The 57671-nt window shown below is 65.4% G+C and carries 53 protein-coding genes and 1 riboswitch (2 of these 54 cut by a window edge); of the genes, 16 read left to right on the forward strand and 37 right to left on the reverse strand.

All coding sequences use genetic code 11. The annotated features are described in order from the left end of the window. From QC821_RS08270 to QC821_RS08300, 7 genes are all read right to left on the reverse strand, one after another. On the reverse strand, positions 1–225 hold the 5' portion of the coding sequence (locus QC821_RS08270) for an ABC transporter ATP-binding protein (protein WP_309719561.1). It extends 540 nt beyond the left edge of the window; only the first 225 of its 765 coding nucleotides appear in the window; the start codon lies at positions 223–225; the stop codon falls past the left edge of the window. Further along, positions 222–1196 (reverse strand): PQQ-dependent catabolism-associated beta-propeller protein, encoded by a 975-nt coding sequence (locus QC821_RS08275; protein ID WP_309719563.1) that lies wholly within the window; start codon positions 1194–1196, stop codon positions 222–224. The genes QC821_RS08270 and QC821_RS08275 overlap by 4 nt, the downstream gene beginning before the upstream one ends. 17 nt (positions 1197–1213) lie before the next feature. Next, complete coding sequence (locus QC821_RS08280; RefSeq protein ID WP_309719565.1) at positions 1214–2443, reverse strand: ABC transporter substrate-binding protein; 1230 nt, start codon at positions 2441–2443, stop codon at positions 1214–1216. Between the two features lie 60 nt (positions 2444–2503). Beyond that, on the reverse strand, positions 2504–3166 hold the full coding sequence (locus tag QC821_RS08285) for a hypothetical protein (RefSeq protein ID WP_309719567.1): 663 nt from the start codon (positions 3164–3166) through the stop codon (positions 2504–2506). Further along, entirely contained in the window at positions 3163–4011 is an 849-nt protein-coding gene (locus QC821_RS08290) for a quinoprotein dehydrogenase-associated putative ABC transporter substrate-binding protein (RefSeq protein WP_309719570.1), read from the reverse strand. The genes QC821_RS08285 and QC821_RS08290 overlap by 4 nt, the downstream gene beginning before the upstream one ends. A gap of 55 nt (positions 4012–4066) precedes the next feature. Beyond that, a complete protein-coding gene (locus QC821_RS08295; protein WP_309719573.1) occupies positions 4067–4606 on the reverse strand; it encodes a c-type cytochrome in 540 nt (179 codons plus the stop codon). Positions 4607–4773: 167 nt separating this feature from the next. Then, positions 4774–6606, reverse strand: a complete 1833-nt coding sequence (locus tag QC821_RS08300) for a methanol/ethanol family PQQ-dependent dehydrogenase (RefSeq protein ID WP_309719574.1) — start codon at positions 6604–6606, stop codon at positions 4774–4776. Positions 6607–6993: 387 nt separating this feature from the next. Between QC821_RS08300 and pqqA the strand changes: the two genes are divergently transcribed. The 8 genes from pqqA to gfa all read left to right on the forward strand — a co-directional run bounded on the left by pqqA (position 6994) and on the right by gfa (position 15179). Next, positions 6994–7065, forward strand: coding sequence for a pyrroloquinoline quinone precursor peptide PqqA (gene pqqA / locus QC821_RS08305; RefSeq protein ID WP_141246982.1), 72 nt, complete (start codon positions 6994–6996; stop codon positions 7063–7065). A 146-nt stretch (positions 7066–7211) separates the two neighbouring features. After that, positions 7212–8141 carry a pyrroloquinoline quinone biosynthesis protein PqqB gene (pqqB, locus tag QC821_RS08310; RefSeq protein ID WP_309719576.1) on the forward strand — a complete coding sequence of 310 codons (930 nt, stop codon included), beginning with the start codon at positions 7212–7214 and terminating at the stop codon, positions 8139–8141. A 62-nt stretch (positions 8142–8203) separates the two neighbouring features. Then, the gene (pqqC, locus tag QC821_RS08315) at positions 8204–8983 is read left to right on the forward strand and encodes a pyrroloquinoline-quinone synthase PqqC (RefSeq protein ID WP_309719578.1); all 780 of its coding nucleotides are present in this window, start codon (positions 8204–8206) and stop codon (positions 8981–8983) included. Next, positions 8980–9267, forward strand: a complete 288-nt coding sequence (gene pqqD / locus QC821_RS08320; protein ID WP_309719581.1) for a pyrroloquinoline quinone biosynthesis peptide chaperone PqqD — start codon at positions 8980–8982, stop codon at positions 9265–9267. Before pqqC ends, pqqD begins: the two co-directional genes overlap by 4 nt. Further along, on the forward strand, positions 9260–10411 hold the full coding sequence (gene pqqE, locus QC821_RS08325) for a pyrroloquinoline quinone biosynthesis protein PqqE (RefSeq protein WP_309719583.1): 1152 nt from the start codon (positions 9260–9262) through the stop codon (positions 10409–10411). Before pqqD ends, pqqE begins: the two co-directional genes overlap by 8 nt. A 156-nt stretch (positions 10412–10567) precedes the next feature. After that, complete coding sequence (locus QC821_RS08330) at positions 10568–13039, forward strand: insulinase family protein (protein WP_309719585.1); 2472 nt, start codon at positions 10568–10570, stop codon at positions 13037–13039. 195 nt (positions 13040–13234) lie between these two features. Beyond that, positions 13235–14344 (forward strand): S-(hydroxymethyl)glutathione dehydrogenase/class III alcohol dehydrogenase, encoded by a 1110-nt coding sequence (locus QC821_RS08335; protein ID WP_309719587.1) that lies wholly within the window; start codon positions 13235–13237, stop codon positions 14342–14344. A gap of 103 nt (positions 14345–14447) precedes the next feature. Then, the gene (gfa, locus tag QC821_RS08340) at positions 14448–15179 is read left to right on the forward strand and encodes an S-(hydroxymethyl)glutathione synthase (protein WP_309719589.1); all 732 of its coding nucleotides are present in this window, start codon (positions 14448–14450) and stop codon (positions 15177–15179) included. A 69-nt stretch (positions 15180–15248) separates the two neighbouring features. On the opposite strand, the gene QC821_RS08345 is transcribed toward gfa, so the two are convergent. The 4 genes from QC821_RS08345 to QC821_RS08360 form a co-directional block, all read right to left on the reverse strand. Further along, positions 15249–16550, reverse strand: a complete 1302-nt coding sequence (locus tag QC821_RS08345) for an amidohydrolase (protein WP_309719590.1) — start codon at positions 16548–16550, stop codon at positions 15249–15251. Between the two features lie 16 nt (positions 16551–16566). Beyond that, a complete protein-coding gene (locus tag QC821_RS08350) occupies positions 16567–18024 on the reverse strand; it encodes a sodium:solute symporter family protein (RefSeq protein ID WP_309719592.1) in 1458 nt (485 codons plus the stop codon). Next, positions 18017–18229 (reverse strand): DUF3311 domain-containing protein, encoded by a 213-nt coding sequence (locus tag QC821_RS08355; RefSeq protein ID WP_076749367.1) that lies wholly within the window; start codon positions 18227–18229, stop codon positions 18017–18019. Before QC821_RS08355 ends, QC821_RS08350 begins: the two co-directional genes overlap by 8 nt. Before the next feature lie 227 nt (positions 18230–18456). Beyond that, positions 18457–19692, reverse strand: a complete 1236-nt coding sequence (locus QC821_RS08360) for a D-amino acid dehydrogenase (protein ID WP_309719597.1) — start codon at positions 19690–19692, stop codon at positions 18457–18459. A gap of 160 nt (positions 19693–19852) precedes the next feature. Continuing rightward, positions 19853–19949: riboswitch (glycine riboswitch) on the reverse strand. Between the two features lie 88 nt (positions 19950–20037). Between QC821_RS08360 and QC821_RS08365 the strand changes: the two genes are divergently transcribed. Next, the gene (locus QC821_RS08365) at positions 20038–20937 is read left to right on the forward strand and encodes a LysR family transcriptional regulator (protein WP_309719599.1); all 900 of its coding nucleotides are present in this window, start codon (positions 20038–20040) and stop codon (positions 20935–20937) included. Here the strand turns inward: QC821_RS08365 and QC821_RS08370 are convergent. The 9 genes from QC821_RS08370 to QC821_RS08410 all read right to left on the reverse strand — a co-directional run bounded on the left by QC821_RS08370 (position 20878) and on the right by QC821_RS08410 (position 29909). Further along, positions 20878–22083 carry a benzoate/H(+) symporter BenE family transporter gene (locus tag QC821_RS08370; RefSeq protein WP_309719602.1) on the reverse strand — a complete coding sequence of 402 codons (1206 nt, stop codon included), beginning with the start codon at positions 22081–22083 and terminating at the stop codon, positions 20878–20880. The genes QC821_RS08365 and QC821_RS08370 overlap by 60 nt on opposite strands. Before the next feature lie 96 nt (positions 22084–22179). Further along, the gene (locus tag QC821_RS08375; RefSeq protein WP_309719605.1) at positions 22180–23415 is read right to left on the reverse strand and encodes a benzoate/H(+) symporter BenE family transporter; all 1236 of its coding nucleotides are present in this window, start codon (positions 23413–23415) and stop codon (positions 22180–22182) included. Positions 23416–23476: 61 nt separating this feature from the next. Beyond that, entirely contained in the window at positions 23477–24259 is a 783-nt protein-coding gene (gene benD / locus QC821_RS08380; protein WP_309719608.1) for a benzoate diol dehydrogenase BenD, read from the reverse strand. After that, positions 24256–25281, reverse strand: a complete 1026-nt coding sequence (gene benC, locus QC821_RS08385) for a benzoate 1,2-dioxygenase electron transfer component BenC (protein ID WP_309719610.1) — start codon at positions 25279–25281, stop codon at positions 24256–24258. Before benC ends, benD begins: the two co-directional genes overlap by 4 nt. Before the next feature lie 27 nt (positions 25282–25308). Continuing rightward, on the reverse strand, positions 25309–25797 hold the full coding sequence (gene benB / locus QC821_RS08390; protein WP_309719613.1) for a benzoate 1,2-dioxygenase small subunit: 489 nt from the start codon (positions 25795–25797) through the stop codon (positions 25309–25311). Positions 25798–25810: 13 nt separating this feature from the next. Further along, a complete protein-coding gene (locus QC821_RS08395) occupies positions 25811–27178 on the reverse strand; it encodes a Rieske 2Fe-2S domain-containing protein (protein WP_309719616.1) in 1368 nt (455 codons plus the stop codon). Positions 27179–27425: 247 nt separating this feature from the next. Continuing rightward, positions 27426–28400, reverse strand: a complete 975-nt coding sequence (catA, locus tag QC821_RS08400; protein ID WP_309719619.1) for a catechol 1,2-dioxygenase — start codon at positions 28398–28400, stop codon at positions 27426–27428. A 67-nt stretch (positions 28401–28467) separates the two neighbouring features. Then, complete coding sequence (gene catC, locus QC821_RS08405) at positions 28468–28758, reverse strand: muconolactone Delta-isomerase (RefSeq protein WP_309719622.1); 291 nt, start codon at positions 28756–28758, stop codon at positions 28468–28470. A gap of 29 nt (positions 28759–28787) precedes the next feature. Next, positions 28788–29909: a muconate cycloisomerase family protein gene (locus QC821_RS08410; protein WP_309719625.1), complete on the reverse strand. Its 1122-nt coding sequence runs from the start codon at positions 29907–29909 to the stop codon at positions 28788–28790. 109 nt (positions 29910–30018) lie between these two features. Here QC821_RS08410 and QC821_RS08415 point away from each other — a divergent pair, with 109 nt between their 5' ends. Next, positions 30019–30921, forward strand: a complete 903-nt coding sequence (locus QC821_RS08415) for a LysR family transcriptional regulator (protein WP_309719627.1) — start codon at positions 30019–30021, stop codon at positions 30919–30921. A 130-nt stretch (positions 30922–31051) separates the two neighbouring features. On the opposite strand, the gene QC821_RS08420 is transcribed toward QC821_RS08415, so the two are convergent. Both QC821_RS08420 and pobA read right to left on the reverse strand, forming a co-directional pair. After that, a complete protein-coding gene (locus QC821_RS08420) occupies positions 31052–31795 on the reverse strand; it encodes an enoyl-CoA hydratase-related protein (RefSeq protein ID WP_309719630.1) in 744 nt (247 codons plus the stop codon). A 145-nt stretch (positions 31796–31940) separates the two neighbouring features. Then, a complete protein-coding gene (gene pobA / locus QC821_RS08425) occupies positions 31941–33125 on the reverse strand; it encodes a 4-hydroxybenzoate 3-monooxygenase (RefSeq protein WP_309719633.1) in 1185 nt (394 codons plus the stop codon). Positions 33126–33279: 154 nt separating this feature from the next. Between pobA and QC821_RS08430 the strand changes: the two genes are divergently transcribed. Then, positions 33280–34191 (forward strand): helix-turn-helix domain-containing protein, encoded by a 912-nt coding sequence (locus tag QC821_RS08430; protein WP_309719636.1) that lies wholly within the window; start codon positions 33280–33282, stop codon positions 34189–34191. A 22-nt stretch (positions 34192–34213) separates the two neighbouring features. On the opposite strand, the gene QC821_RS08435 is transcribed toward QC821_RS08430, so the two are convergent. After that, on the reverse strand, positions 34214–35191 hold the full coding sequence (locus tag QC821_RS08435; protein ID WP_309719638.1) for a helix-turn-helix domain-containing protein: 978 nt from the start codon (positions 35189–35191) through the stop codon (positions 34214–34216). A 524-nt stretch (positions 35192–35715) separates the two neighbouring features. On the opposite strand from QC821_RS08435, the gene QC821_RS08440 reads away from it, so the two are divergent. The 5 genes from QC821_RS08440 to QC821_RS08460 all read left to right on the forward strand — a co-directional run bounded on the left by QC821_RS08440 (position 35716) and on the right by QC821_RS08460 (position 42117). After that, on the forward strand, positions 35716–37125 hold the full coding sequence (locus QC821_RS08440) for an aldehyde dehydrogenase family protein (protein WP_309719640.1): 1410 nt from the start codon (positions 35716–35718) through the stop codon (positions 37123–37125). 27 nt (positions 37126–37152) lie between these two features. Further along, positions 37153–38265, forward strand: a complete 1113-nt coding sequence (locus QC821_RS08445) for an NAD(P)-dependent alcohol dehydrogenase (RefSeq protein WP_309719643.1) — start codon at positions 37153–37155, stop codon at positions 38263–38265. Positions 38266–38516: 251 nt separating this feature from the next. After that, complete coding sequence (locus QC821_RS08450; protein WP_309719646.1) at positions 38517–39287, forward strand: crotonase/enoyl-CoA hydratase family protein; 771 nt, start codon at positions 38517–38519, stop codon at positions 39285–39287. 19 nt (positions 39288–39306) lie between these two features. After that, positions 39307–40092: a 3-hydroxyacyl-CoA dehydrogenase gene (locus tag QC821_RS08455; RefSeq protein WP_309719648.1), complete on the forward strand. Its 786-nt coding sequence runs from the start codon at positions 39307–39309 to the stop codon at positions 40090–40092. Between the two features lie 240 nt (positions 40093–40332). Then, positions 40333–42117, forward strand: a complete 1785-nt coding sequence (locus tag QC821_RS08460; protein ID WP_309719650.1) for an acyl-CoA dehydrogenase — start codon at positions 40333–40335, stop codon at positions 42115–42117. Between the two features lie 58 nt (positions 42118–42175). Here the strand turns inward: QC821_RS08460 and QC821_RS08465 are convergent, their stop codons facing one another. The 14 genes from QC821_RS08465 to QC821_RS08530 form a co-directional block, all read right to left on the reverse strand. Continuing rightward, on the reverse strand, positions 42176–43474 hold the full coding sequence (locus QC821_RS08465) for a TRAP transporter large permease (RefSeq protein WP_309719653.1): 1299 nt from the start codon (positions 43472–43474) through the stop codon (positions 42176–42178). Then, positions 43467–44003, reverse strand: a complete 537-nt coding sequence (locus QC821_RS08470; protein ID WP_309719656.1) for a TRAP transporter small permease — start codon at positions 44001–44003, stop codon at positions 43467–43469. The genes QC821_RS08465 and QC821_RS08470 overlap by 8 nt, the downstream gene beginning before the upstream one ends. Positions 44004–44021: 18 nt before the next feature. After that, on the reverse strand, positions 44022–44507 hold the full coding sequence (locus tag QC821_RS08475) for a DUF3237 domain-containing protein (RefSeq protein ID WP_309719663.1): 486 nt from the start codon (positions 44505–44507) through the stop codon (positions 44022–44024). A gap of 58 nt (positions 44508–44565) precedes the next feature. Then, positions 44566–45585 (reverse strand): TRAP transporter substrate-binding protein, encoded by a 1020-nt coding sequence (locus tag QC821_RS08480; protein ID WP_309719665.1) that lies wholly within the window; start codon positions 45583–45585, stop codon positions 44566–44568. An 82-nt stretch (positions 45586–45667) separates the two neighbouring features. Then, positions 45668–46858: a thiolase family protein gene (locus QC821_RS08485; RefSeq protein WP_309719668.1), complete on the reverse strand. Its 1191-nt coding sequence runs from the start codon at positions 46856–46858 to the stop codon at positions 45668–45670. Positions 46859–46916: 58 nt separating this feature from the next. After that, positions 46917–48473: an acyl CoA:acetate/3-ketoacid CoA transferase gene (locus QC821_RS08490; protein WP_309719670.1), complete on the reverse strand. Its 1557-nt coding sequence runs from the start codon at positions 48471–48473 to the stop codon at positions 46917–46919. A 188-nt stretch (positions 48474–48661) separates the two neighbouring features. After that, positions 48662–49957, reverse strand: a complete 1296-nt coding sequence (locus QC821_RS08495; protein ID WP_309719672.1) for a TRAP transporter large permease — start codon at positions 49955–49957, stop codon at positions 48662–48664. Between the two features lie 4 nt (positions 49958–49961). Beyond that, entirely contained in the window at positions 49962–50480 is a 519-nt protein-coding gene (locus QC821_RS08500; protein ID WP_309719675.1) for a TRAP transporter small permease, read from the reverse strand. A gap of 56 nt (positions 50481–50536) precedes the next feature. Beyond that, positions 50537–51667 (reverse strand): TRAP transporter substrate-binding protein DctP, encoded by a 1131-nt coding sequence (gene dctP, locus QC821_RS08505; protein WP_309719677.1) that lies wholly within the window; start codon positions 51665–51667, stop codon positions 50537–50539. A gap of 267 nt (positions 51668–51934) precedes the next feature. Continuing rightward, on the reverse strand, positions 51935–52066 hold the full coding sequence (locus QC821_RS08510; protein WP_309719680.1) for a hypothetical protein: 132 nt from the start codon (positions 52064–52066) through the stop codon (positions 51935–51937). 156 nt (positions 52067–52222) lie between these two features. After that, positions 52223–53878 (reverse strand): tannase/feruloyl esterase family alpha/beta hydrolase, encoded by a 1656-nt coding sequence (locus QC821_RS08515; protein ID WP_309719682.1) that lies wholly within the window; start codon positions 53876–53878, stop codon positions 52223–52225. A 117-nt stretch (positions 53879–53995) separates the two neighbouring features. After that, a complete protein-coding gene (locus QC821_RS08520) occupies positions 53996–54997 on the reverse strand; it encodes a porin (RefSeq protein ID WP_309719685.1) in 1002 nt (333 codons plus the stop codon). A 387-nt stretch (positions 54998–55384) separates the two neighbouring features. After that, positions 55385–55822: an acyl-CoA thioesterase gene (locus QC821_RS08525; RefSeq protein WP_309719688.1), complete on the reverse strand. Its 438-nt coding sequence runs from the start codon at positions 55820–55822 to the stop codon at positions 55385–55387. Positions 55823–55841: 19 nt separating this feature from the next. Then, positions 55842–57671 carry the 3' portion of a feruloyl-CoA synthase gene (locus QC821_RS08530; RefSeq protein ID WP_309719691.1) on the reverse strand. It continues 6 nt past the right edge of the window, so only the last 1830 of its 1836 coding nucleotides appear in the window; the start codon falls outside the window, past its right edge; its stop codon occupies positions 55842–55844.

The following is a 57671-nucleotide window of genomic DNA, read 5'->3' on the forward strand; positions in this document are numbered from 1 at the left end:
CAGCTCGAACCCGCCGACGCGAATGCTGCCCACGCGGCGGTCGTAGAGCCGCGTGATCAGCGAAAAGAGGGTGGTCTTGCCGGCCCCGTTGGGGCCCAGCAAGACCGTGAACTGCCCCGCCTCGAGGCGCAGGCCAACCTCCTGCAACACCGGCTTGCCGCTGTAGCTGAAGCTCAGCCCTTCCACCTCGAGCGCGGGAACCTCTGTGCTCTCGCCCACCGTCATGGCTGGACGATCACCCCCCACGGAAAGCGCCCTACCGGGATCGACTGCAGCGCGGTGAGGTTATCTACATCGATCACCGTGACGTCGCCGCTGACGCCATTGGTGGTGTAGAGCCGCGTCTCGTCCTCGTTGAGCGCCAAATGCCAGACCCGCTGACCGACCAGGATGTAGTCGAGCACCTCGTAGGTCTGCTGGTCGACCACCGCCACGCGGTTGGACGGTCCCAGCGCGACGAAGCCGTAGCGGCCATCAGAGGTCAATTGCACACCGACCGCCTGCACCGTCTCCCGCGGCACCCCGGGCACGTCGAAGCGAATGGTATGCTCGACGTCGAAGCTGTCGACCATGTCGATGATCGACACCGTGGCGGCGATCTCCGCCGAAACCCAGGCCTCGCTGCCGTCGTGGTTGAACTCGGCGTGGCGCGGTCGGGCACCTACCAGCCGGTGGTGTACAGCCTCCATGATCTCAGCGTCGATGATATGCGCCATGTTAGAGGTCTCGGTGGTGGCGATCAGCCAGCGTCCGTCGGGGCTGATACCCAGGCCCTCCGGCTCTACGCCCACCGGAATCTCGGTAACCAGGGTGCGCCGCTCATAGTCGAGCACCGAGACAATATTGTCGTCCTCGTTGGAGACGTAGATATAGGGCCGGTTAGGATCGACACGAATGACTTCAGGGTCCTCCCCCGACGACTGGCTACGTACCACCTGCAGCGTCTCGAGGTCGATCATATCGATCGCCTCGTCGTCGCCCACGGCGACGAACAGCTCGCTGCCATCGCTGCTGAAGGCCATGGCTCGCGGCCGGCGCCCCACATTGATGGTCTCGATCACCTCGAGGCTCGCGCCGTCGATCACCGAGACGGTGTTATCCTTCTCGTTGGAGACGAAGATGCGCTCGGCGCTGGCGACCAGCGGGGTCAGGGCAAGCGCGCCCAGCGCCAGCCCGAGGAGCGTCGGTTTGAACATGGCGGCAGTCTCGCGGCTTAGAATTGGCATTGTGATTCCCCCTCATCGGCACCCATGGCATCCAGCGGCGTGCGTGGATGCAGATAGCCCTCCTGGGGCGACACCGAGGCCACCATCCGCGGGCCGCTGATCAGGATCGGCTGGCGCAGCTGGTGGTTCCAGGTGCGGTAGCTGACCGGGAAGCCCAGGTAGCCGGCGAGCTCGAACTCGTCGCTGAGCATGTAGTCGACTACCTCACCGCGCTCCACCGAGCCGGTGCGCGCAGCGGCCTCGCCCAGCGAACGCACCGCCAGCCAGGCGCCGAAGTCCTGGGGCGTCATCCAGCGCTCGGCGAGGCGCTCGAAGCGCCGCTGCAGCTGCACCGCGCCCCAGGATTCATGGGAGCGATGCCAGGCAGTGGCCATCAAGCCTTGGGTGCCGGCCACCGGACGCGGCAGCCAGGTCTGGTTGGGGAAGAACTCGCCAAAGTAGTCGGTCTCGTCGGAGATCACCAACACGTCGTGCTCGGCAAACTCCTGCAGGAACACCGGTATCTCGCGCTGGATATCGTGGAAGCCGCCCTCGGAACGGCGCGCCATGGCCTCGTAGGGCCACATTTCCTCGCTGACCACCTCATGGCCGTAGCGCTCGGCGGACTCGCGCAGCGTCTCGGCGAACAGCCGGTCCTGATCGGTATTGCCGTAGACCAGTCCCCAGCGGTCCCACTGCTTGTAGCCAAGGAACTGTGCCAAGGCGTCGGCCAGCATGCGCCGGCTGGGCACGCTGTGGAACAGCTGAGGGTGGCACGACTCACCGCGCAGGTGGTTATCGCGTGCCGCGGCGTTGAACACCACCCGCTCGCCAAGCGACTGTTGCTCGAGCACAGTGCCGAGATCATCGGCACTCAGACCGCTGATGATCCAGTCGGCGCCCTGCTCGATCAGCTGTTCGAGGCCGGCGGCCACATCCCCGCCGGGCTCGACCATGGCCTCGACCAACACGAACTCCTGGCCGAGAAACTGGCCAGTAGCGTTGTTGTCATTGACCGCCAGGCGCGCACCCTGCACGCCGTCATCGTCGATCACCGGGTCGAGCACCGAGAGCGGCTCGAGATCGTCGGGTCGCTCCATGCCCAGATAGCCCAGGGTAATGGTGGCGACCTCCTCGTCCTGCGCCAGCGCCGGCCCCGCCAGCGCCACGCTGGCGGCTAGCGAGCCTGCCACCAGCCAGCCCGCCAGCGGGCGAGCCCCTACGTTATCAGCCCACATATGCACTCCCTAGCGGGGATCGCCCGCGTCTATTGTCGTTGTTAGCTCGCCTTGGCGGCCTTACATCCCGGCGTCGATGATACGTACCATCTGACCGAGCCGTTCCTCGAGCAGATAGGGCTGCTCGCATAGCGCCGGCAGGGCCTGCTGGCGCGTCTGGAAAGTGCGCTGCTCCCAGAACAGCGCCTTGGAAAGCTCCTCCTCCTCGAGTGGATCGACCTGCTCCTCGCTGCGCAGCGCCTCGAGTTCATCGACCATCTCGGCAACCTTCTCGAGCCGCGCGACCTGGGCCCGGGACGCGCCCCGGATACGCTCGATGGTGCGGCTACGCTCGCGCTGGGTGAGTTCGAAGAGGCCCGAGAACAGCAGCGTCAGGCGCTCTTCTCGCTCGGCGGGGTCGTCAGCGGCGAGGCTATCGACGAACTCGCGTACGCGCTGCATGGCGTCGTCGCTGCGCGTCTCGCGCGCCATCGCATAGCGCACCACGCGCCCCACTTCCTCGTCGTCGTACCAGGCCTCCTCAACCTCATCCAGCGAAGGTCCGGTCCAGATCGCCCCCCAGGCCAGCTCCGGCACCAGCCGCTGCACGCAGGGCCAGTCGGGAGGGCCAGTCGCGGCACGCTGGGCCTCGGCAGGAGAGGGTAACGACAGCGCCAGCAGCAAGCCCAACGGTAGGCCTAGCAGCAGCCCGGTAGTAGTGCGAGACAGGCAGGCTCTCATCACGACGCCTCCGCGTTGAGCGTGTCTGGATCCAGCAGCGCACCGCGGCGATCGAGAAGCGGCACCTGGTACTCGATCAGGATGGCGTTGATCTCATCCTGATGTCGGGCGATGAAGTCGTTGATCCAATCCTTCCACTGCGGTTCGCCGCGGCGGATCCCCATGGTGATACGGAAATCCAGGCGCACGTCGCCGTCGTTCTCATGCAGCGGCAGCACCTTGAGGGGAGGATCATGGCGAGCGGCAAAATAACCTGCCATCGGCCCCCAGATCACCGCGCCATCCAAGTTGCCACTGGCCACATCATCGACCGCGTCACGCACCGGGGCACGCTCGCGAGTGTCGACCTGCAGCAGGTAGTTGCGCACCGTGGCGCCGCTGCGCCGCAGCGGCACGATGGGCGGTGTCTCGGCGACCACGCCAATATCGAGCCCGCTCAGTGCCGGGTCGTCTAGGCGGGTGATCTCGTGCTCGAAGTCTTTTGGCACCACCAGTGAATACACCGAGCGGTAGTATTCATTGGTGTTCTGGAGATGCTCGTAGCCCGCCACCACCCCGATCATTACATCGCAGACGCGCAGCTCGAGAGTGTTACGCACGAAGCCCATGACCTGTGGCGCCCAGACGTAGCGCAGCGGCACGCCCAGATCGTCGGCCATCAGCTCGGCAATGCGATTCTCGAATCCCTCGCCGGCGCTATTGGTAAACGGCAGGTTATTGCCATCGGCGCAGACCCGCAGCTGGTCACGCTCATACAACTCAGGCAGGTCGGCGTGGGCCGAGCCGATGCCCTGGGTCAGCAGCCAAGTGGCTGCCGTCAGACATGTCAGGGAACCGCATAACCTCATGACGCTCTCCGCTTGCCAGGGTGCAGGTGGGATGGCGTGCTCAGCGCTCGCCGCGTCAAGATTCCTCGTTCTCGAGCTCCTCTTCGGCCTCCAGCGTCTCGTCGCTGACCTCCTCTTCCAGGCGTTCGATGATCCGCGGCCGCCCGCGTCCGATATCGCCCGCCGCACGGCCACGCATGTAGCTGTAGATGTTCTCGAGGTTGCCGAGCACGTAGGGGTCGTCGGCAAACGCCGGCATCACCTGGCCCGGCTGTACTTCACGGCCACCGGCGATGGTCCTCGCAAACTCGGCGAAGTCGCGCCGCTCCGAGGCACGCACCAGGTTGGGCGCAAACGAGGAACCCAGCCCATCGGGTCCATGGCAGGCCTGACAGGAACGTGTGTAGGCGATATAGCCTTCGTAGGTGTCGGGGTCGACCTTGCCGTCCTCGACCAGATACTCACCGGCGGCACTGGTATCGACCGCGTCAGCGTCTTCATCATTATCACTGGCCAGGGCCAGTGCGGAAATACTCAAGCCAGCCGCCATCAGCGTGGCGACCAGCGAGGTAGTGGCAAAACGGGACGTCTGGCGTGACGTGAAGACTCTCATCATGTGCGTGCCCTTACTGTTCGAGCACTGCCGCGAGCGACGCAGCAGCGCTCGTTATCTGGCCGGGCAGCGCCCGGCGCCAATTGTCACTGTATTGCTGTCAGGGACTTGCCGCTCCTCCTTGCAGAATTAGGCGCCATGACGCCACAGCGCCATGGCGCCCGGCCGGCTTAGGAGTCGGGCAGTTCGAACACGGTCAGCACGCCACCCAGTTCGGTGTAGTCCGACAGGGCAGAGAACACGCCTACCGCACCGAGCCCCTCTTCGGGATCCTCGAGACCTGCGGCGAGACCGATGCCGGCCCAGCCACCAACCCCGGAGAGCACGGCGATATACTGCTTGCCCTCATGGCGGAAGGTGTTGACGTTGCCGATGATCCCGGAGGGGGTCTTGAAGCGCCACAGCTCCTCACCGTTGTCGATGTCGACCGCCTTCACGTAGCCTTCGAGGGTGCCATAGAAGGCCAGATCACCGGCGGTGGTCAGCGCGCCACTCCAGACTGCGAAGCGCTCATCGACCTCCCATACCACTTCCCCGGCAACCGGGTCCCATGCCATGAAGCTACCCATGCGGCCTTCCATGCCACCGTTCTCCACCGGTGCCGGCATCATGGTCAGGGTCGCGCCTACATAGGGCTGGCCCGCCACGTAATCGGTCTCGAAGGGCTCATAGTTCATGCAGATGCGGTTGATACCGGCATAGATCAGCCCGGTCTCCGGCGAGAACGAGCTCGGCTGCATGTTCTTGGCGCCCATCGCGGTGGGGCAGATATCGGTGGTGTTGACGTCCACGCCCTGGTTGAAGGGGCTGAACTCATCGGCAACGACCGGACGCCCGGTCTCCATGTCATAGTGGGTGGCCCAGTTGGTCTCCGGGGCGAACTTCTCGACGGTGATCAGCTCACCGGTCTCACGGTCCATCAGGAAGCCGAAGCCGGTACGGTCGATGATCGACAGACCCTTGCGCATCTCACCGTCGACCTCGACGTCGATCAGCACGTTCTCGTTGACGCCATCGTAGTCCCACTCGTCGAACGGCACCTTCTGGTAGACCCACTTGGTTTCGCCGGTGTTGGGATCGCGGGCGAACACCGTGATGCCCCACTTGTTATCCGCCGGCTCACCGTCGATGGCGCGCTGATCGGGGTTCCAGGTGCCCGGGTTACCGGTACCGTAGTAGATCAGGTCGAGCTCGGGGTCGTAGGTCACCCAGCCCCAGGGCGCGCCGCCGCCACGTTCCCACTCGCCGTCGGGCCAGGTGGTCACGCCGAGGTCGGCCTCGCCGATCGGCTCGCCCATCATCAGGGTGGTCTCCGGGTCGATCAGCACCTCGGAATCGGGACCCTGGGAGTAGCCACGCCAGGCCATCTCGCCGGTCTCGATGTCGTAGGCGGTGAGGTGGCCACGGATCCCGTATTCACCGCCGCTGACCCCGACGATGACCTTGTCATGCACCACCAGCGGCGACATGGTCATGGTCTCGCCCTGGGTGTGGTCGCCGTTGCTGACTTCCCACAGCACCTCGCCATCCTCGGCGTTGAGTGCTACCACGGTGTTGTCGGCCTGGTTGAGGAAGATCTTGCCGTCGGCGTAGGCCACGCCGCGGTTGACGGTATCGCAGCACATCACCGGAATGACGCGCGAGTCCTGGTCCGGTTCATAGGACCAGATCACCCGACCATCCTCCTCCAGGTCGAGGGCGAATACCTTGTTGGGGAAGGGAGTATGGACGTAGAGCCGACCGTCGCCGACGTACAGCGGCCCGCCCTCATGGCCGCGCAGCACGCCGGTAGAGAACTGCCAGGCGGGCCGCAGGTTGCTGACGTTGTCGCGGTTGATATCACTGAGCTTGCTGTGGCGGTGACCTTGGTAGTTACCGAGCTGGGTGGCCCATAGGTCATCGTTCTCGAGTAGTTCCATCAGGCTGTCATTGGCGTGGGTAGTCGCCGCTGTGACAGTCAGAAGCCCCGCAGCTGCGAGTGCGCAGCTCATCTTGAGATGCATGGCGTTGTCTCCTAGCACTGAAGGTGCATCCCCTCGCCCGGGACTGGGCCACGGATGCATCTTTCATTGTTATGGTATTCCTAACAGCACACTGAAGGTCTAGCACAAGAAACGGCCTTGCACCGGGGTGTTAGCGCAGGTTTTCGCCTCACGGGATGGTCAAAAGACTTTTGCCGTGGCGGCATAATCCGTAACAAGCATCCCACCTCACTGAAAAGTCCCTGTAATCTCATGCTTTATAAGCGATACCGGGATCGCACAACATTTGCCACACGCCTTGCCCAGACCCGAGCCCAGCGGGATGCGACTTAGGTAGCAAGGCGAGGAACCCACAACGTGCTTTACTGGTCAATGCAGTACACGCACACCGCCAACAGGAGTATTCCTATGTGGACCAAACCGACCTATCAGGATCTGCGTCTAGGCTTCGAAGTCACGCTCTACATCTCCAATCGTTGATCACGGCCTACTGGTAAGACGCTCCGATTTTCGGGGCGTCTTGCTTTTGGTGGGTATGAAATGCCGGCGGTTGATGATTAGCTTCGCATCAAGACTTCATTAACGGTGTGCCATGCACGGCACACAGCAAGACGCCGGGAGGTGGCATGCAGATACTGGTACTCGGGGCGGCGGCGGGGGGCGGTTTCCCGCAGTGGAACTGCAACTGCCGACTGTGCCGTGGCGTACGCGATGGCAGCATAGAGGCCACGCCTCGCACCCAGTCGTCGATCGCCATCAGCAGCGACGGCGAGCACTGGCTGCTGTGCAACGCCTCGCCGGATATCCGCGCCCAGCTGGCCGCCAACCCCGAGCTGCACCCCAAGCGCATCCCCCGCGACAGCGGCATCTCCGGGGTGGTGCTGATGGATGCCCAGATCGATCACGCCACCGGCCTGCTGTCGCTACGCGAGGGCTGCCCGTTCGAGGTGTGGTGCACCCCCAATGTCCACCAGGACCTGAGTACCGGCTTTCCGCTGTTCCGCATGCTCGAGCACTGGCAGGGCGGGCTCGAGTGGCAGCGCATCGGCATCGACGACGGCCACTGGGAGGCCGAGTTCAAGGTGCCGGCCTGCCCGGGGCTGACCTTTACCGCGGTGGCCTTGACCAGCAATGCCCCGCCCTACTCGCCGCGCCGCGGTGCGCCGACGCCGGGCGACAATATCGGCCTGATGGTCGAGGACGCCAGCCGTGGCACGCGGCTGTTCTATGCGCCGGGCCTGGGCGAACTCGACGAGCGCACTCGCGGCTACCTGCAGCAGGCCGACTGCATCATGGTCGACGGCACCCTGTGGCAGGACGACGAGCTGATCCAGGCTGGCGTGGGCCGCGCTACCGGCCGAGACATGGGCCATCTGGCACTGTCAGGCGAGCACGGCCTGCTTAGCGAGTTCGAGGCCTTGCCGGATTCCACCCGCCGCGTGCTGATACATATCAACAACACCAACCCGATCCTCGACGAGCGCTCAGAGCAGCGCGCCGAGCTCACCGCGCGCGGCATCGAAGTGGCCTTCGACGGCATGCGCCTGGAGGTGTGAACCCTTACCCTGAATGCCGCGTCACAGATAACAATATCGCCGTTGTCAGTAGGGAGCCTCATATGACCGCCATCGCATCACCGCTAAGCGACACCTCGGGAGAGGCCCTGAGCCCCGACGCCTTTCGCCAGGCGCTACTGGCCAAGGGCGACTACTACCATATCCATCACCCCTATCAGGTCGATATGGCAGCCGGTCGCGCCACGCCCGAGCAGCTGCGCGGCTGGGTGGCCAACCGCTTCTACTACCAGATCAATATCCCCCAGAAGGACGCCGCGCTGCTGGCCAACTGCCCGGATGCCGCGACCCGACGGCGCTGGATCCAGCGGCTGCTCGATCACGACGGCCATGACGATGACGGCGGCGGCATCGAGGCCTGGCTGACCCTCGGCGAAGCCGTGGGCCTGTCCCGCGACGAGCTGTGGTCCCAGGAGCACGTGCTGCCCGGGGTGCGCTTCGCGGTGGACGCCTACGTCAACTTCGTGCGCCGCGCCGACTGGCGCGAAGCGGCGATCTCGTCGCTCACCGAACTGTTCGCGCCAGAGGCCCACAAGAGCCGCCTGGATACCTGGCCGACCCACTATCCGTGGATCGACGAAGCCGGCTACGGCTACTTCCGCAAGCGCCTCAAGGAGGCCCGCCGCGACGTCGACCACGGCCTGGAGGTGGCCCTCGCCGTCTGCACCACCCGCACCGCCCAGGAGCGGGCGCTGGAGATCCTGCAGTTCAAGCTCGACGTGCTGTGGAGCATGCTCGACGCCATGACCCTGGCCTACCAGCTCGAGCGGCCGCCCTACCACAGCGTCACCGACCAGCGCGTCTATCACCGGGGGCTGTCATGAGCCAGACCGTTATCAACACACACGTCTATCGCTTGCGCCCCGGCTGGCGGCTACAGTGGGAAGAGGCCCAGCAGCGCCACGTACTGCTCTACCCCGAGGGCATGGTCAAACTCAACGACAGCGCCGGCGCGATTCTCGGCCAGCTCGACGGCCAGCGCGACGTCGCCACGCTCATCGAGCGGCTGCAGGTGCAGTTCCCCGAGGCGCCCGACGGCGCCATCGCCGAGGACGTGCACGCCTTCCTCGTCGACGCTCAGCAACAGGGCTGGATCCAGCATGACTGATCGCACCGATACCGCCACTGCCAACGGTGAAACCGGCGCGCCGCTGTGGCTGCTCGCCGAGCTCACCTACCGCTGCCCGCTGCAGTGCTCCTACTGTTCCAACCCGCTGGACTTCGCCGCAGTCAAGCAGGAGCTGACCACCGCGGAGTGGATCGACGTGCTGACCCAGGCCCGCGCCATGGGTGCGGTGCAGCTGGGCTTCTCCGGCGGCGAGCCGCTGGTGCGCAAGGACCTCGAAACGCTGGTCGCCGAGGCGCGCCGGCTGGGCTTCTATACCAACCTGATCACCTCGGCGCTGGGCCTCGATGAGGCGCGCATCCACGCCCTGCGCGATGCCGGCCTCGACCATATCCAGATCAGCCTGCAGGCCTCCGATCCCGACGTTGCCGCCGCGGTGGCCGGCTCAGCCAAGGCCCATGCCAAGAAGTTGGCCATGGCGCGGGCGGTCAAGGACGCCGGCTATCCGATGGTGCTCAACGTGGTGCTGCATCGTCACAATATCGACCAGCTCGACACCATCATCGCCCTGTGCGACGACCTCGGCGCCGACGCCGTGGAGCTGGCCAACTGCCAGATCTACGGCTGGGCGCACCTCAACCGTGCCGGGCTGCTACCCAGCCAGGCCCAGCTCGAAGCCGCCGAGGCCACCACCCAGCGCTGGCGCCAGCGCCTCGCCGAGCGCGGCCGCGACATGCGCCTGCTGTTCGTGGTGCCCGACTACTACGCCGACCGGCCCAAGGCGTGCATGGGCGGCTGGGGCTCGATCTTCATGACCGTGGCGCCGGACGGCGCGGTGCTGCCCTGCCACAGCGCGCGGATGCTGCCGATGGACTTCCCCAACGCCCGCGAGCGCCCGCTGCAGGAGATCTGGTACGACAGTGCCGCCTTCAACCGCTACCGCGGCGACGACTGGATGCAGGAGCCCTGCCGCAGCTGCGACGAGCGTCACAAGGATGTCGGCGGCTGCCGCTGCCAGGCGTATATGCTCACCGGCGATCCGGCGGCCACCGACCCGGTCTGCGACCTCTCGCCGGATCATCACCTGATCGAAGCGGCGCGCCGCGAGGCCGCCGACGACGGCCGCTCGGCGCAGGCGCTGACGCTGCGCAACACTCGGGAGTCGCAGGTCTTCTGTCGCACCTAGGTTTTGTACGAGAAGTCGGCGAGCGATGGCCAGACAAGGCAAAAATCGGCAAAAAGACGGAGTTTACGGGGTGTAAATGAGTACTTTGAGCCGATTTTTAACGCCGTATGGGCGAGCGCAGGCAGTTTTCGTACAGAGCCTAGGCGAGGACGCAGCATGTGCGCGAACCACCGCGACCTGAGCCAGGGCCTGCCCCCGGGTAGCCGCTGTCGCTCGCGGCGGCTCGCCAGCGGGCTATGGCTAGTCGCGGCCGAGGTGCCCGGCGCCCACCTGACCCGGCTGGCCGGCGCCGTCGATGTCGGCTACCTCGACGAGCCCGCCGCGCGCCCGGGGCTTGCCCATCTGCTCGAACACGCCCTGTTCCTCGGCAGCCGCCGCTGGCCCGAGAGCGATGCGCTGAGCCGCTGGGTCGGCGAGCAGGGCGGACGCTACAACGCCTACACCGGCGACACCGCCACCGACGTTCACCTGCAGCTGCCGCCCGCGGCAGCCGAAGACGGCCTCGCCCGCCTCTGCGAGCTGCTGGCCAGGCCCTGCTTCGATCCGGCGCTGGTCGAGCGCGAAGTGGCGGTGCTCGACGCCGAGTTCCGCGCCCGGCTCGCCGACCCCGCGCTGCATCGGCTCGCCGCCCTCGGCCAGCTGTGTCGCGCGGGGCATGCTGCGCAGGTCTGCCACGCCGGCCACGCTGCCAGCCTGGCCGGCAGCGGCGAGGCGCTGGCCGCCGAACTGCGCGCGCTGCACCGCCACTACCGCCCTTCGCGCATGGCGCTGGCGATACTCGGGCCGCAGCCACTCGAGGAGCAGCTTGCGCTGCTTTCACGCCACGCCGCCGCACTGGTATCCGACGAGAGGCCGGCTGAACCAGCGCCCTCGCGTACCTGGCGCTGGGCCGAGCCCGGCGGCGTGGCCTGGCAGTTACCCTACACAGCGGCCGACTCAGCCCACGACGCCAGCCACTGCGTGGAGCTGCTGTGGCCGCTGCCCGCCGATCTGGCCAACGCCTACCGGCCCTATCTCGACCGCGTGGCGGCACGCCTCGCCGACGGCACCCTGGCCGCGACCCTTGGCCAGGCAGCAACGCTAAGCGATATGCAGGCCACCAGCGAGCCGGCCGGCAGCGGCCCGGGACTCTCGCTGCGTCTTGATTTCGCGTCTCCCCCTCCGCCCCTGAGCGAACTGCTGGCCTGTCTCTACCCGGCCCTGGGCGAGGCCCTGCGGGATCCGCTGACACCTCCCATTGGCCTTGCCGGTAACAGCACCGCAGCCCTCGACCAGTGGCCGCGACGCCAGGCCCGGCGCCTCGCCGGGCAGGCCGCCAAGCCACCGGCCTCAGCGTCCAGCAACGGCCAGGCAGCCCTGGCCGCCTGGTTGGCAGCGGATCAGTGTAGGCTGCTCTGGCAGCAGCCGGCCGCAGCACGGCAAGCGTCCGACTGGCGCCTCCTCGACGAGACCGCCACGCGGGTGCAACGCATCGCGCTACCGGCCGCTAGCCCGCCGCATGCCCCAGCGCCGCGCCCGGCACCGCGACTCGACACGCCATCGATGGGCGCCCCTGCGACCTCGAATAAGCGTCGACGCTGGCTCGGGCGGCCGCCCTGGCCCGCGGCCGAGCAAGAGGCCGAATCCGTCAGCCACTGCGCCCTGGGCTGGCCGGCGCCAGGCAGCGCAGGCGCCCGGCTACACCACTGGCGCCAGCGCTGCCTGGCGCTGCGTCAAGCGGCGCAGGCTCAGGGCGCCGGACTGCAGCTCGGCGGCGACCGCCTGGGCGACTGGCTGATCGCCAGCGGTACGCCGGCCCAGGTCCACGCCTTGGCCGAGCAGGCCCTGGAGGCCTGGCCGGCTGACGGGCCTGACCACGCTGCCGACTCCCCTGCCGCCGGACTGGTCGCCCAGCGCCTGCTCGGCCGACTGGAGAGCGCGCCGCCACCGGTCACTACCGAAGCCTCCCCCGCCCCTTTGTACTGGGCCAGTGATGCCGCCAGCGCCGTCGACCTGCTGGCGCGGTGCCAACCCGTCCCGGGCACGCCGGCGCCGCCCACGAATCCCATTGATACGGTCTGCCTCGCGCCCCTGGTCGCGGACCACGCAGTGATGCTCGAGGTGATGGGCGCGGACGCCAGCCCGCGCAGCCGCTGGCTGCTGCGCCTGCTAGGCAAGTGCCACGATGCGGCCTTCCAGCAGGCGCTGCGCCAGCGCCAGGGCCTCGGCTACGCCGCCGCGGTGCGCTACCGCGAGGCGGCGGGCTGGCCGCGGCTCGGCTATGTGGTGCAGTCGCCGCATGCCGATGTCGATACCCTGCACCAGGCCATCGAGGCCTTTATCGCCTCCGAGGCGGTGCCGCTCGCGCACCTTCCACCCGCGGCACTGGACGCCCAGCGCCGCGGGCTGCTGGCCCGCCACGGCCCACCGGAGACCTATCCGGCGGCCCTCGCGCGGGTCTGGCAGGCGCTGCGCCAGGAACCGCGCCCGGCCGGCGAGTCCGCTCTGCCAGGGCACTTGGCCAGCCCCTGGCAGCAAGACACGCAAAGCCTCGCCGCCTTGACACCCAAGGCGCTGCTCGGTGTCGCCGAGGCCCTGCATGCCGGCACGCTGCCGCGACGCTGGTGGTATCACTGCCCGACTGACTGACCCTGGCCGGCAGTGCTGACCCACCGCCACTGTTGCCGCTCAGCAATATTGTCCATCGGCAACGCAGTTATGCCGCTGCCGCACAATCCCCCCTCCGAAGCTCACCTAGACTGTGATCAGCATTCAGCGGTCCAGTATCGACGACCGCAGCGGGTCATTCACCACCGCATGGATAACAACAACAGGAGTCCGCCAATGAAGTCACGTGCAGCAGTCGCACTTGAAGCCGGCAAGCCGCTGGAAGTCACCGAGGTCGACGTCGAAGGGCCCAAGGCCGGCGAGGTGCTGGTGCGCATCAAGGCCACCAGCGTCTGCCACACCGACGCCTACACCCTGTCCGGCGCCGACCCCGAGGGCAACTTCCCGGCGGTGCTTGGCCACGAGGGCGCCGGCGTCGTCGAGGAGGTCGGCGAAGGCGTCACCTCACTGGCCGTCGGCGACCACGTCATTCCGCTCTATACCGCCGAGTGCGGCAAGTGCAAGTTCTGCCTCTCGGGCAAGACCAACCTGTGCGGCAGCGTGCGCGCCACCCAGGGCAAGGGCCTGATGCCCGACGGCACCAGCCGCTTCTCGCTGGACGGCAAGATGCTGCACCACTACATGGGCTGCTCGACCTTCTCGGAGTACACCGTGCTGCCCGAGGTATCGCTGGCCAAGGTCTCCAAGCAGGCGCCGCTGGACAAGATCTGCCTGCTCGGCTGCGGCGTGACCACCGGCATCGGCGCGGTGCTCAACACCGCCAAGGTCGAGCCGGGCTCCACCGTGGCGGTGTTCGGCCTGGGTGCCATCGGCCTGGCGGTGATCCAGGGCGCGCAGATGGCCAAGGCCAGCCGCATCATCGCCATCGACGTCAATCCCGACAAGTTCACGCTGGCCGAGCAGTTCGGCGCCACCGAGTTCGTCAATCCCAAGGACTACTCGGACCCGATCCAGCAGGTGATCGTCGACCTCACCGATGGCGGCGTCGACTACTCCTTCGAGTGCATCGGCAACGTCAACGTGATGCGCTCGGCGCTGGAGTGCTGCCACAAGGGCTGGGGCGAATCGATCGTCATTGGCGTGGCGGGGGCCGGCGAGGAGATCTCCACGCGGCCGTTCCAGCTGGTCACCGGGCGGGTCTGGAAGGGCTCGGCGTTCGGCGGGGTCAAGGGTCGCACGGAGCTGCCGGGCTACGTGGAGCGCTACATGAACGGCGAGCTGAAGATCGACGAGTTCGTCACCCACGACATGCCGTTCGAGCAGATCAACGAGGCCTTCGAGCTGCTGCATGCCGGCAAGAGCATTCGTACTGTTTTGCACTTTTGATCGCGCCGCTTTTTGGTCACGCCTAAAGCCGCGTGACGCGCGATGAAAGCACTATGCGCCCGCGAAGGCGCCAAGGTAGCAACAACAAGAGAGGTTAACTGCCATGCTGACACGAATGAGCCTGAACCCGGAGCGCAAGCCCATGAGCCTGATGGATACCCTGAAACGCTGGTTCGGTGGCCAGAGCGCCACGCCCGCCGCCAGCAGCCATCGCCCTGAGGCCAAGGCTGCGCCCAGCGCCGCGGCCGCGACCCAGGCCCCACCTACCAGCAATACCAAGATCCATCCCTCGGTAGACGGCGGGGTCAAGGCCGGCAGCGATGCCTTCAGCGGCGGCAGCCTGCACTGCCACTGCGACAGCAACAAGGTCGAGGTGACGGTCAAGGCGCAGTGCGCCCACAACCATGTGTGCGGCTGCACCAAGTGCTGGAAGCCCAACGGCGCGACCTTCTCGATGGTCGCGGTGGTGCCCCGCGACAGCCTCAGCGTCGCCGCCAACGAGGACAAGCTCGAGGTGGTCGACGCCTCGGCGGCGATCCAGCGCCACGCCTGCAAGGGCTGCGGCGTGCACATGTATGGCCGTATCGAGAACACCGACCACCCCTTCCACGGCCTGGACTTCATCCACACCGAGCTCTCCAACGACAGCGGCTGGGCCGGCCCGGAGTTCGCCGCCTTCGTCTCATCGATCATCGAGGGGGGCACCCACCCGGACACCATGGACGACGTGCGCGGCCGCCTCAAGCAGCTGGGCCTCGAGCCCTACGACTGCCTGTCGCCGCCATTGATGGACGCCATCGCCACCCACACCGCCAAGGCCAAGGGCGTGCTCTGACACTGCCTGGCACTCACGCCAACGGGCCGCCTATAGGGTGGCCCGTTGGCGTTTCTGGCTGTGTGACGCTTAGCCCAGGTAGGCCAGCGCTCCCGCTGCCATGGCCTCGATGCCAGTGAGCAGGGTCACGTCGTTGCCGGGAAAATAGTACGGCGAATGCGGCATCTCCAGATGACGCATCTTCTCCGATACGCTCTTACCCGGCGTCGCTTCCCAGCGCTCCGCCGGCGTGGCGCCGATAAACCAGTAGACGTAGGGGATATCCTCGCCGCCGAAGCCGCCGGCAGCGGCGTTGCCGAACAGCGGGAAGTCCTCACTGCCGTTGAGCCGCGGCATGTCATAGAGGCTGGCCGTACCGAAGTGCTCGGCGTGTGCCCGGCGCACATGCTCCACCCCAGTGGGGTCGTTGTGCAGGGCGATGGTCTGGTTAAGCACCCGGAACTCGGGGGGCTCGGGCGAGCGGCCCGCCTCGCACTCGGCGCGCACGATGCGTTCGATGCTCTCCACCACCTGGCGGTGCAGGGCATCGTCGAAGCTGCGCACGTTGATCTCGAGCTCCGCGGCGTGGGGGATGATGTTGGCCTGGGTACCAGCGTGCAGCTTGCCAACGGTCACCACCACGGTCTCCTCCGGCGGCACCTCGCGGGAGACGATGCTCTGCAGGCGGGTCACCACGTGGGCAGCGATCACCACCGGGTCCACCGTCTGGGCGGGCATCGAGCCGTGGCCGCCGGCACCGTGAATCGTCACCGCCAGGTTGCTGCAGGCGGCCATGGTGCCGCCGGGTCTATGCCCCACGCTGCCCGCCAGGGCCGGCATATTGTGCTGGCCGAGGATCACGTCCGGCCGCGGGAAGCGTGCGTAGAGGCCATCGTCGAGCATCGCCTGGGCACCGCCGAAGATCTCCTCGGCGGGCTGGCAGATCAGCATCAGGGTGCCTTGCCAGTGCTCGCGCAGCGCGGCCATCACGCCGGCGGCACCGACCACACAGCTGCTGTGCAGGTCATGGCCGCAGGCGTGCATCAGCGGTACCTCATTGCCATCCTCGGCGACGCCGATCTCGCGGCTGGCGAAGTCGAGACCAGTGGCTTCCTTGATCGGCAGGGCGTCCATGTCGCCGCGCAGCATCACCGTGGGCCCCTCGCCGTTGCGCAGCAGGGCCACCACGCCGGTGCCGCCCACGCCGCGGGTCACCGCGTAACCGAGCCCCTCCAGGGCCTCGGCGAGTCTCGCGCTGGTGTTGTGCTCCTGGAAGGGCAGCTCGGGGGTCTGATGCAGTTGGCGGTAGAGCGACTGGATATCGCTGAATGCCGCCTCTACCTGGGCGCTGATGGCGCCCTTGAAATCGAATCGCTCGGTCTGGGTGGTCATGCTGATCTCCAGCTGCTCAGTGGGTTTCTTGAGGCGTCGGTGCCGCCAGGGCCGGCTTGACCAATCCCTGCCAGGCCGCCACCACGCCGACGTTGAGGAGCATCGCCCAGACACCGGCGTGCCAGCCCAGCGGCGAGCTCCAGGCAAACTCCATCAGCAGGTAAGCCAGGCTGCCGACCAGTGCGCCGGCCATGACGCTGGCACGACGTAGCCGCGGCAGGAACAGCGCGCCGAGCACCATCGGGAACAGCTGCACGATCAGGCCGTAGGCGCCGAGCAGCAGCAGTACCAGCGAGGCGGGGTTGGCCAGCGCGAACAGGTAGGCGATCAGCGACAGGCCGAGCACGCTCCAGCGCGTCACGCTCACCGAGGCCTTCTCGCTGGCGCCCTTCATCAGCGTGGGGCCGACCACGTCGCGGACCAGCACGATGGCGGCGGTATGCGCCAGGTTGGCGCCGGTGGACATGGCCGCCGCCAGCGCGCCGGAGAGCATCAGGCCGATCACCCAGGGCGAGAAGTTGGCGACATCCATCACCATGCGCAGCAGCACGGTATCGGCACGCACCAGCGGGTCGTCGGCAAACACCAGCACCCCGGCGAAACCGATGAACAGCAGCGGCACCAGCAGGTAGGCGTAGAGCGGATAGAAGACGCTGACCTTGCGCAGGGTCTTGCCGCTGTCGGCGGAGTAGAACTTCATGAACAGGTGCGGCCACATGGCCCCACCGAAGGCGCTGACCAGCACCGCGGTGCTGAAGTAGCCCCAGTTCATGCCAGTGGCCCCGGGCATGGTCAGGTACTCGGGCATGGTCAGTTGGATCTGGCTGAACATCTCGCCGACCCCGCCGTAGAGGCGCTCGGAGATCGACAGGCCGAGGAACCAGGCGATGGCGATCATCATGATGCCCTGCACCAGGTTGGTCCAGCCGATGCCGTTGAGGCCGCTGCAGAACACGTAGGCAGCGACCACCACAAAGGCCAGCAGCGCCCCCAGCCAGAAGGGAATCAGTCCATCGGTGGCGGCCTGGAATAGCAGCCCGGCACCGGCGATCTGGATGGTCAGGTAGGGCACCAGGGCCAGCACGCCGATCACCCCGGCCAGGATGCCCAACGCTTTGCTCTGGTAGTGGTCGGCGATCATGTCGCCCTGGGTCAGGTAGCCCTTCTGGCGCCCCAACTCGGCGACCCGCGGGCCCATGGCCCAGATGGTGATCGGCACCAGCGACAGGTAGGCGAGGATGTAGAAGGCCGGCGCGCCGTGCTGATAGCTCCAGCCCGGCGCCCCCAGGAAGGCGAAGGCGGAGAAGATCTCGGCGCCGAGGATGAAGAACAGGATCACCATGCCGACGTGGCGCCCGCCGGCCACGTAGCCCTCGAGGCTCGAACTCTGCTGCCCCCGGGCGCGCAGCCCCACCAACAGCACCAGGGCGAGATAGGTCAGGGTGATACCGACGACGATCAGCGAATCATTCATGGCGGCCACCTCCGTGACGAATCACGTAGGCCAGCCACATGCCGATGAACAGCACCAGCATCCACAGGATGTACCAGAAGAACAGAAACGGCAGGCCCATGACGGTGGGCTCGATGCGATTGGCGATCAGGGCCCCCGGCCAGATCATGGCCAGGGTGCACAGCGCGAAGTGCAGCCCCGTCAGCAGGTGGTAGGTCTTGGTCATGGCAGTCGTCCAGCTCGCCGATGGCGAGTCTTGTTATGGGTTGTGCCTTGACTATGGCGCACGCCTTTCGATAGCAAAAATATGGCTTTTAGATATCAGCCATACTGTTACGGCATGGGCATGCCCCATGGAAAAGGCTCCCGACGCGAGCGCCGGGAGCCGATGGGAGGGGAAGAACCCATAAAGGAAAGTGGAGGGTGTAGGCTGCAGTGTGAAGAGAGGAGCGCCTAGCGTGCCGGGCTGAGCCGAGCTCCAGCAGGGCGCGCCATCGTTACCGAGTCGGCCACCATCTCGGCAGTGATCGCCGACAGGGTCCAGCCCAGGTGGCCGTGACCGGTGTTGTAGAAGACGCTGGGCAGTCGCCCTCTTCCCACCCGCGGCAGCATGTTGGGCAGCATTGGACGCAGCCCCGCCCAGGGCACCACCCGTCGGGTACTGACGCCCGGGAAGCACTGCTCGACCCAGTCGATCAGCGGACGGATGCGATCGTCACGGATATCGCGATTGAAGCCGTTGAACTCGGCGGTGCCGGCGATGCGGAAGCGATCCTTGCCGAGGCGACTGGTGACCAGCTTGGCCTCGTCGTCGAGCAGGCTGATCATCGGCGCCGCTTGCTGAGAGGCGGCCTCGTCGAGATGCACGGTGATCGAGTAACCCTTGACCGGGTAGACGTTGAGGCGGTCGCCGAGCTTGGCCGCCATCCCGCGACTCCCGACGCCGGCGCAAACCACCACGCCATCGTAGGCTTCACGCCCTTCTGCGGTGGTCACCCAGGCGCCGCTGCCATCGGCCTCCAGGTCGCACACGTCATGCCCGTAGCGTGTCGTGACGCCGCGCCGCTCGATGGCCGCCGCCAGACCCTGGGTAAACTTGTGGATGTCGCCGGTGGCATCGCTCTCGGTGAAGTAACCGCCGTAGTAGTCGCCGGCCAGGCTCGGCTCGAGGGTGCGCATCTCCTCGGGGGTCACCGCTCGACGCTCCAGGCCGCCCTTGGCGAGCAGCTCGGAGACCCGGCCGGCGTGCTCGAAGTCCTGCCGCCGGCGATAGATATGCAGGATACCGCGCCGCTCCAGATCGAAGTCGATGCCCTCCTCCCTTGCCCACTGGTAGAGGTGGTCGCGGGCGGCGATCGCTAGGCGCGTGGTCTCGGTGGTGTTGTCGGCATAGCGGGGAATGGCGGCCATGAACTCGGCGAACCAGCTCAGCTTGTGCCAGGCGGGCTTGGGATTGACCAGCAGCGGCGCATCGGCGCGCAGCATCCAGCGTAGCCCCTTGAGCACCGTGGGCCAGTGATTCCAGACCTCGGCGTTGGAGGCCGACAGCTGGCCGCCGTTGGCGAAAGAGGTCTCCATGGCCGCATAGCGGTGGCGTTCGTAGAGCGTGACGTCCAGGCCACGCTTGAGCAGGGCATAGGCGGTGGTGACACCGGTGATGCCCCCGCCGATAACGGCAATACGTTGCATCGTCGTTCTCCAGACGCGTCGGGTTGACCCCACTGCCATTGGCTGGCGAGGACCCCTTCCGTCATGGAACCTGAGAGATTCGCAACGCATCGTCGCCGATGCCCGCTTGCTCCTTCGGTGTGCCGACGGACGCTGTCGCCGGCCGCTCTTCGGAATTGGTGACGCGACGGCGGTCCGGTGGCCTGAGAGTTTCCGGGGCAGTTGCTCCTTCGGCGCCGGTACGTGGTTCACGGACCGGACTCTCCCGCTGTCGCGATGTCAGTACCTACACTATCCGCCCATGGACGCCATAGCAAAAATACCGATAATAGATATTACCTATACCGTTAGAGCATTGCTCAATCCATGGAATTCCGCCAGCTCAGCTATTTCGTCGCCGTGGTCGAGACCGGCTCCATCTCTGCCGCCAGCCGCCGTGTGCACATTGCCCAGCCGGCACTCACCCGCCAGATCCGGCTACTAGAAGAGGATCTCGACACCCGGCTGTTCGACCGCCATGCCCGTGGCATGCGGCTGACGGTGGCGGGCCAGGCACTCTTCGACGAGGCCCAGCAGCTGCTCGATGCGCGCACACAGATCCGCGCTCGCTTGACGGCGCTGGGCAGCGGCCTGATCGGCAAGGTCAGCCTCGGAGTGACGGTGACCCATCTGTGGGTGCCGGAGGTCGCGGGCCTGCTTAGCCGCTATCGCGACCACTATCCGCAGGTCGCCTTCGAGGTCTTCCCGCTGCTCTCAGGGCCACAGCTGGAGCGGCTGCGCGAAGGCAGCTTGGATGCCGGCGTGCTCTACCTCGACGAGACCGGCTACCCGGGGTTAGAGGCGCGCCGGCTGCAGAACGACCATCTGCTGCTCGCCGTCCCCGAGCGCTCTGCCTGGGCCCAGACCCCGCCGCAACGCCTGACTGAGCTGGCCGACGCCGATTTCGTATGGGGCTTTCGCAGCGCCTCGCCGGTCTACTTCGACCGCATGCAGGCCCACTTCCAGCGCCTCGACTTCCACCCCCGCGTGGTCCAGTACGGCGCCGACAATATCGCCATCCTGAGCATGGTCGCAGCCGGCCTGGGCATCGCCATCCTGCCCGCCGCCAGCAGTTGCCACCCCATGCCGGGGATCCGCTTCCTGCGCCTACCGGAACTCGACACCTGCAGCATGCCGCTGTGGTTCGCCTGGCGCCCCGACAACGACTCACCGGCGCTGCACAACCTGATCGCGCTGGTCGACGGGGCGGCGCCAGGGTCGATGTAGCACCAGGTAGGCCACACTACCGATCACCACACCCCAGAAGGCGGAGCCCAGCCCCCACAGGCTCATCCCGGAGGCGGTGGCCAGGAAGGTGATGATCGAGGCCTCGAGATGGTCGCTCTCGGCCGCGGCCTTGCTGATGTTGGTGGCGATGGCACCGATCAGCGCCAGGCCCGCCAGCAGCGCCACGAAGGTCCCGGGCAGCGAGGTGAACAGCAGCACGATGCTGCCCGAGAACAGCGCCCCCAGCAGGTAGAAGACACCGTTGGCGACCCCGGCCACGTAGCGCTTGTCGGGGTCGGGATGCGCCTCCTTGCCGGTGCACAGCGCCGCGGTGATCGCTGCCACCACCGTGGTAATGCCGCCAAACAGCGCCATCGGCAGCGACACCAGGCTGGCCACCGTGAGGATCGGCCGCGCCTGGGTGCGGTAGCCCGCCCCGCGCAGGATCGCCATGCCCGGCAGGAACTGGCCGGTGAGGCTGACCAGCGCCAGCGGAATCGCCAGGCTGAGGGTCGCGCCGAGCGTCCACTCGGGCCGGATCAGCTGCGGCTCGGCCAGCTGCCAGGCGACGCCCTGCAGGCTGGCCCCCTCGAACAGCACCGCCAGGGCGATACCGGTCATCAGCAGCAGTACCAGAAAGTAGCGCGGTGACAGCCGCTTGAAGCCCAGGTAGGCGGCCAGCATGCCCACCGCCAGCGCCGGTGCCTGCTCCAGCGAGGTGAACACGCCGACGCCGAACTGGAACAGAATCCCCGCCATCATCGCCGCGGCGATGCCCGGTGGAATCAGCCGGATAAGGCGGTCGAAGGTGCCGGTCACACCAATTACCAGGATGATCAGCGCCGCGGTGATATAGGCGCCCACCGCCTCATTCAGCGACAGCCCCGGGAACAGGCTGACCAGCAGCGCAGTGCCCGGTGCCGACCAGGCGGTCACCACTGGCACCCTGAGCCATAGGCTCAGGCCGATGCCCGACAGCGCTGCTCCGATGGATATCGCCCACACCCAGGAGCTCATCATCGCCGCCGATATCTCGGCGCTCTGGGCGGCCTGAAAGAAGATCGCCAAGGGCCCGGCGTAGGAGATAAGCACCGCCACGAAACCGGCGGTCAGGGTCGAGAGAGAAAGGTCCTTGTATAGCGACATACCGCTCCTTGCTCGGCGCCCAGCGCCGCAACCGAAAAAAGACCCGCCGCAGATCGCTCGGCAGGTCAAGGAGGATAGTGGGTCAACCTGGCCTGACTAGGCCGCCGCCGGCTTGCCTTTGGCGAACTCGAAATCCTTGGTCTCGAAGATCATCGAGACGACCACGCCCAGCACCAGCGCCCAGAAGGTGGCGCCGATCTCCAGTATCTGGATCCCCGAGGCGGCGATCAGAAAGGCGAACAGCGCCCCCATCTCGTGCTTCTTGCCGGAGAAGGCAATCGCCATCGACGAAGTGATCACCCGCATCAGCGCCAGGCCGGCGATAATGGTGATGAAGTAGTTCGGCGTCGCCTCGAGCAAACTCACCACATAGCCGTAGAAGGGGGCGGCGACCACGAAGATGGCCCCGGCGATCACCGCCGCCACCCAGCGCTTGTCGTGCTCGCCGGCCTCCGGCGAGGAGCAGATACCGGTCATCGGCGCGGCGATGCAGGTGCTGTGCAGGTTGAAGAAGGCCGAGACCATGGTGCCGACCCCGCCTACCGCAGTAATCCCATTGGCAGGCACTTCCTTGTAGCCCATGCCTTTGACCAGGCCGACCCCGGCCGGGGTTTCCATGCCCACCAGGATGATCGCCAGCGGCAAACCGTAAGCCAGGAAGGCGCCCAGGGTGAACTCGGGCACGATGAACTCGGGGAAGCGGATGGTTGCCTCGATGCCGGAGAGGTCCACCCCGGTGGCGATCAGATAGACGATGCCGGCGAGCATGGCCACCACCAGCGGCGGTATCTTGCGAAACAGCCGTGCCGAGACGAAGAATGCCAGGATCATGATCGTCGCCGGCACGATGGCGTTCTCCAGCGGCTTGACCATGTTAAGGCCGAAGCTCAATAGCATGCCGGCCACCATGCCCATCACGATGGGCATCGGGATCAGCCGCATCACCATCCCCATCACGCCGGTCAGGCCGGCCACCAGCGAGATGGCTCCTGCGATCAGCGTCGCCCCCAGCGCCGCTTCCAGCCCCACCACCGGAATCACCGCGGCGAACATCAGCGCGCCGGGAATCGAGTTGGCCATCGGCAACGGCAGCCGGTAGTAGGCTGGCACCAGCAGCCCGAACAGGCCGTTGATCATCAGGTAGCTGATCACCCAGATCATGATGAACGAGGAGTCGAGGCCGGCGGCGCTGCCGGCGCTGATATGCACCACCCCCACGCTGAGCCCCAGGATACCGGCCACCAAGCCGGTACTGGCGTTGTCGACGTTGATGTCTCTGACGAAGGCCCCAGGCGCATGCCTGAGGCTGATACCTTTCTCGATGTGTTTCATGGCGGTCTCCAGGGTTCTTGTAGTTGAAATAGTGGGTGGTCGTTGTCGGCAGGCAGCGGGCTCAGCCGCTGTCGCCGCCGGCCACCGGCAGCACGCTGCCAGTGATGTAGCTGGCATCGTCGGAGGCCAGGAACAGGATCGGCGCGGCCATCTCGTCCAGGGTGCCGTAGCGGCCCATGAAGCAGCTCTGTTTGGTCTGGTCGATATGCGCCTGGAACCAGGCCTGCTCGGTCGCATTGCGCGGCTCGGGGGTGCCCCGCGAGATGCGCCGCGGCGGCGCCTCGGTGCCGCCGGGAGCGGTAGCCACCACACGGATACCGTGCTCGGCGTACTCGAAGGCCAGCGAGGCGGTCATGGCGTTGACCCCGCCCTTGGCCGCCGAATAGGGAATGCGGTGGATACCGCAGGTCGCCGCCGAGGAGACGTTGACGATGACGCCGCTGCCCTGGGCCACCATGGACGGCAGCACGGCGCGGCAGCACCACAGGGTGGGCATCAGCGAGCGGCTGATCTCGGCCTGTATCTCGGCCTCGCTGAAGGCGGTGAACGGCTTGAAGTTGATCGCGCCGCCGACATTGTTGATCAGGATATCCAGCCGACCGAAGTGGTCGTGAGCCTGACGGATTGCGCCCTCGGCACCTTCCCAGGCCTCCAGGTCGGCCTGCAGGGCGATGGCGTCCACGCCCTGCTCGCGCAGTCCAGCTGCCACCTGCTCAACCTGCTCGTCGCGATCCACCAGCGCCAGCCGCGCGCCCTCGGCAGCGGCCCGCTCGGCGACCCGCTGACCAATGCCCTGGGCGGCCCCGGTAACCAGCATCACGCGGTTCTCGAAACGCAGGCTCATGCTGCCGCCTCCGTCACGTTGGGGGTAAACTTCTCGTAGTAGAAGTTGGCCGGGGTGATGTCCTGCTCACGGAAGTGGCCAAGCACCGCATCGACCATCGGCGGCGGCCCGCACAGGTAGACGTCGACGTCGCCGTCGTGCAGTACCTCGGAAGGCATATGATGGGTCACGTAGCCCTTACGGGTGTTGCGGCTCTGCTCATCGACCACCACCGTGGTGTAGCTGAACTCCGGCACCCGCTCGACGAAATCATCCAGTGCCGCGAGCTTGACCAAGTGATCGTCGCAGTTGACACCGTAGATCAGGTGGATCGGCTGATCGCTGCCCTTCTCAGCCAGCTGCTCGAGCATGGCAAGGAACGGCGCCAGGCCGGTGCCGCCAGCCAGCATCAGCACCGGGCGAGTCACCTGGCGCAGGTAGAAACTGCCCAGCGGCCCGGTGAGCGTGAGGCGATCACCGGCGGCAGCTCGCTGGCGGAGGTAGCCGCTCATCAGCCCCTCGGGAAGGTTGCGGATCAGGAAGCTGGCCTCGCGACTGCCGGGCAACGAGCTGAACGAGTAAGAGCGGGTCTGGTCACTGCCCGGCACCTGGATATTGACGTACTGGCCGGGCAGAAACGCCAGGCCGCCCTCATCGTCCAGCTCGAGCACTAGCTCGAGGCTATCCTCGGAGAGCGGCTCGACCCGCGCCAGGGTGGCATCCATCGCCCCAACTGCCGTCTTGCACAGGCTCGAGGCTACCGGCACCTGGATCACGCAGTCCGACGACGGCACCATCTGGCAGGTCAGCACCTGGCCTTCGGCCTCCTCCTCCTCGGAGAGTGCCTCCTCCAGGTAGTCGTCGCCCATCTCGAAGTCGCCCTGTTCGCAGCGGCCCTTGCAGGTGCCGCAAACCCCGTCGGAGCAGTCCATCGGCAGGTTGATCTTCTGCCGGTAGGCGGCGTCGAGCACCGTCTCGCCGGCATTGCAGCCGATGAAGCGGCTCACGCCGTCCTCGAAGTTGAGTGCGATGGTGTAACTCATGAGCATTCTCCTCCCCACCGGGTGCGATCAGATGTGGTAGACGTCGATGACCTGGTGGATATAGTCGTTATTGAGCTGCACGACTTTCTTGGTGATCAGCGGCGTCTCGCCGGACACGTCCAGGGTGTAAAAGGAGGTGCCGAAGAAACTGCTGGTCTTCTGGTAGCGGTGGCTCAGGGTATGCCAGTTGAAGCGCAGCTCGACCTCGCCATCCGCCTCGCTCAGCACCTCGAGGTTGCTAATCTGGTGGGTGGTGCGCGGCTCCGGGGTACTGGCCCCCGAGCGCTCGGTCTTGATGCGATAAACCCGGTCCTCTAGCCCTTCGCGGTTGGGGTAGTAGATCAGCGAGATCTCACTGTGTGGGTCGCGGGTCAGTTGGTCGTCGTCGTCCCAGGCCGGCATCCAGAACACCGCATCGCTGCGGTAGCACGTCAACCACTCGTCCCACTCACGGTCGTCGAGCAGCCGCGCCTCGCGGTACAGAAAGGCCTGAATCTGGTGAAAGTCGATACTCATGGTGCGTTCCTCCTCAGGCGCTCGCGGTGGCGATGAATTGGCTGCGTTCCTTGTCGACGGCACGCAGCATCTCCTCGACCCAGTGCTTGTGGTGCAGCACGTAGAGGCCTTCGTCCTCGGGAGAGGAGCCGCTCAGCAGCGGCTGCATGTCGATCGCCTTGGCATTGTCGTCGGCGCCTTCGATCCACTGCTTGGCGCCGCGGGAGAGATCGTTCCACTCGGCATCGAGCCCGGCGTAGCCGGCCTGGCAGGCGCGGAACTCCTCGAGATCGTCCGGGGTACCCATGCCGGAGACGTTGAAGAAATCCTCGTACTGGCGGATGCGTACGCGGCGGTTCTCCGCCGACTCGCCCTTGGGCGCGAAGCAGTAGATGGTAACTTCGCTCTTGTCGACGTCGAGAGGACGGATCACCCGGATCTGGGTGGAGAACTGATCCATCAGGTAGACGTTGGGGTAGAGGCAGAGGTTACGGGTCTGGTTGACGATGGAGTCGGCCCGCGCCTCGCCCAGTTCCTGCTCGATCCACTCCTTGTGGGTGTAGACCGGGCGCACCTCGGGGTTGAGCAGGCGGGTCCACAGCATCATGTGACCATTCTCGTAGGAGTAGAAGCCGCCCTGGCTCTTCGACCAGCCGTCGGCATCCACCGCCTTGGTGCCGCCGGCGTCGTAATTGCGGCGATCCATTGTCGAGGCGTAGTTCCAGTGAACGGTACTGACGTGGTAGCCGTCGGCACCGTTCTCCGCGCCCAGCTTCCAGTTGCCCTGGAAGGTGTAGGAGGAGGTGCCGCGCAGCACTTCCAGCCCCTCGGGGGCCTGGTCGACGATGTTGTCGATGATCTTGCGGGTCTCGCCGAGGTAGTCATCGAGCGGCATTACGTCGTCGCTGAGGCTACCGAACAGGAAGCCGCGGTAGTTCTCGAAGCGCGGCAGGTGCTTGAGATCGTGGGAGCCGTCCTGCTTGAAGCCGTCCGGGTAGGCGCCGGTCTTCTCGTTCTTGGCCTTGAGCAGCTTGCCGTCGTTCTTGAAGGTCCAACCGTGGAACGGGCAGGTGAAGGTGCCCTTGTTGCCCTGCTTCCGGCGGCACAGGGTGGCGCCGCGGTGGGCGCAGGCGTTGATCAGGCCGTGCAGCTCGCCGTTCTTGTCGCGGGTGATGACCACCGGCTGGCGCCCCATGGTCACGGTGAAGTAGTCGCCCGGCTCACTGATCTGACTCTCGTGGGCCAGGAACAGCCAGTTGCCCTCGAAGATGTGCTTCATCTCGAGTTCGAAGAAGTCGCGGTCGGTGAACATGCTGCGGTGGCAGCGGAAGATGCCGTTGGCGGGGTCATCGACCACCGCACCGCGGATGCGGGTTTCGAGTTGATCAAGCTTGCTGGTCATGATCCAGGTCCTCGGTGTCTTGTCGTGTCGTGCCGGCGAGCCCAGAGGGCCCCGGCGTCAAGAGAACGATCGTAGGGTTATCGCTGAGGCTTCCTTCGCACTAGGGGCTGCTCCGTCGGCAGGTCGACGGGGAGGCGCTGTGAACCCATCCCTGGGCGCTACCTTGCGCTATCCATGGCGCAAACCTCCCCTTTGACCTGCCCACGGCGCCCCTTGCATGTCACTGCGGCGAAGGCTCTGGTACTGCTCAAACCTTGGCGGTGCTGGCCAGCTGGCTGTGCTGGTCCTGCTCGTCTTCCTTGGCCCGCGCGCGGGCATGACGGGCCTGCAGCTCCGGCTTGTCGGTCTTGGCCAGCTCGACGTCGAACACCACCTCGGAGAAGGGGCCGTCCAGCTCGCGATTGTCTATTTCGGCCGGGTCCTCGATGCGGGTCGTCGGCACCACCAGCTCCTCACGGGTGGCGAAGGCAAAGTCGTCCCAGGTGTACTTGTCGCCGGCCAGGTTGATCTGGGTGGTCAGGTGCTGGTGGCCCGGCGCCGAGATGAAGTAGTGAATATGCGCCGGGCGCTCGCCGTGGCGGCCCAGGGACTTGAGCACCTGGTCGGTGGGGGCGCCTTCCGGCACGCCGTAGCCGGAGGGGATGATGCTGCGCGCGGTATAGCGGCCCTCGCTGTCGGCGTAGATGGTGCGACGCATGTTGTACTCGCTCTGGCTTGGGTCGAAGAACGAGTAGTTACCCTTGGAGTTGCAGTGCCAGATCTCGACCTTAGCGCCGGGGATCGGCTGGCCGTTCACGTCGCGTACCTGGCCAGTCAGCCACATCACCTCGCCGTCGGGGTCGCTGCCGTCGTCCAGGCGGGCGAAGCCCTCGGCTTCCGGGGCGCCGGCCACGTAGAGCGGGCCCTCGATGGTGCGCGGTGTGCCGCCGTTGCGCTTGGCCTCGGCGTCGGCGGCGTCCTGGCGCATGTCCAAGTAGTGGTCGAAGCCCAGGCCCGGAGAGAGCAGGCCGAACTGGGTATCGTGGCCGAGGGCGTTGAGCAGGCTGACGGCGGACCAGTACTCCTCCTCGCTGACGTCGAAGTCGTCGATCAGGCGATAGAGGTCGGAGAGCAGGCGGTGCATGATCTGCTTGGCGCGATCGTTGCCGCCCTGCTGGTCGAAACCGGCGACGGTCTTCAGAAAGTCCTGAACTTCGGGGGTGTCGAAAATCTTGACGCTCATGGGGATATCCTCATCGTTATCGTTATGGCCGCGCTGTGCGGCCTGTCTGGCGTGGCTCGTCGGTGCCTCAGCGATCGTCTTCGCGAACCGACGATGGATGGCGACACAGCGGCGTGACGCTGATCTTCATGTAGGGGAAGAGCGGCAGGTTGGAGACGATCTCCTGCAGCTCGGCGTTGTCCTCAACGTCGAAGATGCTGACGTTGGCGTAGCTGCCGGCGACCCGCCACAGATGGCGCCACTTGCCGGCGCGCTGCAGCTCCTGGGCGTAGGCCTTCTCGCTCGCCTTGATCGTGGCGGCCTGCTCGGCCGGCATCTGCGGCGGCAGTTTTACGGTCATTTCCACCTGAAACAGCATGTGGTTCTCCTCCTCAGCGCTGGCGCGGCTTAGTGGGCGCGGGTGTAGTGGGCGAGCTTGTCTTCATCCAGGGTGATGCCGAGGCCCGGCCCGCTTGGTAGCGCGACGCCAAACTCGCGGTAGTCGAGCGGCTGGGTGACGATGTCGTCCTTGAGCAGCAGCGGACCGAACATCTCGCTGCCCCAGGCCAGCTCGGGCAGCGTGGCCCAGGCGTGCAGCGAGGCGGCGGTGCCGATGCTGCCCTCGAGCAGGGTGCCGCCGTAGAGGCCGATACCCGCGGCCTGGGCCACATGGGCCAACTCCAGCACGCCCTGCAGGCCACCGGACTTGGCGATCTTCAATGCATAGGCGCCGCTGAAGCCGGCGGCGGCGAGGTCGAAACCGTCGCGGGCGTCCTGCACCGCCTCGTCGGCGAGCATCGGCACCCGGAAGCGGTTGGCCAGCCGGATAAGGCCGGCGTGCTCGCGGGCCGGGATCGGCTGTTCGATCAGGTCGATGCCAGCCTCCTGCAGGGCGGCGATGCCACGCACCGCGGTGGCCTCGTCCCAGGCCTGGTTGACGTCGACGCGTACGCTGGCCCGCTCGCCCAGCGCGGCCTTGATCGCCGCCACATGGGCGACGTCTTGGGCTATCGGGTTGGCGCCGATTTTGAGCTTGAAGTCGCAGTGGCGACGGTCGTCCAGGCGCTGGAAAGCCTCGTCGATATCACGCTGGGTATCGCCGCTGGCCAGGGTCCACAGCACCGGTAGGTGGCTCTGCTGGGCACCGCCCAGCAGCTCGGCGACCGACAGGCCCAAGCGCTTGCCCTGAGCATCCAGCAGCGCGGTTTCCAGCGCCGACTTGGCGATCGCGTTGCCGCGGGCATGGCGATTGAGGCGTGCGCGCAGGGCATTGACGTTGCTGGCCGGCTGGCCGATCAGCAGCGGCGCCAGGTAGGTGTCGATATTGCGCTTGATGCTCTCCGGGCTCTCCGGCCCGTAGGCCAGTCCGCCGATGGTGGTGCCCTCACCGAGGCCCTCGACGCCGTCGCTGTCGCACAGCCGCACGATGACCATGGTCTGGCAGGCCATGGTGGTCATGGAGAGCTTGTGCGGGCGGATGGTCGGCAGGTCGACCAGAAGGGTCTCGATGGTGGCGATGACGGCGGACATGAGAGATGGCGCTCCAGCAATCGGTTGGCGGTGATTGAGGAGCAGTCTGATTGCGTATGGCCAGCGCAACCAATATCGTTTGAGTGCCCAGCCATACCCAGGAGGTATCATGGAGCTTCGCCACCTGCGCTACTTCTGCGTTGTCGCCGAGGAGCTAAACTTCACCCGGGCCGCTACCAGGCTGCATATGGCGCAGCCACCTTTATCTAGGCAGATCAAACAGTTAGAATTGGAAGTAGGGGCCGATCTATTTCAGCGCTGCCCGCGCGGCCTGCGCCTTACGGCCGCCGGCCAGTTCTTTTATGAGCATACCCTGCAGATACTGGAGAAAGTCGAGGTCACCACCGCCGCGACGCGCCGCATGGCGCGCAGCAAGCGCCGCCTGTTCGGCATCGGCTTCGTGCCCTCGGTGTTCTACGGCCAACTGCCGCTGCTGGTGCGCGATTTACGACAAAAGGATGATGTCGAACTTACCCTCGCCGAGCTGACCACCGTGCAGCAGATCCAGGCACTCAAGGCGGGACGCATCGATATCGGCTTCGGCCGCCTGCGCATCGACGACCCCGACGTAGAGCAGGAGGTGCTGTTCGACGAGCCGCTGATGGCGGCGCTGCCCAGCGACCATCCGCTGGCCAACAGCCGCCCGACCCTGGCCCAGCTCGCTGACTACCCGCTGGTGCTGTTTCCGGCCAAGCCACGCCCCAGCCTGGCCGACATCACACTGGGCCTATTCCGTCGCCAGGGCCTCAAGGTCAGCGTGGCCCAGGAAGCCAACGAGCTGCAGACCGCGCTGAGCCTGGTGGCCTCGGAGATCGGCATCACCCTGGTGCCGGAGCAGGTCAAACGTGTCCAGCGCGACGGTATCGTATTCGTCTACCTCGACGACCGTAGCATCACCTCGCCGGTAATCTGCAGCCGCCGCAAGGGCGAGCCGCCCTCCGACGTCATGCAGCGGGCCAACGCCATCCTCGAGGTGCTGGTGGAGAATCGCCGCACCGGACGCTATCCGTGAAGTCGCAACGCTCGCCACCGCCCTACCAACATGAAAAAGGGGCACCCACTCAATGGATACCCCGTGTTGGATCTCGCCTGATCACAGGCGCGGCGGTCGTTTCAACCACTCCAGCCTTGGCCGCTGACACTTACCTGGCGAAGAAGGCGTCGATAGCACCCTGGGCTTCCGCGGAGCGGCAGCGTTCCAGCAGCTGCTGCTCTTCGCGGTCGAACGCGCGTCCGATCGCTTCGGCGTCACCTTCCCGCAGCAGCGCCTTGGTGGCCAGCAGCGCCTCGAAGGGCTTGGCGATCAGGCGGGTGGCACAGGTGAGTGCTTGCTCCAGCGCCATTCCATCCGGGGTGGTATCGGTCAACAGGCCCAGCTCACAGGCGCGGGCCGCGGAAAACGAGGTGCCTAGCATGAGCATCTCGCTGGCCGCCTTGTTACCGGCCAGCTTGGGCAGCATCTGCGTGGTGGCACCCAGGGGCGTCAGGGCAAAATTGACGAATGGCAGGTAGAAGGAGGTCGAATTTCCCGCGTAGGCGAAATCGCAGTGCATCAGGATCGATGTGCCGAGCCCCAGGGCGAGGCCCTCCGCGGCGGCAATGACCGGCTTGGGAAAGGCGTGCAGGCGGCGCAGGAAGGTGATGGCCGAGACCTCCGTCGCCTCCGCCAGCGCCTTGTAGTTGGCCAGGTCGTTGCCTGCGGTGAAGCAGTTCTCGCTGCCGGTGATGATCAGGACCTTGACCGCGTCGTCTGCCTCGGCGGCGGCAAGCGCATCGATCAGTTGAGCGTAGCTCGCTTCATCCAGGATATTGCGCCGTTCAGGGCAGCTGATCTTCAGCAGCGTGATGCCATCCGCCCGGCGGGACGTCGTGATTCGAGTCGCCATGCGCTACCTCCATTGCAGACAGAGAACCTGTTCCTAGCATAAGTATTTTTTGATGAGCGTGCTAAATTTTCTTTGGCGAAAAGCCGGCGATAAAAAAGCCCGAGCAGTGCCCGGGCCAAGGAGGACGAGATGATCGATTGGCGCTCTACTCCAGCGCCTCGTAGGGCAGGCCGACGTAGTTCTCGGCGATGGTAGTGAGGCCGGCGCGGGAGCCGGTGACGTAGTCCAGCTCGGCCTGCTGCATGCGTGCGCCGAAGTCCTCTTCCTCGGAAAACTTGTGCAGCATCGAGGTCATCCACCACGAGAAGCGCTCGGCCTTCCAGACCCGCCGCAGGCAGGTCTCGGAGTAGCGGTCGATCAGGTCGCTACGCCCCTCGTGATAGACCTTGCACATCAGCGAGTAGAGCGTGCTGACGTCGCTGGCGGCCAGGTTGAGCCCCTTGGCACCGGTGGGTGGCACGATATGCGCCGCATCGCCGACCAGGAACAGCCGCCCATACTGCATCGGCTCGGCGACGAAGCTGCGCAGCGGCGCAATGCTCTTCTCGATGGAGGGCCCGGTGACCAGCTTGGCGGCGACCTCGTCCGGTAGGCGGCGCTTGAGCTCCTCCCAGAAGCGCGCGTCGGACCAGTCCTCTACCCGCTCGTCCAGCGGCACCTGGACGTAGTAGCGGCTGCGGGTCTCGGAGCGCATGCTGCACAGCGCGAAGCCGCGTTCATGGCGCGCGTAGATCAACTCATGAGAGACCGGCGGCGTATCGGAGAGAATGCCCAGCCAGCCGAACGGGTAGACCTTCTCGAAGGTCTTGATGCGATCCTCGGGAATGGTCTGGCGCGATACGCCGTGGTAGCCGTCGCAGCCGGCCACGTAGTCGCAGTCCAGGCGCACGGTCTCGCCGTTCTTCTCGAAGGTCACCCAGGGTGCGTCACTCTCGAGGTCGTGGAGCTGGACGTTGTCGGCCTCGTAAACGGTCTGTCCGCCGCTGGCTTCTCGAGCCTCCATCAGGTCGCGGGTGACCTCGGTCTGGCCGTAGACCATCACCCGCTTGCCGCCGGTCAGCTCGGCCAGGTCAATGCGCACATGGCGGTTGTCGAAGGCCAACGCGAAACCGTCATGGGGCAGGCCCTCCGCGTCCATGCGCCGCTCGACGCCGGCCTCGCGCAGCAGGTCGACCATGCCCTGCTCGAGCACCCCGGCGCGGATGCGGCTGAGAACGTACTCGCCGCTCTTGCGCTCGAGGATCACGTTGTCGATCCCCTGGCGCTGCAGCAGCTGCCCCAGCAGCAGCCCCGAGGGGCCAGCGCCGATGATCGCCACCTGTGTCTTCATGATCAGCACCCTATCGTTGTCGTCTTGGACATGCGTTCTAGTAGTTGTATTTTTCAGTGATATAGGGCGCTTTTTAAGGCACAATCTGGCCGTTAAGTAGGACAAATGGCGTATTTTGACTAGACGTTAGTCGATACTGCGAGAGGAGCCTTGCATGCCTGCCCTAAGCCACGATGCCGTGCCGGTGTTCAAACTCTATGGCGAGACGCGGCACTGGCCGACACCGGATCTGCTGCACTGCGAGTCCATCGCCGAGCGCAGCCGGTTGCATGATTGGCATATCAAGACTCACCGCCATGCCGACCTGCTGCACCTGCTGCATATCGCCGCCGGCGAGGTGGTGCTCGATCTGGAAGGCACCCAGACACGCTTCTGCGGACCGGCGCTGATCGTGGTACCGGCCATGGCGATTCACGGTTTTCACTTCGAGCAGCAGATTCGCGGCCATATCATTACTCTGGCCCAGCCGCTGGCCGAGCATCTGATCGTTGCCCTCGGCCATCAGGGCGCCGCCCTGCAGCGCAGCGGCCACTACCGGCTGGTGGATAGCGGCGAAGCCCAGGCCATCGCCCTGCTGGTGGCACAGATCGCCGACGAGTACCGCCGCCCGGCGATCAATCGCGACCTGGTATTGCACGCGCTCATTCAGGCCCTGGCCGCCCAGGTCGCTCGTCGCGCCGAGCGCCAGCGTAGCCACCCCCAGGTGCTGCGCCCGACGCCGAGTGCCAGCGAGCGGGCGCGCAGCCACCTGCAGCGCTTCCAGACGCTGATCGAGGCCCACTACCGCGAGCAGCCCACCGTCGGCGCCCTGGCCAAGCAGCTCGGCATCACCGCCGCCCATCTCAATACCCTGTGCCGCCAGTTGGCCGACCGCAGCGCCCTGCAACTGCTGCATGAGCGCATCCTGCTGGAGGCCAAGCGCCAGCTCACCTACACCAACATGACCATCAGCGAGGTCGCCGACAGCCTCGGCTTCTCCGAGCCGGCCTACTTCACACGCTTCTTCAAGCGACTTACCGGGCTCAATCCACGTGATTTTCGCATGCGCCAGCACGCGCCCTGTTAAGGGGTGCTGAGAATGCCCGCGCTCAATGTTGCACGCACGCGTCCCGCTTGCGCAGCTCCCCCGGCGACACCCCGTAGCGCTCACGAAACACCTTCGCGAAGTGCGCGCTATCGACAAACCCGTGCGCCAGGGCAATATGCGTGATGCTGCAGCGCCGCTGGGTCGTGTCCAGCAGCGCCAGATAGCACTGTTCCAGGCGCAGCTCGCGAATAAAGGCGGCCGGCGGCAGCGTGCCGTGGCGACGAAACTCGTCGTAGAGACCGCGCATCGAGACATTCAGGGCAGAGGCCAGATCCTCGGGCGCCAGCGTGGGATCGGCAATACGCTGCAGTATCACCCGACGTGCCCTGGTGATGCGCTCGCTGGACAGCGGGGCGCAGTGCAACTGCTGGCGTTGATGACGCCACAGGGAGCCAAACACCAGCTCGAGTGCTGCGTCTTCCACCTGGGCAACGGGTGGACCACTCTGCCACGTCAACTGAGAGCGCAGTACCGCCAAGGCCGCATGCGCACCGGCATCCCAAGCTAGCGCCTGCCCCTGACAGCCTTCAGCCAATCGCCGCCACTCCGGCACCTCGGCCAGGTCGATGCTCAGCATCAGGGCGCGATAGTCGCCGAAGGTCTGTAACCGATAGGGGGTCGAGAGGCGATAGACCGTCATCTTGCCGGGGCTGAGGCGAATGCTGCGCCCGCCCTGCTCCATCGTCGCTTCGCCATGCAGCTGCCAGACGAGCTTGAAGGTGTGATCGCCGCCTGAGAGGCCGGCGAGCCGCGGCGTGCGCGTTACCCGCACCGGCGAGCTGGCGAGCTTGACCAGATGGCTTCTATGCAAGCCCCGCCCGCGCAACCTGGCATGGAACAGCGGCGACTGCGGGGCCACCTCCAGCGGCGGCAGGTGCGCCTCACTGGCCTGCAAGAAGCACTCCAGGTTGGTCGTGGTCAGGGCAGGCGGCGGCGCGCGATCAGGACGTGCCGCCGAGGCTGGGGTGGCATTGTTCATAGGCTGGCGACTCCGTAGCGAAGGAAACACTGCTTAAATGGCTGCGCGGGTAAATCACTGCGTTGCGCGGTGCTGGTGCGCCAGCCCGGTCGAAATCCTCACCTATACCCCATAGGCTCCGGTTGACTCGAAACCTCCGGTTTCTTGCCCCTTCGGGACCATCCTCCGGATGTTTGTCGCTTCGCTCGGTACTGTGCTCCGTGCGCTTTGCGCCCCACAGGGATGTGGGAAGTGCGTTGGTTCGTCGGGAACGAACCTAGCTACTTCATCCCGCTCGCCGATTTATTCAGCGCCTCCCTAATGTTATAGATATAATTTGTTGCTACTCACAACTATACAATCTGGTCCAAGCGGCCGAGATTGGCAAGTCGTCGTGCAGGGACCAACAAGAGGTCTGCAGGGATCGACAAGACGCGGCGGGCAGCGCGCGGCAGGCTAGGTGCTGTACGCAACCTCGGCGAACGCAGCCAGTTTTCGTACACAAGCATGATAAATCCAAATAGCCATGCTGCAGGAGACACGCCATGACGCAGACACACACCTTCCAGGCCCTGATCGGCGGCCAGCTGAGCACGGGTAGCCGCCAGATGCCGGTGATCAACCCCAGTAGTGAAGAGGTGATCACCCACTGCCCACAAGCCACCTCCGAGGAGGTCGAGCACGCCATTCGCGTGGCAAGAGATGCCTGGCCCGCTTGGCGGGATACGCCCCTGGAACAGCGCCGCCGAGTGCTGCACGCCATCGCCGATCGCATCGAGGCGAACGCCGAGGAGCTGCAGCGCTGGCTCACCCTTGAACAGGGCAAACCGCTGGCAGGGGCAGCCGTGGAGACCTCCCAGGCACCCGCCATCCTGCGCCATTTCGCTGAAGCCGACCTGTCGCCGCGCACCCTGCAGGACGACGATCAGCAGTGTGCCGAGCTGCACCGCCGCCCGCTGGGCGTCGTCGCCGCCATCGTGCCCTGGAATTTCCCCCTGGTGATGGCCTGCTACAAGCTGGGCCCGGCACTGATTACCGGCAACGTATGCCTGATCAAACCGAGCCCCACCACCCCGCTGGCGACACTGCGCCTCGGCGAGCTGATTGCCGACCTGGTGCCACCCGGGGTGGTCAGCATCCTGCCGGATGGCGGAGATGTCGGCCCCTTGCTGACCGGCCACCCAGACATCGACAAGATCTCCTTCACCGGCTCCACTACCACCGGGCGAAGCGTGATGCGCGCCGCCGCCGATAACTTGCAGCGCATCACCCTGGAGCTGGGCGGCAACGACGCCGCCATCGTACTCGATGACGTGGACGTCGACGCCGTGGCACCGCAGCTGTTCGGCCTGGCCTTCGTCAACTCCGGCCAGGTGTGCATGTCGATCAAGCGTCTCTACATTCAGTCCGGCATCTACGAGCGCATGTGTGACGCCCTCGCCGAGCTGGCGCGCAACGCCACGGTCGGCGACGGGCTGGATCCGGCCACCCAGTTTGGGCCACTGCAGAACCGCAAGCAGTTCGAGACGGTAAAGCGGTTTCTCGAACTGGCCCCCCAGCACGGTCGAATCATTGCCGGCGGCCGCGCTTACGGGCCGGGGTACTTCGTCGAGCCGACGCCGATCCGCGATATTGAAGAGGGCAACCCGGTGGTCGACGAGGAGATCTTCGGCCCGGTGCGCTCGCTGCTGCGCTTCGACGACGTCGAAGACGCCATACAGCGTGCCAATCGCTCGCCCTATGGCCTGGGTAGCTCGGTATGGACGCGGGACACCGCGCGGGGCAAGCAGATCGCCTGTCGATTGGAGAGCGGCAGTGCCTGGGTCAACCAGCACTTCGCCATGGCGCCGCACATACCCTTTGGGGGCCATAAGCAGTCGGGTATCGGCGTGGAGTTTGGTGAGGCGGGGCTTCACGAATACACCTCCATCCAGTCGGTGGTCGTTGCCAAATAGTCCCCTTGATCCTTGCAGGAGCACGCCATGAATATCCATGCAGCCGTTACCCGCTCGCCTCGGGCGCCCTTCTCGCTGGAGACCTTGCAGCTCGAGCCACCCCGCGCCGGCGAAATCCTGGTGCGGGTGGTGGCGACCGGCATCTGCCACACCGATATCGCCATGCGCGACCAGCAGCTACCCACGCCGCAGCCGGTGGTGCTCGGACATGAAGGATCCGGCATCGTCGAGCGAGTGGGCCAGGGGGTTACCAAGGTCAAGCCCGGCGATCATGTAGTCATGACCTTCAATTCGTGCGGGCACTGCCCCAGCTGCTTCGATGGCGAAGCCAGCTACTGCCACGATTTCTTCCCACGCAACTTCCTCGGTACGCGAGCGGACGGCTCCAGCGGCCTGTCGAAGGATGGCGAGCCAGTGCATGGCAACATCTTCGGCCAGTCCTCCTTCGCCAGCCACGCCCTCTGCCATGAGCGCAATATCGTCAAGGTGCCGCAAACGGCACCGCTGGAGCTGCTCGGCCCCCTCGCCTGCGGCGTGCAGACCGGCGCCGGTGCAGTGCTCAATGCGCTCGGGGTCGTGCCGGGCAGTACCATCGCCGTCTTCGGGGTGGGCTCGGTGGGCCTATCGGCCATCATGGCCAGCGTGGTGGCGGGTGCAACCACGATCATCGCGGTGGATCGCCATGCGACGCGCCTGGCCATGGCCGAGGAGCTGGGCGCCACCCACGTCTGCCTGTCTGACAATCCCGAAATGGAGAAGCGCATTCTGCAGGCCACGAACGGCCTCGGCGTCGACTACGCACTGGATACGACCGGCATCGCCGCGGTCATCCAGCAGGCGGTGGCCGTTCTGGCACCGCGTGGCAGCTGTGGCATTCTCGGCGCCTCGGCACCGGGCAGCATGATGGAGCTGGACCTGGCGCACATGATGTCGGCGGGCCGCAGCCTGCGCGGCATCGTCGAGGGCGACGCCCATTCCGATACCTTCATCCCCGCGCTGATACGCCTGTATCAGCAGGGCCGCTTCCCGTTCGACCGGCTGGTCACGTTCTACGACTTCGACCAGATCAACCAGGCGATCGACGATGCCGAACACGGCCGGGTCATCAAGCCCATCGTTCGCCATTCCAACGACGGCTAACCCGCCAGCGCCTTACCCCATCACTAGCTGTTCACAGCCAACGGCAGCCTCGGTCTGCCGTTTTTGCTGGTACCTCGCGTCGCTCTACGCACATGCTCCACCAAAGGTGTAATTCCCAGTCAATGACCTGCTGGACAGGATGGTGTAAAATCCATAATGTTTATTTACACAATAGTATGTTTTGTCAACTAGACTGACGCCACTGCCAGCATCTCCCATAACTCGTGAACCCTTCATCGCCGAGGACCACCATGACCGAGCCCCTCGTCAAGACGTCACTGGACGACAGCATCTACACCATTACCCTGGCACGACCGGAAAAGCGCAACGCCGTCAGCGACCGCCTGCTCGGCGCTCTGGAAGAGGCGCTGATCGCGATTCCCGAGGGCACCCGGGTGATCATCCTGGCCGCCGAAGGCAAGCACTTCTGCGCCGGCCTGGATCTCGCCGAGCATCAGCACCGCGACCCCTTCGGCGTGGTACAGCACTCGCGAGGCTGGCACCGCATCTTCGACCGCCTGCAGAACGGCGGCCTACCGGTGGTTACCGCCATGCAGGGCGCGGTTATCGGCGGCGGCCTGGAGATGGCCACCGCGACCCATGTGCGGGTCGCCGAAGCCAGCACCGTTTACCAGCTGCCCGAGGGGCGCCACGGCATTTTCGTCGGCGGCGGCGCCTCGGTGCGGGTGTCCAATATCATCGGCCCCGGCCGCATGTGCGAGATGATGCTCACTGGCCGCGTCATGGAGGCCGACGAGGGTCAACGCCTGGGGCTGTCCCACTATGTGGTCGGTCAAGGCGAGAGCCTCGAGAAGGCGCGCCAGCTCGCTGCGCGCATCGCCGAGAACGCGCCCATGGCCAACTGGGCCATGGTCTCGGCCATCTCGCGCATCGACAACATGGCCAGCGACGACGGCCTGTTTGTCGAGTCGCTGACCGCCGCCCTGACCCAGACCAGCCCCGAGGTGACCGAGCGCATCGGTAGCTTCTTCAAGCACAAGGGCCAAGGGCCTCGCACTTGATTCGCCAGGAGATGAGCGCATGAAATTTCAGGACAACACCTTTATCGTCAGCGGCGGCGCCTCGGGCCTCGGTGAAGCCACGGTGCGCGCCCTGCACGGCGCCGGCGGCAGGGTCGTGATCGCCGATATCAATGCCGAGCGCGGCGCGGCGCTGGCCGCCGAGCTGAACGGCCAGGGCACCGCCGAGCGCGTGCGCTTCCGGCGTACCGACGTAACCAGCGAAACCGATGCCCAGGCCGTGGTCGACCTGGCCCTGGAGACCTTCGGCGGCCTGCAGGGGCTGATCAACTGCGCCGGGGTCGGCGACCCCGCCAAGGTGGTCAATCGCGACGGCGAGCCGCTGCCTCTCGAGGCCTTCTCGCGCATCGTCAATATCAACCTGCTGGGCAGCTTCAACATGCTGCGCCTGGCCGCCGCGGCCATGGCCAAGGGCGAGCCCCAGGCCGACGGCGAGCGCGGAGTGATCATCAACACCGCCTCGGTGGCCGCCTTCGACGGCCAGATCGGCCAGCCGGCCTACGCGGCCTCCAAGGGCGGCATCGTCGCCATGACCCTGCCCATTGCCCGGGAGATGGCGCGCCACGGCATCCGCGTAATGACCATCGCCCCGGGGCTGTTCAAGACCCCGCTGATGGAGTCGCTGCCGGAAGAGGCCCAGCAGTCGCTGGCCGCGTCCATACCCTTCCCCAGCCGCCTCGGCGAGCCCGACGAGTTCGCACGCCTGGCCTGCCATATCGTCGACAACCCCATGCTCAACGGCGAGACCATTCGCCTGGATGGGGCGATTCGTATGGCGCCGCGTTAAGCGTATCTATCACGGCTCGGGGAAGGCGATGAGCTTTTCCGTCGCCAAGCCAACGCGAGGGCGCTGTAAACCCATCCCTGGGCGCTACTTTTGCCATCCATGGCAAAAGACCCTCGCTTAGGCTTGGCCCCGGCGCTCATCCCGATAGGCCTGTTGACAAGAATTCCCACCCTACGGTGGGACAGGAATAGTCCTTCCTCACCGATAAACGACACGGCCAGCAACGAGGACGCCATCACCATGCTCGACTACCAAGCCCCCCTGCGTGATATGCAGTTCATCCTCGACGAGCTCGCCGGCCTGGAGGGCATCGGAGAGCTGCCCGGCTGCGAGGATGCCTCGGCGGATCTGGTCAGCGCCGTGCTGGAGGAGGCCGGTAAGTTCGCCAGCGGCGTACTCGCTCCCCTCAACCAGGCCGGCGACCGCCAGGGCTGCCGCCTGGAGGGCGAGCGGGTGATCGTTCCCGACGGCTGGCAGGACGCCTACGATCAGTTCAGAGACGCCGGCTGGATCGGTCTTTCCCTGCCCCCGGCGCACGGCGGCCAGGGGCTGCCCAAGCTGGTCTCCACCCCGGTGTGGGAGATGTGGTTCTCGGCCAACATGGCCTTCGCCATGCTGCCCCAGCTCAACGTGGGCCAGACCGAAGCGCTGATGATTGCCGCCAGCGAGGAGCAGAAAGCCACCTGGCTCGACAAGATCGTCAGCGGCGAGTGGGCCGCCACCATGAACCTCACCGAGCCCCAGGCCGGCTCGGACCTGGCCGCCACCCGCATGCGTGCCGAGCCCGCAGGCGACGGCGCCTACCGCCTGTACGGCCAGAAGATCTATATCTCCTACGGCGAGCACGAGCTGACGCCCAACATCGTGCACCTGGTGCTGGCCCGGCTCCCCGACGCCCCGCCCGGAATCAAGGGGCTGTCGCTGTTCCTGGCGCCCAAGTACCTGCTCGACGAACACGGTGAGCCAGGGGAGCAGAACGATATTCGCTGCATCTCCATCGAGCACAAGATGGGCATCCACGGCAGCCCCACCTGCACCCTCAGCTACGGCGACACTGGCAGCGCCCTGGGCTACCTGGTCGGCGAGCCGCACCAGGGGCTCAAGACCATGTTCGTGATGATGAACGAGGCCCGCTTCAACGTCGGCGTGCAGGGCGTGGCGCTGGGCGAGCGCGCCTACCAGGCGGCGCTGGACTATGCCCGCGAACGCGTTCAGGGCCGTGATATCGTGACCGGCGAGAGCGGCAGGCCGATCATCGTTCACCCCGACGTCAAGCGCATGCTGGTGTCGATGCGCGCCCGGCTGATGGCCATGCGCGGCCTGCTCTACACCGCCGCCAGTTGGTTCGACATCGCCCGCCATCACCCCGAGGGCGAGGTCGCCGACAAGCACCGCCGCTACGTCGACCTGCTGATGCCGGTGGCCAAGGGCTGGTGCACCGAGGTCGGCAACGACCTCTGCGACGAGGCGATCCAGGTATTCGGCGGCATGGGCTTCGTCGAGGAGACCGGCGTCGCCCAGCTGTTCCGCGACGCTCGGGTGACTACCATCTTCGAGGGCACCACCGGCATCCAGGCCAACGACCTGCTGGGCCGCAAGATTCTCCGCGAGGAGGGCGCCACGCTGCGCGAGCTGATCGCTGATATCCGCGAGACCGCCACCCAGCTCGGCAGCCATGCACGGCTCGGCGACCTGGCGGATGCGCTTGGCGACCAGGCCAGCCTGCTCGACAAAACCCACGACTGGTTGCTCGAGCACAAGGCCGATACCGCCAACCTGTATGCCGGCGCCGTGCCCTTGCTGCACCTGCTCGGCATCGCCTGCGGCGCCTGGCAGATGGCGCGTCTGGCGCTGGCCGCCGACACCCGCTTCGATAATCGGCAAGGCGACACCGAGTACCTACGGGGGCTGGTGGCGCTTGCCCGTTTCTACATGGCCACCCAGGCACCCCAGGCTCACTCCCACGCCCATGCCGTGCGTAATGCCGGCCAGGTGCTGACCACCTTCCCCGAGGCAGGGCTTTGACCCCTCTGTCGTGAAGCAAGCGTCCATGGCGCCACATGGCGCATGGACGCCTGCCTCCCTACATCTGCCCCGGCAAGTAGAGCACCAGCGCCGGGAATAGGATCAGCAGTGCCAGGCGCACCAGATCCGCCGCGACAAATGGCATCACGCCCTTGAAGATCCGCCCCAGTGGCACATCGGGGGCCACCGAACGGATCACGAAGACGTTGATGCCAATCGGTGGCGTGATCATGCCGAGCTCCACCGCCACCACCACGATGATGCCGAACCAGATGGGATCGAAGCCCAGGCTGGTGATCACCGGGTAGAGAATCGGCACCATCAGGATGATCATCGCCATGGGGTCGAGCACGCAGCCCAGCACCAGGAACAGTGCGAGAATCAGCAGCAGCACGCCATATTCGCCCACCGGCAGCGAGGTGAGCCAAGCGGTCAGCAGCTGCGGTGACTGGGTCACGGTCAGGAAGTAGCCGAACAGCAGCGCGCCGATCAGGATAGTAAAGATGGCCACCGAGGTGCGCAGTGCGTCGAGCAGGCAGGTCATGGTCGAGCGCAGGGTCAAGCGTCGTCGCAGCACGCCGATCAGGAAGGTGCAAAAAGCGCCCAGCGCCGCTGCCTCCACCGGCGTCACGACGCCCATATAGATACCGCCAACGATGGCGATGAACAGCAGCATCACTGCCCAGATGCCGCGCAGCGCGGCGAATTTCTCGCGCCAGCTGGAGCGCTCGCCGGCAGGCATGGCGTCTGGCCGCAGCATGCCCAGTACGCGGATGGTCACAAAGGCCAGCAGAATCGACAGCAGACCGGGAATCACCCCGGCCACGAACAGCTTGCCGATATCCTGATCGGTCAGAAAGCCGTAGAGCACCAGCACCACCGAGGGGGGAATCAGAATGCCCAAGGTGCCACCGGAGGCGATCAAGCCGGTGGAGAGGCTGTCGGCATAGCCTGCGCGGCGCATCTCGGGCAGCGCCACCCGGGTCATGGTGGCGGCGGTAGCCACCGAGGAGCCGCAGATCGCCGCGAAGCCGCCACAGGCGGCCATGGTGGACATGGCCGCGCCGCCGCGGAAGCCACCCAGCCAGGCCTGGCCGGCCCGAAATAGCTCACGGCTCATGCCGGTGGCCGAGGCGAAGACCCCCATCAGGATGAACATCGGGATCAGGCTCAGGTTGTAGTTGGTGACGGTGCGCAGCGGTGAGGTGGCCAGTACGCCCAGCGCCGCATCCAGGCTGGTCACCGCCGCGAAGCCAATCACGCCGACGATGCCCATGGCGATTCCAACCGGCACGCGCAGGGCGATCATGCCGAAGAGGCCGACGAACCCCAGCAGGGCAATCACGTTATTATCCATCGCGCGGCTCCTTGGCGGCGTCGTCCACGATCGAGGTTGAAGCCGGCAGCGACTCGGGCCGCCAGATCAGCAGCACCAGCCGCGCCAGCGCCAGCAGGGTGGCGGCCGATACGCCCAGCCAGGCCACCCCGTAGAAGGGCCATAGCGGAAGCTGCAGGTCGGACGTGGTCTGGCCGGCATGCAGGATGGTGATCACTCGGCCGAACAGCACCCAGGCCAGGACCACGATGAAGGCGGTCACCAGCAGGTGGGCGAAAATATCCATCAGCCGCCGCAGCGCCGGCGGACACAGCTGCCAGACCAGATCCACTGCGATGTGGTCGTTACGCCAGGTGGTGGAACCCAAGCCCCACAGGATGGCGATACCCAGCAGCAGGCTGGCGATGGCATGCGCATCGGGGATCGAGGTGGCGAATAGGTAGCGCGACAGTGAAGCCACGAAGATCAGCAGGGTGATCACCGCCAGGCTGAGGCTGGCGATGCGTTCGATGACCGTCGCCGCGGTGGTAATCATGGAAGGCGTTGCCATATGAAGATTCCCTCGGCGTTAGCCGACACGGAAGACCTGGATCAGCACACGCTCGGGCTCACGGATACCCCGCGCCACGAACAGGTCGCGGGTCAGCCAGGCGAGTGCGGGATCGGCGGTCTGGAAGATGGGGGCGGTGCGGAAGTAGTACTGATCGGGTGCCACGGGCTGGCCCCGCATCAGCTTCTGCATTATCGGTTCGGGGGCGTGGCGCACCCCGCGGTTTTCGACTTCGATCAGGCTGCCCTGAGCCGTTCTCAAGGTATAGCGGGCCATCACTTCGGCGCATCCATCGGCACGGATCGACTGCCAGTCGGCGCCACCGGGTAGCACCTCGCCGGCGAGCCGAGGGCCGTCGAAGGTGCCACCGAGAATGGGTATGATGCGCCGCCGGCCGCTTGCCAGCTCACCTATCTCGAGCGGCTCGTCAACCTGCACGAACAGGGTGGTGACTGGCTCGAGAACGGGGGGTGAGTCGAGGAATACACTAGCGTCAGGTGTCATGCGCTTCTCCACAAGCGAAGGGACTCGACCGGCCCGAGGGCCGGTCGATCCTTGAACGTCAGTCTGCCAGTGCATCCACCTCAGACAGCCGCTCCTCCAGGTCCTGGCGCAGGCTATCCGGATCGTGGCCCGCACTGCGCACGCGCTCGGCCCAGGCCTCACGCAGCGGTTCAGCAGCGTCGCGCCAGGCCGTCATCTCCTCATCGCTCAGCTCGATCATGGTGTGGTCGGGCGAGTCGCGGAACTGCTCGTGGCCCTCGCGCTCCATCTCTTCCCAGCCGCGGGTGATCCGCGTCGCCCACTCCCCGGTGCAGTGGTCGTCGATCACGTCCTGTTGCTCGGCGCTCATCTGCTGGTAGGCATTCTGGTTGATGAGCAGCGCCTGCCATGAGGAGTACATCGGAAACTCGATGTGGTAGGTGGTGATCTCGTCGATGCCGAACAGGATCGTGGAGCCGGAGGGGAAGGTGATGGCATCCGCCACGCCCCGCGACAGGGCTTCGCGGGTCTCCGGTGCAGCGACCTGGACACTGGCGCCGCCCAGTTCGCTGACGAAGTTGGCGATCGACGAGTTCGCCGGCCGGATCGTCATGCCACTGATCTGGTCGGGATGGCGAATCTCCTCCTTGGCATGCAGGGTGCCGGGATAGTGGCCGTGAATCAGGCACATCACCACGCCGTCCATCTCCTGGTCGGCATGCTGCTGATACCATTTGGTGGCTGCCGCGGCACCGTTCAGGGTGTCGCTGACCACGAAGGGCAACTGCAGCAGGTCCGAAATCGGGAAACGCCCCGCGCTATAGCCGGGATTGACCCAGGCGATATCGGCGATGCCATTGGCGACCATATCGAAATGGTCCTCGGCGCTGCCGAGCTGCTGGGCGGGAAACATCTGGAAGTCGATGGCTCCGCCCGACGCCTCGGTGATCGACTCGGTCCACTCCTTGAAGCCGGTGGACGGGAGGGCGTGCTGCTCCGGCAGCCAGTGAGCGAACCTCAGGGTCTGCGCCTCGGCAATCGCCGGGGCAGACCAGAGTCCCACGCACAGCATGCCGATCAGGAGTTTGCGGTGTGTCATTGTTATCTCCTCGGGGTCGTTGAGGCATCGGTGCCTCACTCAAGCAGAGGGCCTGGCGTGGCCCTTCACGGTCTTACCTGTTTCACCCCACCTTGACGATCAGTGCCGCGGCGGAGTCGCCTGCCGCACAGCCGGTCACCAAGGCGTAGCCGCCGCCCTTGATCGCGGTCTCCTCGATCGCTTCGATCAGCAGGCGCGCCAGGGTCGGCGCCTGGGGGTGGCCGTAGACCAGCGAGGTGCCGTAGTTGTTGAAGGTGTGGGCATCGAGCCCCAGCGCCTTGGCCAGGTGCAGGTCGTTGGCAATGAACGGCGAGTGATTTTTGACCGTCTTGATCTGATCGAGCGTCAAGCCGGCCTGGTTGAGCGCGCGCTTGACCGACTCCACCGGTGCCATGGGCATGTGCGCCGGCTTGGTGCGCGCATGGCCGTAGGCCACCACCTGCACGGCCATCTGCGGGTCGCTGCTCATTGCCTCGGCGCGCTCGCGGGTGGTGACGACGATGCCGGCGTTGGCATCGGCGGGGTGCGTCTGGGCGCCAAAGGTATGGATGCCGTCGGGCTGTACCGTGCGCAGCCGGGCCAGTGCCTCGGCGCTGGTGGCCGTGACGCCTTCATCGGCCTCGATGGTGCGGGTCTCCTTGCGCGACACGGCGACCTCGAGCGGGAACATGTAGCGCTTCTGAAAAGCGCGATCGTCGGCCAGCGCATCAGCGTACTGCTCGTAGCGCCGCAGGGTCAGCTCATCGGCCTGCTCACGGGTAAAACCGTGCTCGCGGGCGACGTTCTCGGCAGTGGTCAGCATGTCCTTGCCGGTGGCCGGGTCGGCGGCGATGTTGTCCATGTTCCAGTTTTCCGAAATCACCTCACCTCCCGGGCCGTTAGGGTTGGGCCAGATGGTGTGCGGGCCGTTGGAGGGACGGTCGGCGAGCAGGCAGTAGGTAGTCTCGAAGTTGCCGGCACTCACCGCCAGGGCGGCGTTGAACACCGCGGTGGTGGCGGTGGCGCAGGCCTGAGTGATGTTCTGGCCCGGCGCTTGGGGAGCGCTCATCATCGCCGCCGCCCAGGGGGCGCCATAGAAGATCGACTTCTGGCCCACCGAAACGCCGAGATAGAGGTAGTCGATGAGGGTGGGATCGTAATCCCGCGCCGCGAACCAGCGCTTGCTGGTGGCGGCCCCCAGTTCGATGGAGTTGATGTTGGCCAGGCTGCCCATCCATTTGCAGAAAGGGCTGGAGTAGTAGCCGCCGTAGGGGATATAGGCATTGTTGAGCATGTCGGCTTCTCGTTCGGGAAGAAAAAGGAGGCTCCACAGAGCCTTAACCTGATGATCGTTACGCCAGCAGACGCGTGCGCAGCTCGCCCCACTGGGGCTGGAAGATGCCTGCCGGCATCTCGCGCAGCTCATCGGCAATGCGCGGCACGAAGTCCATGGCAGCGAGGATGTCGCGCTCGACATCGATCCCCGGCGCCACCTCGGTGAGGGTGATCTCGCCGTCGATCAGCTCGAATACACAGCGCTCGGTGACGAACAGCACCGGCTTGCCGGTTTCCTGGGCATAGCGGCCGCTAAAGGTGATCTGATCAACGCGCTGGACGAACTTGCGCCGTGGCCCCTCCTTGTCGATCTTGATACTCCCATCGCTGACCGCCACGTCGCCGCCGTTGGTGAAGGTGCCGCAGAACACCACCTTGCGCGCGTTCTGGCTGATGTTGATGAAGCCTCCCGGGCCGACCACCTTGTCGCCGAACTTGCTGACGTTGAGGTTGCCCTCGTGGTCGGTCTGGGCCAGGCCCAGGAAGCACACGTCCAGGCCGCCGCCGTCGTAGAAATCGAACTGGTAGCCGTGGTCGATGATCGCCTCGGCGTTGTAGGCGGTGGCGAAGTCGCCGCCGCTGGCCGGCACCCCGCCGTAGGTACCCAGCTCGGTGGTCAGGGTCATCAGGTCACTGACGCCCTCTTCGGCCGCCACGCTGGAGACCCCTTCGGGCATGCCGATGCCGAGATTGACCATCCCCCCGGCGGGCAGCTCCATGGCGGCGCGGCGGGCGATCACCTTGCGCGGGTCCAGCGGCAGCGGCTTGATACCGCCCAGCGGCACCTTGAGGTCGCCGGCCAGGGCCGGGTTGTAGGTCGTGGTGATGGTCTGCATGTGCTGCTCGGGCTCGGCGATCACCACATGGTCGACCAGGTCCCCCGGCACCTTGACCTGCTTGGGGTGCAGGCTGCCCTGGGTGGCCAGGTACTCGACCTGGGCGATGACGATGCCGCCGCTGTTCTTGGCCGCCTGGGCCATGGAGAGCTGCTCGAGGAACAGCGCCTCGCGCTCCATGCTCAGGTTGCCGCGCTCGTCGGCAGTGGTGGCACGAATCACTGCCACGTCCACCGGGAAGGTGCGATACAGCAGCCACTCCTCGCCCTCAAGCTCGACCAGCTTGACCAGGTCCTCCTCGGCGGCGGCGTTGGCCTTGCCGCCTTCCAGGCGCGGGTCGACAAAAGTACCCAGCCCCACCTTGCTCAGCACCCCGGGCTTGTTGCCGGCAATATGACGCCACAGGTGGGCCAGCACGCCCTGGGGCAACAGGTAGCCTTCGGCGAGATTCTCGCGAAGCAGATCGCCCATACGCGGCGCCTGGCCGGTGTGGCCACTGATCAGCCGCTTGACCAGCCCCGGGTGACCGAGGTGGTTCATTCCGCGGGTCTTGCCGTCGCCGCAACCACAGCTGTGCGCCACGGTCAGGTCACGGGGCGCGTCGCTCTCCAGAAAACGGGCTTCCAGCGCCGTGGCCACCGCCTCGGCAAAACCGCACAGGCCGGCGGTGGTCCAGATGACGGTGTCGCCGTCCCGGATCAGGCTGGCCGCGGTGGTGCTGTCGATGATCTTGCTCACTGTATTGGTCCCCTTATGGGAGAAGCGATACGCTACAAACCCATACAAATTGTTGAATCAACAAACGTTAGTACTGACACTCATGACCATCACTGGCAGGCGCACCGGTCAGCCGGTCAGCCGGTCAGCCGGTCAGCCGGTCAGCCGGTCAGCCGGTCAGCCGGTCAGCCGGTCAGCCGGTCAGCCGGTCAGCCGGTCAGCACCAGCACGATCTGCGGATAGAAGATCACCAGCGCGACCACCACAATATCCGCAATCAGGAATGTCGATACGCCCTTGAAGATATCCATCAGCGAGGCGTACTTGCCCGCCACGCCCTTGATGACGAAGATATTCATCCCCACCGGCGGCGTGATCATGCCGATCTCCAGCAGCTTCACCAGTAGCACGCCGAACCAGATCAGGCTGACGTCGTAGAGCTCGAAGACCGGCAGCAGCACCGGCAGCGTCACCAGCATGGCGCCGAAGGGCTCCATGAACAGCCCCAGAAACAGATAGATCAGCACCACGATCAGCATCAGCTGCAGGTAGGAGGGATCCCAGCCGCTCACCGCACTGGTGATGTAGCCGGCCACGCCGCTCAAGCTGAGGAACAGCGTGAACATGCTGGCCCCGACGCCGATGATCAGCAGCGCCGAAGTGGTGGAGAGCGTCTCCAGCAGCGCCTCCTTCATCGCCCGCTTGTCCAGGCGCCGCAGCAGCAGGCCGATCAGGATGGCCCCGGCAGCGCCGACGGCGCCGGCCTCGGTGGCAGTGAAAAAACCCGAAAAGAGACCGCCGAACACCAGCAACCCTAGCGCCAGCACCGGCCAGATATCGATCAGCGCCTGGCGGGGAGATACATCGCGGGCGCCGGTGGCCTCGCGGGGCACGATGTCCGGGCGCAGCCAGCTGACCAACAGGATCACGATGCAGTAGCTCACGGCGGTCAGCAGGCCAATGGTGATACCGCCGAGGAATACCTGGGTGATCGAGACCTGGGCAAAGACGCCGTAGACGATCATCAGGATGCTGGGCGGAATCAACGCGCCGATGGTGCCCCCCGCGGCGATGGTGCCGCAGGCGAAGCTGGGCTTGTAGCCGCCCTTGATCATCTCGGGAATGGCAATGCGCCCCATCGCCGCCGAGCAGGCCACGCTGGAGCCACTCACCGCGGCAAAACCGGAGCTGGCGAAGATACTCGAAATCGCCACGCCCCCGGGTAGCCAGCGGAACACCACCTTGGCGGCGTTGAACAGCCCATTGGTGAGGCCGGTGTGATAGCACACGAAGCCCATCAGCAGGAACATCGGCACCGCGCTGAGCGTCCACTTGGCGATGAACTCATAGGGCGTCGAAGAGAGCATGCCGATGGCTGTCTCCCAGCCGAACATCACCGTCATGCCACCCAGGGCCACCGCCACCAGCGCCAGCGCCACCGGTACGCGAAGCGCCAGCAGCAACAGCAGTATTGCCAGGCCTGTAAAACCGATCGCAACGGACATGAAATTACCTTTCGTCTTGCGCGGGAGTGTCGTAGGTCGTTCCCGTTGCCAGCAGCGGCAGCCTCACCAAACAGACCAGCGCGGCAAGCGAAAACGCAGCGGGAAGAACGAAGTAGGTCGGCCACACGGGCATGGGCACGTTGAGCGACATGACATAGGCACCGATCTGGTACTGCTCCATCGCCTTGTCCCAGGTGGCCACCGCCAGTACGGCATAAATGGCAGCCGAGAGAATCGACACCAGCACATCCGAGACCCGGGTAAACCCAGCTCCCATCATGCCCTCCAGCGCCTCGACACGGATCATTCCGCGTCGCCACTCGACCCACCCCAGCGGCAGCAGCGCCAGCGTGATCAGGTAGTAGCGCGTGACCAGTTCGAGGGTAGCGGGAATCGAGATCGACAGCGTCGAGCGCAGCACGACATCGAGCGTGATGTGCACGACCATCAGCAGGATGCCCAGGGTTCCCAGCAGCGCCAAGCCGATGGCAGCCAGATTGGTCAGGCGATACAGCATAGCCATGAAGGAGTCTCCGGCATCATGTGCCGGCCCGCAGGCCGGCATTCAACGGATCGGCATCAGCTGCCGTAGGCGGCGAAATCGACGTCACTCCAGATTTCGCGCTTCATGGCCTCGGCAACCGCCTCGGGATCATCGCCGGTCTCCTCGACAATCTCGGTCCACTTGTCGACCAGCGCCTGGAAGCGCTCGATCTTGCTCTCGGCGTCTTCCACACCATAGCGGCTCTCGGCCTGCTCGGCGGCATAGACCAGATCCTCTTCGAGGAAGGCGGGAATGGCGTCGAGCAGGTCCTGCTCGGGTTCGAGAATCTCGATGCCACTCTCGTTGGCGATATCGCGCGCCTCATCGGCCATTTCGTAGCCCCAGCGCTGGGTGATGGCGGCGCTGGCTTCCACCGAGGCGTGAACCATCGCCTCACGCTCCTCGGCCGACAGCGTTTCCCAGGTACGCTGACCAATGGCGTGGGAGATGGTGCTGTGGAAGGTACCCAGCTCGATGTCGGTCACGTAGTTGAGCACGTCGTCGAGACGGAACGAGATGATATCGGCGATGGAGGCAACCGTCCCCTCGATCACACCCTGGGAGAGCGACTCGTAGGTCTCGCCCACCGACATGGTCGCCGGGGTCAGGCCAACCGACTCGGCCCAGCGCGAGTACTGCGGGCCGCCCACGCGCATGCGCAGGCCGCGCAGATCCTCCAGCGAGCGCACCGGCTCGGTGCTCAGAATGCGATAGAGGTCCGAGGCGTGGGAACTGGTATAAACGATGCCCAGCTCGCGGAGCTCGGCCTGGCACTCGGCGCAGGTGACGATATATTCAGTGATCGCGGCGCCCATGGCGTGGGGCGTGGTGCCCAGGAAGGCCATATCGCCGACCAGGTTGATCTCCGGCAAGTCAGCCGGGAAGTAGGCCGGCAGGAACAGCCCCGCCTCCACCAGCCCACTGCGAATGGCATTGCGCATATTGCCGATATTGGCCACCTCGGTGCCCAGCAGGGTGCCCGTCAGGCCGCCGTCCGTCTTCTCCTCGAGACGCTCGGCAAACTCGGTGAACATCGGATCATAGGCCGGGTGGGCTGGTGGAACCCCCGGCGCCATGCGCAGCTCGCGCGCTTGTGCATGGGTGGCGATTGCCAGGCTACTGACTGTCACGGCGATAGCGAGGGTCTTGAGCAGCGGGCGTGTCATCATGGGTCACCTCAGCGGTCGGGTTATATTTGTTTATTTAAACAACAATAGATAATTACATCTATCTTGCGCTCGATTATAGTCCACAGCACCACCATCTCCGATACCAGACTTTGGTATGAACGCTAAGAACCGCTCCTTTGATTGAGTCGCAGTACAGCGCAGCGCCTGCCCTTAGCTACGACGCAAGAGGGCCAGCGCAATGCGCTGGCCCCTCTGTTGACTCCTTGCTGTTGACCGCGGCCGTCGCCGCGAGCCATCGAGTGGTTAGATAGCGTAACGGGTCAGTAAATGAGCCCGGTGAGTGCGATAGGCACGCTCGCTCATGCGCTCGAGCAGCCGGTAGGCCACCTGGCCGATACGCTTGATAAGAGAAACGCGGGAATTGGACGTCAGCATGGTATTGGGACCTGATAGTTTCATGAGGATGCTAACAGAATACCCAATAATTAGACCTTAGTCTAACTCGCTTCTCTCTCATGCAAGCAGGTACACGACCCTGCACGGCCAATTATCCCGCCGTGCATGGCCTTGTACGCCGTCGAGACCGGTTCCTTACTCACAGACGAAGCTGTCGGCGCTGGCCTCATCTCCCCCTTGGTAGCGTGCTACCTGCGGATAGGGGCAAAGCGGACGTCTGATGTCGCCAAGGGCGTCGAGCGCCTCCTGGTTTTCGGCCTGCACCCCGGCCAGGATCGCGTCAGGGCGTTCGCCCTCCTCTACCCAAGCCGTTAGTACCGAGAGGAAGTCGATGTCCGCTGTCACCACCCCATCCACGCCATGAGACATGCCGGGCACCCGATAGAAGCGCACGAACTCGTCTGCACGCCCCTCGTGATTGTGGTCGAGCTGACGGTACCAGCGGGTGGTGTCGTTCACCGAAAAGACCGGATCACTAGTGCCGTGAAATACCAGCATGCGTCCACCAGCCGCCTTGAACTCGGCCATCTCGGGGTCTTCCACTCCTGGCGGTGTCATGAATTCCATGGCCGATTCAGCGAAAGTGTCGTTGCTGGCATGGATCCGTGGCGCGTCGCTGTCGAAGTCGAACTCGAGCAGGTACTGCTCCAGGGAGGCCACATCACCTGCCACCTCAGTGGGCGGCGTGATAAACACCTGCGCCAGGGCCGAGGCCCCCATCACGCCAATGATGGGCCGGTTCTCCCAGGCATCTATCGGGGACTCGAGCTTCCAGATACGCCAGTTCTGTGAAGCGATACCGGTATCCCAGGGCCAGTCGCTGTAGAGCGGCACGCCTTGGGAATTGTGCGGCCCAGCATGTACCGCCTTCAGCGCCGCGATCTGGGCATCGTTGAGACAACCCTCGCTGACCCCCGACTCACAGCGCAGCAGTTCGATATCGAACTGCTCTTGGCAAGCATCCACATCGGCCACGATCCCGTCCTCCAATCCGTCGAGATGGTCACAGGATTGCCGCACGGCATTCGCCACGTGTGCGAGGTCATCACGACTGAAGGCGCGTCTGACATCTCCCTCGACCGCCGTGAAAGCCTGAATATCCCAGGCGTGCTGCACCGCCGCCTTGGGTAGGTTGAACCCCGGATAGCCCACCAGTAGCCCATCGAAGGCCTCAGGCATGCGAGCAGCGGCCACCATGGCGTGCCGCCCACCGTTGGAGCGCCCAAGTCCATACGTATAGCGCACCTCGGCATCGTAAAAATCCTCGACCAACGACACCGCAAGTGGATGTAGCTTGGCCACAGCCCCATAGCCATAGTCCTGCCGCGCTTGCGGGTCGAGCCCGAAGCGTGCGCCACTGGCCAGCCCGGCATCCTGGGCATAGCTGTCATGCCCGGCATCGCTGGAGACCACGGCAAAGCGTCGCGAAAGCGCCGTTGGCGTCCCGGGCAGGATCTCGCCGGTGGCCGGCACCACCTCGCCATCGGTGCCACCATTGAACTGGTGAACAAAGCCGTGGTTCCACTCATCCGGCAGCCTTAGCTCGAAGCGAATGGCATACGCCTGGCCGTCGATGCCAGTGCGCTCATGAACGATCCCTTCCACGCGGCAGTGGGCGATACCCCACTCACTCGCCGCGGTAAGCGATTCGCTGGCGATAATGCGCATGTCGGAGCGCTCGGGATACCCCCCCTCCAGCCTATCGCAGGCGGGACCGTCGGCCACGGCAGGGGCAACCAGGAACAGGCAACCTGTCAGGCATAGCGTCGTCGATAATAGCCGTTTGATCATCTCTCACCTCGTTCTCACAGTGGCCTGGGCTATCGCGCCACGTCCATTCCCAGACCAAAAAGCCCGGCGTGCGGAGCGCGCGCCGGGCAAAGAGCTAGTTAAAGGTACGTCACCGGATCAGAAGCTGACGCTGATGCCTGCCGCCAGGTTGTTGTCGGTATTGTCGTAGCGCGCCGCTTCGAGGAAGGCATAGACGTCTTCGTTGAAGTGGTGGCGCACCGTCCCTACGACCGCGTCGTTCTCGAGGCCGAGGTTCTTGTCATTCTCGGCGTAGCCCACCGAGACCGACCAGTCGTCGGTCAGGTTGGCCGAGACATTGACGCCCCAGGCGTCGAAGTCGGAGGCGCCGCTACTGTCCTCGCGATCGTCGTTGTGCTCGTAGACACCGCCCAGCTGCACCATGCCGAAGTCATAGCCGATGCCAAAGGCCGTACGGTGAAGGTTGTCGATCCCCGGGCGGCGTACCTGGGTATGGCCGATGCCGAAATTCAGCGGCCCCTGGTTGTAGACCAGGCGGCCAGTATAGACATCGAAATCTTGGTCGTTCTGGGCATTGGTGGTCAGCACGGCACCGATGAACTGGAAGCCGCCGCCAAAGCGCGGGCTACCGTAGGAGAGCACATCGCTACCCTGCTCGGCCTGGCCGAAAATGGCGTTCTGGCCGGTCTGGCCGTGGAAGCGGTTGTACTCGAATACATCGATGTTGTTGTAGATCTGGTTCCAGAACCCGGAGGGCACTCGCGGCTGGAAGCCGAAGCTGCCGAAGTCGGTCAACAGCAGCACCCGGGCGGTGCGGATATACACCTCGCCGTCATCCTGACGATGGGCGCCCGGTGTCCAGGTCTGCTCATCAACGGTGTTGATCGCGTTGGCGAAGTCACCGACCAGGTCATAGCGAATGCGCAGCGCATCGTTGACATGGTAGATACCTCCGACCCCTGCCTCGGCCCGGAATGCCCAGAGATCCTTGTCACGGTCGGCCACATCGAGGACACCACCGACGATCTGCCCCCCAAACGTCGGGCCCGTGTGGCCATCGTCTGCAACCGCCTGGGCCGCCGCGGTCATGCTCAAGGTAAGCGCCAGTGGCGCAAGTGCCAGTCGTGTATAGGTTGTCATTGTGGTTCCCCTTTGGATGTTGTTGCTTTCGCGTGCTCGCACCGGACAGCATCTGGTGCACCACAAGACTTTATTAATGAACAATTGTTGTCAAACACAATATTTACTAAACAATACTGTTCGATATACGAACCAAATCGCTTACAGATAGTGCCGTTAAGCTTTTGATAAATATGAAATAAAAGTGGCCAACAGAATCCGAAGTAAAATGAGCCTGTCGCACACCCTCCTAAAGTTGAAATTGCTCGTGCGGGATTTTCCAGCGCTTGCGGCGAGAGAAGATGCTCCACCATTGCCAACGCGCATACCCGTTCGAATGATCCGGGCGACGTCCAGGCAGAAGGGGGGAAGGCCAAGGGGTGAATCCGAGCATCAAATAGGCGCGACTCAAGACCCGTGGCAGGAGGGGGCGACCTCAAGAGCACGCCGTATTACCTCCGGCACCGGGCGGCCCCGCATGCGCTGCGGGTCTGCCGGATCCTGCGCCGCCCATACGCGGGTTACCGTGGCCTCCACGGCCAGCGCGTCGCCACGATAGAGCCGATGCTGCACATCGAAGCTGCTGTTGCGAAACTCGGCGACCCAGGTCTCGATGCGCACCTCGTCGCCAGAGCGGCAGGGCGCGAGAAAACGGCTACGCAGGTCCACCACCGGATAACCGATCACCGCGAAGCGCGCCTGCAGGGTCGTCAGGTCGAAGCCCGCCTTGGCGAACAGCAGGTTGGTGCAGTGATCGAAGTAGCTCAGATAGCGGGGATGGAAGACGATCCCCGCCGGGTCGCAGTCGCCCCACTCGATCTGGCGGGTATGCTCGTGGATCAACATGCGCGCCTCCGGTTGGCGCTCAGTCAAGGCGTATTACGACAGGGGAGTCATCGCGATACAGCTCGTCCACCGCCGCGGCGCGATTGTCGAGCACGGCGCGCTGGTTGATCGAGCCCTTGTCGGTGATCTCGTTGGCATCCAGCCGCGGCGGCTCGTCGAGCAGCAGCACGCGGCGCACCCGGGTGGAGCTGCCGGTGCTGGTGGCGTCCAGATCGCGCAACATCTGGCGGAAACGTTCGCGCACCTCACAACTGGCAAGCAGCGTGGCGGCATCGGCCGAGTCGCCCAGTCCCGCCAGTTCACGACACTTGTCGAGATCCGGGAAGATCAGCGCCGCCACGAAGGGCTTGTCGAGCCCGGCGATCACCGCGTCCTTCACATGCGGCGCCCCGGCCTCGATGATACGCGCGCGCAGCGGCCCAACGCTGACCCAGGTGCCGGTATCCAGCTTGAAGTCCTCGGTGATGCGCCCGTCGAAGCGCATGCCGCGCTGAGGTTTGTCGGGGTCGATGAACTTGACCGCATCGCCCAGGCAGTAGAAACCCTCCTCGTCGAAGCTCTTGGCAGTAATCTCGGGCTGGCGCCAGTAGCCGGGCATCACGCTGGGCCCTTTCACCCGGCACTCCAGCTTGCCGCCGTTGGGCACCAGCTTGACCGTCACCCCGCGCGCCGGCAGCCCCACCACGCCGGATTGCGACTCCTCCAGCGAGGCGAACATCGCCGAAGGTGCGGTCTCGGTGGCGCCTAGGCCAGTCAACATGCCCACCTTGCAGCCCAGGGTCTGGATCGCCAGGCGGTCGAGTTCGTCCCAGATATGCTGGGAGAGCCCTGCCGCGGCGAAGAACATCAGGTTGAGGCGTGAGAAGAAGGTCTCGCGCAGGCTGTCGTCGCGCTTGAGGTAGTCGACCAGAATCTCGAACCCCTTGGGCACGTTGAAGTAGACCGTCGGTGCGATCTCGCGCAGGTTGGCGATGGTGGTCTCGAACTCGCCCGGCACCGGGCGGCCGTCGTCGATATACAGGCTACCGCCGTTGTAGAGCACGATGCCGATGTTATGGTTACCGCCGAAGGTATGGTTCCAGGGCAACCAGTCCACCAGTACCGGCGGCTCGTCGCGCAGGAAGGGCATCTGAGACGCCAGCATCTCCTGGTTAGCACACAGCATGCGCTGGGTATTGATCACCCCCTTGGGCATGCCGGTGGAGCCGGAGGTGAACAGGATCTTGGCAACGGTGTCGGGGCCAATGGCAGCGTGGGCGGCATCCACCGCCTCGCTGACCGGTGTCTCCAGCAGCGCAGCGAAAGGCGTCACTCCCTTCTCCTCACCGGGGGTCAGCGCTACGCAGGGGCAATCTTCGGGTCGCACCGCCGCCACTGCTGCGGCATAGGCCTCGGCGTCGTCGACCATCAGCAGCCCCGGCGTCAGTAGCTCGATGATGTGCCGCAGCTTGCCGTAATCCTTGCTGACCAGCGAGTAGGCTGGCGATACCGGGGCGAAGGGAATGCCCACGTACATCGCCGCCAGCGACAGCAGCAGGTGCTCGATGGAGTTGCCGCTGAGTATCGCCAGTGGGCGCTCGACGCTCAGGCCGTGATTCAACAGCCCTTGCGCCAGTTGGCGTATCCGAGTCAGGGTTTCGGCGTAGCTCATCCGCCTCCACTCGCCGCAGGCATCTCGCCGCGCCACGAAGGTTCGCTCAGGGGCCTCGTGCGCCCAGTGGGTGAGGCACGCCAGCAGCGTATCGGGATAATCGCCGAGGGGCTCGGCTACGCTGAGCAGTTGAGTACCGTTGGGGCGCTGAATCAGGTCGGCGGTGGCGCTGCCCACGTGGACATCGCGAAAGGGATA

The sequence above is a fragment of the Franzmannia qiaohouensis genome (assembly GCF_031451695.1).
Classification (GTDB): domain Bacteria; phylum Pseudomonadota; class Gammaproteobacteria; order Pseudomonadales; family Halomonadaceae; genus Franzmannia; species Franzmannia qiaohouensis.

Coding starts and splice junctions, on each gene's coding strand:
- pqqB (WP_309719576.1), top strand. CDS start 7,212: ATGCAGATACTGGTACTCGGGGCGGCGGCGGGGGGCGGTTTCCCGCAG.
- QC821_RS08460 (WP_309719650.1), top strand. CDS start 40,333: ATGCTCGACTACCAAGCCCCCCTGCGTGATATGCAGTTCATCCTCGAC.
- QC821_RS08525 (WP_309719688.1), bottom strand. CDS start 55,822: ATGTTGATCCACGAGCATACCCGCCAGATCGAGTGGGGCGACTGCGAC.
- QC821_RS08415 (WP_309719627.1), top strand. CDS start 30,019: ATGGAGCTTCGCCACCTGCGCTACTTCTGCGTTGTCGCCGAGGAGCTA.
- pqqD (WP_309719581.1), top strand. CDS start 8,980: ATGAGCCAGACCGTTATCAACACACACGTCTATCGCTTGCGCCCCGGC.
- QC821_RS08410 (WP_309719625.1), bottom strand. CDS start 29,909: ATGTCCGCCGTCATCGCCACCATCGAGACCCTTCTGGTCGACCTGCCG.
- QC821_RS08360 (WP_309719597.1), bottom strand. CDS start 19,692: ATGCAACGTATTGCCGTTATCGGCGGGGGCATCACCGGTGTCACCACC.
- gfa (WP_309719589.1), top strand. CDS start 14,448: ATGCTGACACGAATGAGCCTGAACCCGGAGCGCAAGCCCATGAGCCTG.
- QC821_RS08485 (WP_309719668.1), bottom strand. CDS start 46,858: ATGCTCAACAATGCCTATATCCCCTACGGCGGCTACTACTCCAGCCCT.
- QC821_RS08280 (WP_309719565.1), bottom strand. CDS start 2,443: ATGTGGGCTGATAACGTAGGGGCTCGCCCGCTGGCGGGCTGGCTGGTG.
- QC821_RS08330 (WP_309719585.1), top strand. CDS start 10,568: ATGTGCGCGAACCACCGCGACCTGAGCCAGGGCCTGCCCCCGGGTAGC.
- QC821_RS08365 (WP_309719599.1), top strand. CDS start 20,038: ATGGAATTCCGCCAGCTCAGCTATTTCGTCGCCGTGGTCGAGACCGGC.
- QC821_RS08515 (WP_309719682.1), bottom strand. CDS start 53,878: ATGATCAAACGGCTATTATCGACGACGCTATGCCTGACAGGTTGCCTG.
- QC821_RS08510 (WP_309719680.1), bottom strand. CDS start 52,066: ATGCTGACGTCCAATTCCCGCGTTTCTCTTATCAAGCGTATCGGCCAG.
- QC821_RS08500 (WP_309719675.1), bottom strand. CDS start 50,480: ATGGCTATGCTGTATCGCCTGACCAATCTGGCTGCCATCGGCTTGGCG.
- QC821_RS08355 (WP_076749367.1), bottom strand. CDS start 18,229: ATGACCAAGACCTACCACCTGCTGACGGGGCTGCACTTCGCGCTGTGC.
- QC821_RS08495 (WP_309719672.1), bottom strand. CDS start 49,957: ATGTCCGTTGCGATCGGTTTTACAGGCCTGGCAATACTGCTGTTGCTG.
- QC821_RS08475 (WP_309719663.1), bottom strand. CDS start 44,507: ATGACACCTGACGCTAGTGTATTCCTCGACTCACCCCCCGTTCTCGAG.
- QC821_RS08420 (WP_309719630.1), bottom strand. CDS start 31,795: ATGGCGACTCGAATCACGACGTCCCGCCGGGCGGATGGCATCACGCTG.
- QC821_RS08295 (WP_309719573.1), bottom strand. CDS start 4,606: ATGATGAGAGTCTTCACGTCACGCCAGACGTCCCGTTTTGCCACTACC.
- pqqE (WP_309719583.1), top strand. CDS start 9,260: ATGACTGATCGCACCGATACCGCCACTGCCAACGGTGAAACCGGCGCG.
- catA (WP_309719619.1), bottom strand. CDS start 28,400: ATGAGCGTCAAGATTTTCGACACCCCCGAAGTTCAGGACTTTCTGAAG.
- QC821_RS08455 (WP_309719648.1), top strand. CDS start 39,307: ATGAAATTTCAGGACAACACCTTTATCGTCAGCGGCGGCGCCTCGGGC.
- QC821_RS08470 (WP_309719656.1), bottom strand. CDS start 44,003: ATGGCAACGCCTTCCATGATTACCACCGCGGCGACGGTCATCGAACGC.
- QC821_RS08290 (WP_309719570.1), bottom strand. CDS start 4,011: ATGAGGTTATGCGGTTCCCTGACATGTCTGACGGCAGCCACTTGGCTG.
- QC821_RS08445 (WP_309719643.1), top strand. CDS start 37,153: ATGAATATCCATGCAGCCGTTACCCGCTCGCCTCGGGCGCCCTTCTCG.
- QC821_RS08465 (WP_309719653.1), bottom strand. CDS start 43,474: ATGGATAATAACGTGATTGCCCTGCTGGGGTTCGTCGGCCTCTTCGGC.
- QC821_RS08375 (WP_309719605.1), bottom strand. CDS start 23,415: ATGAAACACATCGAGAAAGGTATCAGCCTCAGGCATGCGCCTGGGGCC.
- QC821_RS08300 (WP_309719574.1), bottom strand. CDS start 6,606: ATGCATCTCAAGATGAGCTGCGCACTCGCAGCTGCGGGGCTTCTGACT.
- QC821_RS08275 (WP_309719563.1), bottom strand. CDS start 1,196: ATGTTCAAACCGACGCTCCTCGGGCTGGCGCTGGGCGCGCTTGCCCTG.
- QC821_RS08435 (WP_309719638.1), bottom strand. CDS start 35,191: ATGAACAATGCCACCCCAGCCTCGGCGGCACGTCCTGATCGCGCGCCG.
- QC821_RS08480 (WP_309719665.1), bottom strand. CDS start 45,585: ATGACACACCGCAAACTCCTGATCGGCATGCTGTGCGTGGGACTCTGG.
- catC (WP_309719622.1), bottom strand. CDS start 28,758: ATGCTGTTTCAGGTGGAAATGACCGTAAAACTGCCGCCGCAGATGCCG.
- QC821_RS08430 (WP_309719636.1), top strand. CDS start 33,280: ATGCCTGCCCTAAGCCACGATGCCGTGCCGGTGTTCAAACTCTATGGC.
- benB (WP_309719613.1), bottom strand. CDS start 25,797: ATGAGTATCGACTTTCACCAGATTCAGGCCTTTCTGTACCGCGAGGCG.
- QC821_RS08450 (WP_309719646.1), top strand. CDS start 38,517: ATGACCGAGCCCCTCGTCAAGACGTCACTGGACGACAGCATCTACACC.
- benD (WP_309719608.1), bottom strand. CDS start 24,259: ATGAGCCTGCGTTTCGAGAACCGCGTGATGCTGGTTACCGGGGCCGCC.
- dctP (WP_309719677.1), bottom strand. CDS start 51,667: ATGACACGCCCGCTGCTCAAGACCCTCGCTATCGCCGTGACAGTCAGT.
- QC821_RS08335 (WP_309719587.1), top strand. CDS start 13,235: ATGAAGTCACGTGCAGCAGTCGCACTTGAAGCCGGCAAGCCGCTGGAA.
- benC (WP_309719610.1), bottom strand. CDS start 25,281: ATGAGTTACACCATCGCACTCAACTTCGAGGACGGCGTGAGCCGCTTC.
- QC821_RS08440 (WP_309719640.1), top strand. CDS start 35,716: ATGACGCAGACACACACCTTCCAGGCCCTGATCGGCGGCCAGCTGAGC.
- QC821_RS08395 (WP_309719616.1), bottom strand. CDS start 27,178: ATGACCAGCAAGCTTGATCAACTCGAAACCCGCATCCGCGGTGCGGTG.
- QC821_RS08345 (WP_309719590.1), bottom strand. CDS start 16,550: ATGACCACCCAGACCGAGCGATTCGATTTCAAGGGCGCCATCAGCGCC.
- pqqC (WP_309719578.1), top strand. CDS start 8,204: ATGACCGCCATCGCATCACCGCTAAGCGACACCTCGGGAGAGGCCCTG.
- QC821_RS08520 (WP_309719685.1), bottom strand. CDS start 54,997: ATGACAACCTATACACGACTGGCACTTGCGCCACTGGCGCTTACCTTG.
- QC821_RS08350 (WP_309719592.1), bottom strand. CDS start 18,024: ATGAATGATTCGCTGATCGTCGTCGGTATCACCCTGACCTATCTCGCC.
- pobA (WP_309719633.1), bottom strand. CDS start 33,125: ATGAAGACACAGGTGGCGATCATCGGCGCTGGCCCCTCGGGGCTGCTG.
- QC821_RS08370 (WP_309719602.1), bottom strand. CDS start 22,083: ATGTCGCTATACAAGGACCTTTCTCTCTCGACCCTGACCGCCGGTTTC.